This is a genomic window from Actinokineospora terrae, assembly GCF_900111175.1.
GTDB lineage: Bacteria > Actinomycetota > Actinomycetes > Mycobacteriales > Pseudonocardiaceae > Actinokineospora > Actinokineospora terrae.
In genome coordinates this window covers 170,535-213,404 of sequence record NZ_FOGI01000014.1, presented here as the reverse complement: position 1 = coordinate 213,404, position 42,870 = coordinate 170,535, and the positions used below count along the sequence as shown (strand labels likewise).

Annotated in this window: 38 protein-coding genes and 1 riboswitch; of the genes, 20 read left to right on the top strand and 18 right to left on the bottom strand. The window is 69.7% G+C overall.

What is annotated here, in order from left to right:
• On the top strand, positions 1 to 289 hold a 289-nt coding region (locus tag BMY07_RS28785; protein ID WP_143073518.1), incomplete at its 5' end, for an IS30 family transposase.
• Positions 290 to 406: 117 nt separating this feature from the next.
• On the opposite strand, the gene BMY07_RS28780 is transcribed toward BMY07_RS28785, so the two are convergent.
• Both BMY07_RS28780 and rmuC read right to left on the bottom strand, forming a co-directional pair.
• Positions 407 to 1,024, bottom strand: coding sequence for a DUF6542 domain-containing protein (locus BMY07_RS28780; protein WP_092785563.1), 618 nt, complete (start codon positions 1,022 to 1,024; stop codon positions 407 to 409).
• 81 nt (positions 1,025 to 1,105) lie between these two features.
• On the bottom strand, positions 1,106 to 2,041 hold the full coding sequence (rmuC, locus tag BMY07_RS28775; protein ID WP_092785561.1) for a DNA recombination protein RmuC: 936 nt from the start codon (positions 2,039 to 2,041) through the stop codon (positions 1,106 to 1,108).
• Between the two features lie 123 nt (positions 2,042 to 2,164).
• Between rmuC and BMY07_RS28770 the strand changes: the two genes are divergently transcribed.
• A complete protein-coding gene (locus tag BMY07_RS28770) occupies positions 2,165 to 3,307 on the top strand; it encodes a metallophosphoesterase family protein (RefSeq protein ID WP_092785559.1) in 1,143 nt (380 codons plus the stop codon).
• Positions 3,304 to 6,267, top strand: a complete 2,964-nt coding sequence (locus BMY07_RS28765; protein ID WP_092785557.1) for an AAA family ATPase — start codon at positions 3,304 to 3,306, stop codon at positions 6,265 to 6,267. The genes BMY07_RS28770 and BMY07_RS28765 overlap by 4 nt, the downstream gene beginning before the upstream one ends.
• Before the next feature lie 41 nt (positions 6,268 to 6,308).
• Here BMY07_RS28765 and BMY07_RS28760 read toward each other — a convergent pair whose 3' ends face one another.
• The gene (locus BMY07_RS28760) at positions 6,309 to 7,772 is read right to left on the bottom strand and encodes an AlkA N-terminal domain-containing protein (protein WP_092785555.1); all 1,464 of its coding nucleotides are present in this window, start codon (positions 7,770 to 7,772) and stop codon (positions 6,309 to 6,311) included.
• A 134-nt stretch (positions 7,773 to 7,906) separates the two neighbouring features.
• Positions 7,907 to 11,128, bottom strand: a complete 3,222-nt coding sequence (locus BMY07_RS28755; protein ID WP_092785553.1) for a S8 family serine peptidase — start codon at positions 11,126 to 11,128, stop codon at positions 7,907 to 7,909.
• Between the two features lie 340 nt (positions 11,129 to 11,468).
• On the opposite strand from BMY07_RS28755, the gene ychF reads away from it, so the two are divergent.
• The 5 genes from ychF to BMY07_RS28730 all read left to right on the top strand — a co-directional run bounded on the left by ychF (position 11,469) and on the right by BMY07_RS28730 (position 16,824).
• Complete coding sequence (ychF, locus tag BMY07_RS28750; protein WP_092785551.1) at positions 11,469 to 12,542, top strand: redox-regulated ATPase YchF; 1,074 nt, start codon at positions 11,469 to 11,471, stop codon at positions 12,540 to 12,542.
• Between the two features lie 57 nt (positions 12,543 to 12,599).
• Positions 12,600 to 14,111, top strand: coding sequence for an Eco57I restriction-modification methylase domain-containing protein (locus BMY07_RS28745; RefSeq protein WP_092785611.1), 1,512 nt, complete (start codon positions 12,600 to 12,602; stop codon positions 14,109 to 14,111).
• Positions 14,108 to 15,058: a BsuBI/PstI family type II restriction endonuclease gene (locus BMY07_RS28740; RefSeq protein WP_092785549.1), complete on the top strand. Its 951-nt coding sequence runs from the start codon at positions 14,108 to 14,110 to the stop codon at positions 15,056 to 15,058. Before BMY07_RS28745 ends, BMY07_RS28740 begins: the two co-directional genes overlap by 4 nt.
• A 268-nt stretch (positions 15,059 to 15,326) precedes the next feature.
• The gene (locus BMY07_RS28735; RefSeq protein WP_092785547.1) at positions 15,327 to 16,154 is read left to right on the top strand and encodes an ATP-grasp domain-containing protein; all 828 of its coding nucleotides are present in this window, start codon (positions 15,327 to 15,329) and stop codon (positions 16,152 to 16,154) included.
• A 22-nt stretch (positions 16,155 to 16,176) separates the two neighbouring features.
• Complete coding sequence (locus BMY07_RS28730; RefSeq protein WP_092785545.1) at positions 16,177 to 16,824, top strand: Clp protease N-terminal domain-containing protein; 648 nt, start codon at positions 16,177 to 16,179, stop codon at positions 16,822 to 16,824.
• Here the strand turns inward: BMY07_RS28730 and BMY07_RS28725 are convergent.
• From BMY07_RS28725 to BMY07_RS28695, 8 genes are read right to left on the bottom strand one after another with little or no spacing between them, the layout of a single operon-like run.
• Positions 16,821 to 18,089 (bottom strand): protein kinase domain-containing protein, encoded by a 1,269-nt coding sequence (locus BMY07_RS28725; RefSeq protein ID WP_092785543.1) that lies wholly within the window; start codon positions 18,087 to 18,089, stop codon positions 16,821 to 16,823. The genes BMY07_RS28730 and BMY07_RS28725 overlap by 4 nt on opposite strands.
• On the bottom strand, positions 18,086 to 19,384 hold the full coding sequence (locus tag BMY07_RS28720; protein WP_092785541.1) for a DUF4407 domain-containing protein: 1,299 nt from the start codon (positions 19,382 to 19,384) through the stop codon (positions 18,086 to 18,088). Before BMY07_RS28720 ends, BMY07_RS28725 begins: the two co-directional genes overlap by 4 nt.
• On the bottom strand, positions 19,381 to 19,974 hold the full coding sequence (locus BMY07_RS28715) for a hypothetical protein (protein WP_092785539.1): 594 nt from the start codon (positions 19,972 to 19,974) through the stop codon (positions 19,381 to 19,383). Before BMY07_RS28715 ends, BMY07_RS28720 begins: the two co-directional genes overlap by 4 nt.
• A complete protein-coding gene (locus BMY07_RS28710; RefSeq protein WP_177215853.1) occupies positions 19,967 to 21,394 on the bottom strand; it encodes a vWA domain-containing protein in 1,428 nt (475 codons plus the stop codon). The genes BMY07_RS28715 and BMY07_RS28710 overlap by 8 nt, the downstream gene beginning before the upstream one ends.
• Positions 21,391 to 22,440 (bottom strand): hypothetical protein, encoded by a 1,050-nt coding sequence (locus BMY07_RS34625; RefSeq protein ID WP_177215852.1) that lies wholly within the window; start codon positions 22,438 to 22,440, stop codon positions 21,391 to 21,393. Before BMY07_RS34625 ends, BMY07_RS28710 begins: the two co-directional genes overlap by 4 nt.
• Entirely contained in the window at positions 22,437 to 24,797 is a 2,361-nt protein-coding gene (locus tag BMY07_RS28705) for a hypothetical protein (protein WP_092785535.1), read from the bottom strand. The genes BMY07_RS34625 and BMY07_RS28705 overlap by 4 nt, the downstream gene beginning before the upstream one ends.
• A complete protein-coding gene (locus BMY07_RS28700; protein ID WP_092785533.1) occupies positions 24,794 to 25,792 on the bottom strand; it encodes a hypothetical protein in 999 nt (332 codons plus the stop codon). The genes BMY07_RS28705 and BMY07_RS28700 overlap by 4 nt, the downstream gene beginning before the upstream one ends.
• Positions 25,789 to 27,507: a hypothetical protein gene (locus tag BMY07_RS28695; protein ID WP_092785530.1), complete on the bottom strand. Its 1,719-nt coding sequence runs from the start codon at positions 27,505 to 27,507 to the stop codon at positions 25,789 to 25,791. The genes BMY07_RS28700 and BMY07_RS28695 overlap by 4 nt, the downstream gene beginning before the upstream one ends.
• Positions 27,508 to 27,904: 397 nt before the next feature.
• Between BMY07_RS28695 and BMY07_RS28690 the strand changes: the two genes are divergently transcribed.
• A complete protein-coding gene (locus BMY07_RS28690) occupies positions 27,905 to 29,062 on the top strand; it encodes an alkaline phosphatase PhoX (protein ID WP_092785527.1) in 1,158 nt (385 codons plus the stop codon).
• 45 nt (positions 29,063 to 29,107) lie between these two features.
• Here BMY07_RS28690 and BMY07_RS28685 read toward each other — a convergent pair whose 3' ends face one another.
• The gene (locus BMY07_RS28685; protein ID WP_092785525.1) at positions 29,108 to 29,401 is read right to left on the bottom strand and encodes a 4a-hydroxytetrahydrobiopterin dehydratase; all 294 of its coding nucleotides are present in this window, start codon (positions 29,399 to 29,401) and stop codon (positions 29,108 to 29,110) included.
• 34 nt (positions 29,402 to 29,435) lie between these two features.
• A riboswitch (TPP riboswitch) is annotated at positions 29,436 to 29,546 on the top strand.
• A 22-nt stretch (positions 29,547 to 29,568) separates the two neighbouring features.
• Here BMY07_RS28685 and BMY07_RS28680 point away from each other — a divergent pair.
• From BMY07_RS28680 to BMY07_RS28670, 3 genes are read left to right on the top strand one after another with little or no spacing between them, the layout of a single operon-like run.
• The gene (locus tag BMY07_RS28680; protein WP_092785523.1) at positions 29,569 to 30,606 is read left to right on the top strand and encodes a thiamine ABC transporter substrate-binding protein; all 1,038 of its coding nucleotides are present in this window, start codon (positions 29,569 to 29,571) and stop codon (positions 30,604 to 30,606) included.
• Positions 30,582 to 32,168 (top strand): ABC transporter permease, encoded by a 1,587-nt coding sequence (locus BMY07_RS28675; protein ID WP_092785521.1) that lies wholly within the window; start codon positions 30,582 to 30,584, stop codon positions 32,166 to 32,168. The genes BMY07_RS28680 and BMY07_RS28675 overlap by 25 nt, the downstream gene beginning before the upstream one ends.
• A 16-nt stretch (positions 32,169 to 32,184) precedes the next feature.
• Positions 32,185 to 33,183 carry an ABC transporter ATP-binding protein gene (locus tag BMY07_RS28670; RefSeq protein ID WP_092785519.1) on the top strand — a complete coding sequence of 333 codons (999 nt, stop codon included), beginning with the start codon at positions 32,185 to 32,187 and terminating at the stop codon, positions 33,181 to 33,183.
• Between the two features lie 387 nt (positions 33,184 to 33,570).
• Here BMY07_RS28670 and BMY07_RS28665 read toward each other — a convergent pair whose 3' ends face one another.
• The 3 genes from BMY07_RS28665 to BMY07_RS28655 are packed head-to-tail and all read right to left on the bottom strand — an operon-like array spanning position 33,571 to position 36,546.
• The gene (locus tag BMY07_RS28665) at positions 33,571 to 34,440 is read right to left on the bottom strand and encodes an ABC transporter permease (protein ID WP_092785517.1); all 870 of its coding nucleotides are present in this window, start codon (positions 34,438 to 34,440) and stop codon (positions 33,571 to 33,573) included.
• Positions 34,441 to 34,486: 46 nt separating this feature from the next.
• On the bottom strand, positions 34,487 to 35,476 hold the full coding sequence (locus BMY07_RS28660; RefSeq protein WP_425426364.1) for an ABC transporter ATP-binding protein: 990 nt from the start codon (positions 35,474 to 35,476) through the stop codon (positions 34,487 to 34,489).
• Positions 35,477 to 35,481: 5 nt separating this feature from the next.
• On the bottom strand, positions 35,482 to 36,546 hold the full coding sequence (locus BMY07_RS28655; RefSeq protein WP_092785513.1) for a LolA family protein: 1,065 nt from the start codon (positions 36,544 to 36,546) through the stop codon (positions 35,482 to 35,484).
• Between the two features lie 132 nt (positions 36,547 to 36,678).
• On the opposite strand from BMY07_RS28655, the gene BMY07_RS28650 reads away from it, so the two are divergent.
• Genes BMY07_RS28650 through BMY07_RS28640 form a run of 3 tightly spaced genes read left to right on the top strand, consistent with a single transcriptional unit; the run spans position 36,679 to position 39,136 of the window.
• Positions 36,679 to 37,413 (top strand): response regulator transcription factor, encoded by a 735-nt coding sequence (locus tag BMY07_RS28650; protein WP_177215850.1) that lies wholly within the window; start codon positions 36,679 to 36,681, stop codon positions 37,411 to 37,413.
• A 26-nt stretch (positions 37,414 to 37,439) separates the two neighbouring features.
• Positions 37,440 to 38,744: a sensor histidine kinase gene (locus BMY07_RS28645; protein ID WP_092785607.1), complete on the top strand. Its 1,305-nt coding sequence runs from the start codon at positions 37,440 to 37,442 to the stop codon at positions 38,742 to 38,744.
• A gap of 11 nt (positions 38,745 to 38,755) precedes the next feature.
• Positions 38,756 to 39,136 (top strand): (deoxy)nucleoside triphosphate pyrophosphohydrolase, encoded by a 381-nt coding sequence (locus tag BMY07_RS28640; RefSeq protein WP_092785605.1) that lies wholly within the window; start codon positions 38,756 to 38,758, stop codon positions 39,134 to 39,136.
• 58 nt (positions 39,137 to 39,194) lie between these two features.
• Here BMY07_RS28640 and BMY07_RS28635 read toward each other — a convergent pair whose 3' ends face one another.
• Positions 39,195 to 39,389, bottom strand: a complete 195-nt coding sequence (locus BMY07_RS28635; protein ID WP_092785511.1) for a hypothetical protein — start codon at positions 39,387 to 39,389, stop codon at positions 39,195 to 39,197.
• 207 nt (positions 39,390 to 39,596) lie between these two features.
• On the opposite strand from BMY07_RS28635, the gene BMY07_RS28630 reads away from it, so the two are divergent.
• The 5 genes from BMY07_RS28630 (at position 39,597) to BMY07_RS28610 (ending at position 42,451) form a co-directional block, all read left to right on the top strand.
• Positions 39,597 to 40,472: a helix-turn-helix domain-containing protein gene (locus BMY07_RS28630; RefSeq protein ID WP_177215849.1), complete on the top strand. Its 876-nt coding sequence runs from the start codon at positions 39,597 to 39,599 to the stop codon at positions 40,470 to 40,472.
• Complete coding sequence (locus tag BMY07_RS28625; RefSeq protein WP_092785507.1) at positions 40,469 to 40,651, top strand: DUF397 domain-containing protein; 183 nt, start codon at positions 40,469 to 40,471, stop codon at positions 40,649 to 40,651. The genes BMY07_RS28630 and BMY07_RS28625 overlap by 4 nt, the downstream gene beginning before the upstream one ends.
• A 63-nt stretch (positions 40,652 to 40,714) precedes the next feature.
• Positions 40,715 to 41,314, top strand: coding sequence for a hypothetical protein (locus tag BMY07_RS28620; RefSeq protein ID WP_092785505.1), 600 nt, complete (start codon positions 40,715 to 40,717; stop codon positions 41,312 to 41,314).
• Between the two features lie 154 nt (positions 41,315 to 41,468).
• The gene (locus tag BMY07_RS28615) at positions 41,469 to 42,038 is read left to right on the top strand and encodes a DddA-like double-stranded DNA deaminase toxin (protein ID WP_143073687.1); all 570 of its coding nucleotides are present in this window, start codon (positions 41,469 to 41,471) and stop codon (positions 42,036 to 42,038) included.
• Entirely contained in the window at positions 42,035 to 42,451 is a 417-nt protein-coding gene (locus BMY07_RS28610) for an Imm1 family immunity protein (protein ID WP_177215848.1), read from the top strand. The genes BMY07_RS28615 and BMY07_RS28610 overlap by 4 nt, the downstream gene beginning before the upstream one ends.
• A 35-nt stretch (positions 42,452 to 42,486) precedes the next feature.
• On the opposite strand, the gene BMY07_RS28605 is transcribed toward BMY07_RS28610, so the two are convergent.
• Positions 42,487 to 42,855 carry an Imm1 family immunity protein gene (locus tag BMY07_RS28605; protein WP_177215847.1) on the bottom strand — a complete coding sequence of 123 codons (369 nt, stop codon included), beginning with the start codon at positions 42,853 to 42,855 and terminating at the stop codon, positions 42,487 to 42,489.
• Between the last annotated feature and the right edge of the window lie 15 nt (positions 42,856 to 42,870).

Genomic DNA, 42,870 nt, shown 5'->3' with positions numbered 1-42,870 from the left:
CCAAGGCAGCGAGATGGCAGACCACGCCACCTTCACCACGGCCACTGGAATGCCCGTGTATTTCTGCGATCCTCACTCGCCGTGGCAACGCGGGACGAACGAGAACACCAACCGGCTACTCCGCCAGTACTTCCCCAAGGGAACCGACCTCTCGGTCCACTCCCAGGCCCACCTCGACGACGTGGCCCACGAACTCAACGGCCGCCCCCGCCAGACCCTCGACTGGTACAAACCCATCGAAAAGATGAACGAACTGCTGGTCAACCACGGCGGCGCGATCACCGGTTGAGGTCAAGGCCCCGCACAAAACAAGTTCGCCCCATCGAGCAAAGCTCGAAACTCGCGCCCGGGCCAATGCCGAAGGCGAGGTCTTTCCGTCGACGGCGAAGCCGAGACCAGTAAGCCCCTATCCGCGATCTTCGCGATCCCGAGGCTTCCGAGGAGGCTTGCGGTCCCCCGACCGACCACCCGACCGCTCAACAGGCCGTTCCCGAGCAGCAGGCTTGGGCTTGGCGGCAGCAGCAGCGGCAACGGGCCGTTCCCGAGCAGGCTTCCCCCCAGCAACACGACTGGGGTCGCGCTGGGTGAACAGGCGCAGGATGCCCAACGCCAGCGTGATGCCCGTGGTGATGGCCATGGTGGGGAAGTTGCTGGTGAGGGGGATGCCGATGGTCAGCAGCAGTTTGGTCTTGCCGCCGTCGTCGGGGGCCATGGCTATGTTGGCGGTGATGGCGACCAGGGCGAAGACCAGCGGGGGTTGGACCATGGGGCCGAACAGGTTCGCGCGGCGGACCAGGCTGATCGCGGCCACGCAGCTGATGATGTAGGTGGCCTGGAAGATCTTGCCGAGGGTGCCCTGCAGCTGCATGTCGACCACGGCGGCGACCGCGGTGAGGCCGAAGGCGAGCAGGACCGCGCCCCACCAGGGGAGCCCGCGCGAGCGGCCCAGGATGGGGCGTTCGTCCCACGCGGGCGCGGTGGGGGAGTCGTCGAGATCGCTGCGGCGATCGCGGGTCGCGGTCACACGGGCACATTAGTCCGTCTCGGCGGCGACGCGCCGTGACATGGCCGTAACCGGCAGTCGGTGCTGTCCGGTATGGCCGGTTCAGCCGGTCAGTTCCTCGTCACCGCCTGCCAGGAGTTCCTCGACCCGCCGCAGTTCAGGCACCGGGGTCGGGGATCCGGAGGCCTCGCTGAGCGGTGTCACCGTGGAGCGGAACTGCTCCAGCGCGTCGAGTTCGCGCCGCCGGGCCGAAAGGAAGCGCTGCAGGTGGGTGCTGGACAGGTTGACCGCCTCGACCGCGGCCGTGGCGTTGCGGTGGGCGGCGCCCGCGCCCGCGCGGACGGCGTCGACGTCGGCGGCGAGGGTGCGCTCGGTGGCGGCGAACAGGGCGGCGGAGGCCAGCACCGCGAACCCGGTCGGCCCGCACAGGAAGACCCGGCGGTCGAGCAGCCAGCGCAGCAGCGTGGGGTCGGTGTCGAGCGCGGACACCACGGCGGCGTCGGACGGGACGAACATGACCGTGCCGTAGATCGCGTCCGCCCAGCGCTGGTAGCCCTTGCCCGCCAGTTCGGCCGCGCGGGAGCGGATGTTGCGGACGTGCACGCGCAGCGCGTCGAGCCGCTCCTCGGCGTCGTCGGTCTCCACCGCCTCGGCCCAGGTGGCCATGCTCATCTTGGCGTCGACCGGGACGCGGCGGTCGTCGCCGACCACGAGCAGCAGGTCGGGCCTGGCCGCGCCGCCGCCCGCGACGTCGGTCTGGAGCGTGAAGTGCAGGCCCTCGCGTAACCCCAGCGCGCGTGCCGTCTCCACCAGCACCTGTTCGCCCAGTTCACCCCGCCCGCTGATGGACGCGAACGCGACCTCGTAGCGGCGCAGCGCGGACTGGTGCCCGTCCGAGCGGCGCCGTTCGGCGACGACCTCGGCGCGCGCGGCGTCGGCCCGGCGCAGCGCGTCGGTGTAGAGCCGCCAGAACAGGCCACCCGCGCCGACCAGGAGCAGGGCGAGCACGGCGACGATCGTGCCGAGCACGGCGGTCACGTCAACACCTCCTTCGACAACAGTGATCTCTACCGTATTGCCCCGACAGAACCAGGCTCGAACGGGCGTTCGACCGGCGAGCCTCCCCCGATCGGGGGCAAGATCGGCATACCGTGGCCCGTCATGCGGGTCCTGCACACCTCCGACTGGCACGTGGGGCGCACGTTCCACGGTCGCGACCTGCTCGCCGAGCAGGAAGCGGTGCTCGGTGGCCTGGCCGACCTGGTCGACACCGAGCGGGTCGACGTCGTAGTGGTCTCCGGTGACCTCTACGACCGAGCAGTGCCCTCAGCCGAGGCGGTCGACACCTGCGCGCGCGTGCTGCACGCGATCGCGGCGGCCGGTGCGCGGATCATCATCACCCCCGGCAACCACGACTCCGCTCCCCGCCTGGGTGCCTTCGCCGCCTTCGCGAAAGCCGGGGGCCTGCACCTGCGCACCGCGATCGCGGACCTGCATGAGCCGGTGCTCATAGACGACGCGCACGGCCCTGTTGCCTTCTACGGCATCCCCTATCTCGAACCAGAGTTGGCTCGGCACGCCCTAGGAGATACCGAACTGCGCGGTCACGCCGCCGTGCTCGGTGAGGCTATGCGCCGGATCAAGGCCGACTTGGCAGTGCGCGGGACTAGGTCCGTTGTTCTCGCGCACGCCTTCGTGATCGGCGGTGAGGCCAGCGACTCCGAGCGCACCATCGCCGTCGGTGGCGTCCCGCACGTGCCGGGCTCTCTGTTCGACGGGATCGACTACGCGGCCCTCGGGCACCTCCACGGCCCGCAGACCCTGGCCGAGCACCTGCGCTACTCCGGCAGCCCCATGGCGTACTCGTTCTCCGAGGCGAACCACCGCAAGTCGGTCTGGCTGGTCGAGCTCGATGCCAACGGCCTCGTCGGAGTCGAACGGCGCGAGTTGCCCGTACCGCGCGCTCTCGGTCGCCTGCGGGGGCAGATCCAAGACCTGCTGACCGACCCCACGCTCGACGTCGAGGTCGAGAAGTTCCTGACCGTTGAGCTGACCGACCAGGTCCGGCCCCTCGACGCCATGCGCAGGTTGCGCGAACGCTTCCCCTACGCGCTGCACCTCGACTGGCTCCCGGAGGGCGGCAAGCCGCGCGTCCGCCGGTACACCGAGACCGTCAAGGGGCGCACAGACGAGGAAGTCGCGTGTTGCTTCGTGGAGGACACCCGCAATAGCCCGCCGAACGACAGCGAGCGCGCGCTACTCCGGGAGGCTCTTGCTGCCGTCGCAGGTAAGGAGCGCGAGTGAGGCTGCATCACCTGGAGTTGACCGGGTTCGGGCCGTTCGTGGGGACCGAGAAGGTCGATTTCGATGCTCTGGGCGCAGAGGGCCTGTTCCTCCTGCACGGTGACACGGGCGCGGGTAAGACGACCCTGCTCGACGCGGTCGCCTTCGCCCTCTTCGGCGCTGTGCCCGGTGCGCGCGCGGAAGCCAAGCGTTTGCGTTGCGACTATGCAGACCCGGACACACACACCGAGGTGACGCTAGAGCTCACCGTCCAGCACCACCGGCTGCGGATCACGCGTAGTCCTGAGTACGAGCGCCCCAAGCGGCGCGGGGACGGGACCACCAAACAGCAGGCCAAGGCGTCGCTGACGTGGGTGAGCGCTCCGCCGTCCGGTCACCGGCCGGAGGGCGTCGCCCGCATCGACGAGGTCGCGCGCGTCGTCGAGCGGCTGCTCGGCATGACGAAGGAGCAGTTCTTCCAGGTCGTCCTGCTGCCCCAGGGCGAGTTCGCGAAGTTCCTCCGGTCGTCGACCGAGGAGCGGGAGAAGCTGCTGGAGAAGCTGTTCGGCACCGAGCACTTCGAGCGGGTCGAGCAGTGGTTCCGCGACCAGCGCCGGGACCTGGGCCGCGAACGCGACGAGCGCCGGTCGGGGTCGAACCTGCTGCTGGCCAGGTTCACCCAGGCAGCGGGCATCGACACGCCCGAACAGCCGGACCTGCCCTGGCTCGAGGCGATCCTCGCCGACGCCGAGCAGACCGCCGGAAAGGCCGCTGACGCCGCCGCTGCGACCGCGAAGCGCCGCGACCGGGCCGACGAGGCGTTGCTGGACGGTCGGGACCTCCAGGGCCGCGTGAAGCGCGTCCACCGGGCCGTCAACGGTCTCGCCGAGCTGGCCCACCAGTCCGTCGAGCGGGTCGCCTGGCGCGAGGAGCTCGCGGCCGCCGAGCGGGCCGTCCCGGTGGTCGCGGCCGCCGCGCAGCTGATGACCCTGGAGCGCCGCGCCGACGACGCCGACGCCAGGGTCGAGGCCCAGGCCGTGCTGGTGGCCGAGCGGGGTTTCGCCGACGCGGACGCCGCCCTGCCGACGTTGCGCGAGGCGGTGGGCAAGCTCCGGGAAGAAGCCGGTGGACTGGCGAAGCTGGTCGAGGAGGCCGAGCACCAGCGCGCTGACAAGCGGCGGCTCGGGGTGCTCGTGGAACGCGAAGAGGCCATCCGGGCCGACGTGACGCGGATCGAGCACCGGCTCAAGACCTACCCCGACCAACTCGTGAAGGCACGCGACGCTCTTACCGCCGCCACGACCGCGCGAGCCGAGCTGGTCGGACTCCGCGCGCGCCGGACCGAGGTCAACGCCGCCCTGGGCAACCAGAAAGCGTTGCCCCCCGCGCGGAAGGCGGTCGTAGGAGCAGAGGACGCCGCCCGCGCCGCGATTGACGCGCACCAAGCCGCGCGCGACGAGGTCCAGCGCCTACGCCAACTCCGCCTGGACGGCATGGCCGCCGAACTGGCCGCCGGACTGACCGATGACGCCCCTTGCCCTGTCTGCGGTGGTCACGAACACCCGCACCCAGCGTCAACGCCCACCGGTGCCGCTACCGCCGCCGACGAGCAGAAGGCGCAAGCGGCTGAGGTACAGGCGATGCGGGTTCGTGAACAGGCAGGCATCGGGCTCACCCGGGCCCGCGCAGCCGTCGACACCCTCTTGCAGCAGTTGACGCCGTGGGAAGGCCAAGATCTCGCAGCCGCTTACGCCGAAGCTGACAAGGCGTTCGTTGCCGCTAACGACCTGGCCTCCCGCCACCCCTCCCTGGAGCGCGCGCTGCGGAACGTGGAGCGCGACCACGAGGCGCTGCGCGGCGAGCACGCGAAGCTGGACGTCGAGGCCGGGAAGGTCGCGTCCGAGGCCGCCGAGCTGAAGTCCGCCATCGACCGCCGACAGTCCATAGTGGACGAGGCGCGCGCCGGTCACGCCTCGGTGGCCGAGCGACGCCAGCACGTCTTGACGACCGTGGCCGCCATTGACGCCCTAATCGAATCCCACGCGGTAGCCCTAACGGCCCATGACCGAGTCCGCGAACAGCGCGACGCCCTTTCCGACCAGGTCTCGACCGCCGGGTTCCAAGACCTCGCCGAGGCCCTAGCTGCGGCCCGCACTGATCCGATCATCGACAAACTCCGCCAGCGGATCGTTGACGCCACCGAGGCCGAACAACAACACCGCGCCACCTTGGCCGACCCGGATCTCTTCGGCATCGAAGCAGATCTGGACATCGACCTGGCCCCGCTGATGGAGACGGCGACGGTAGCGCGAAGGGAAGCCGAGAACGCCTACGCCGAGAAGCAGTCGACCTCATCGCGATTGGACCAACTCGCCGCGCTAGGCACGACGCTGCGCAAGGCGTGGGCCGAACTCGAGCCTCTTGAAGCCGAGTTCGCCGAACTGGACGCACTGACCGACGTGGTCAACGGTCGCGGCCAGAACAGCACCAAGATGTCCCTGCGGTCTTACGTCCTGGCGGCCCGGCTTGAAGAGGTCGCCGTCGCCGCCAGCCAACGACTCCGCAAGATGACCCAGGGCCGCTACTCGTTCGAGCACTCCGACCAGGCAGGTGCCCGGGGAACCCGCGGCGGCCTCGGCCTGGACGTGCTGGACGACTACTCAGGCGTGACCCGACCCGCCAAGACCCTGTCCGGCGGCGAGTCGTTCCTGGCGTCGCTGGCGCTGGCGCTGGGCCTGGCGGACGTCGTCGCCGCGGAGAGCGGCGGCGGAGCGCTACTGGACACCCTGTTCGTCGACGAGGGCTTCGGCACCCTGGACGCGGGCACGTTGGACGAGGTCATGGGCATCCTGGACGAACTGCGCGACGGCGGCAGGGTGGTCGGCATCGTGTCCCATGTGGACGAACTGCGGCAACGCGTCCCCACCCGGCTGCGGGTGCGGAAGGGCCGGACCGGCTCGACCCTGGAGCTCTCCGTCTGAGAGCGGTCGAGCGCGAAACGTCAGTGGCTCAAGGAATGTGGCTAGAGGGCGGGCCCTGCGGCCCGCAGGAGGTGCATGGCGGCGTAAGAGCGCCAAGGGCGCCAGTGGCGGCCGTGCTCGGTCAGTGCCTCGATGCTGGAAGGAAGACCCAACGCGCGAGCGCCGTTGCGCAGCGACAGGTCCTGGGGGAGTAAGACGTCCGGGTCGCCCAAGAGGCGCATGACGACGTAGCTGGCCGTCCACGGACCGATGCCCGGGTAGGACTGGAGCCGGCTGCGTAATGCCTCGCCGTCAACGCCAACGTGGAGCTCGATGTCCCCGGAGGCGATGGCGGCGCAAATGGTCCGAATCGTCTCGACGCGACGCGCGGGGCCGGTCAGGATCTCCGAGGCGCGCTCGGCGACGGCGGCCGCTGACGGGAACAGGGTCGTCAATTCCCCCTCTGGCACGAGGAGTTGCTCGCCCACGGCCTCGGTCAACCGGCGCGCGGCGGTCCGGGCGGCTGCGACGCTCACCTGTTGACCTAAGAGCGCCCGTACGACCGTCTCCGTGCCGTCTACGCTGCCCGGTACGCGAATCCCAGGCGTCACGGCGACAGATGCCGCTAGAGCCGGGTCCAACACCAGCACGCCATCCACGGCGGCAGGGTCAGCGTCCAGGTCGAACAGTCGGCGCAAACGGGACACCGCTGTGCTCAAGTCGCGCAGATCCGCCAAACGCAGCGTGCATTCGACGTGCGTGCCTGCCGGACGCAAGTGCGCGGTAGCCGAACCATGTGGCAGGCGAAGGGTTCTCGCGTATCTGCCCGGCCGCGCGGACTCCACGCCCGGGATGGCCCTGGCGGACAGGAAAGCCAGGATTCCCGCCGCGTCGAACGGCGTGCGCACCGGTAGCCGCAGCCGGACCCGGCCCGCTCCGGCGGGCTGTCTGCCCCGGCCGGCGCGTTGCGCGGCGACCCGCAGCTCCGAGGGCGTGGTCGCGAACACCGACCGGATGGTGTCGTTGAACTGGCGCACGCTGGCGAAACCGGACGCGATGGCCACGTCCGACACCGACATCGTGGTGGTCTCGATCAGCAGCCGCGCGGTGTGCGCGCGGTGCGCCCTGGCCAGCGCCAGCGGTCCAGCGCCGAGTTCCGCGGTCAGCACCCTGGTCAGGTGCCGCTCGGAGTACCCGACCCGACGCGCCAGACCCGGCACGCCCTCCCGTTCCACCACACCGTCGACGATCAGCCGCATCGCGCGTCCGGCCAGGTCACCCCGGGTGTCCCACTCGGGGGACCCGGGGATGATGTCGGGCAGGCAGCGCCTGCATGACCGGTACCCGGCCTGCTGCGCGGCGGCCGCGGTCGCGAAGAACTCCGCGTTGCGGCGCCGCGGCGCGATGGTCGGGCACGATGGTCGGCAGTAGAGCCCGGTCGGCCGCACGGCGAGGAAGAACTGACCGTCGAAGCGCGCGTCGCGGGAGACGACCGCGCGGTATCCCAGCTCCGGGTCGATCAACACCCGACCATGCTGCCGGCGTGCAAGCACAAGAGCTGGCAAGAAAGAGACATGTGCATCCGTACGGCCCACAAAACAAGTGGGACCCGCCGCGAACGGCGGGTCCCACTCGTCTTACCGCTGGGATTCAGGTGCGGTTATGACACCGCCTGGACCACCACGTCACCGGTGCCGATGAGCACGTTGGTGTCGTTGCGGACCTCGACGTTGCCCAGGAGCACACGACCGGCGGCCGGGGCCTGGTTGGCGGTGACCGAGCCGGAGACCGTCCACTGGGCGCCCGCCGCGCGGACCGCGTTGGCGTCGGTGATGGCCACCGAGCCGAACGCCGGGTTCGCGAACACGTCCAGGTAGTCGTAGGTCGTGGTACCCGCGGGCACCGCGTAACCCTGCACCAGGACGATCCAGGTGCCCGCCGCCGGGTTGGCGATGGTCACCTCTTCCTCCGAGTCGCCGTCGGCCTGCTGACCGGCCAGCACGCAGCTGCCCGAGGAGCAGTTGTAGACCGCGAGGTCGAGGTCGGCCGCCACGTCGGAGGTCTTGCCGATCTTCGCCCGCAGCGAGGTCGAGCCAGCCGGGACGACGACGGCGAACTGCTTGTTCTCGCCCTCGGCGATGCTCTGCTGACCCAGCTTGGCGCTGCCCAGCGCGGTGCCGTTCGCCTTGCCGGTGAACGAACCGAACAGGTTCTTCAGCGTGTAGCTGCGCGCCACCGGGGTGCCCTTGGTCGCCGAGGCGATGGTGTCGGGGTTCGGGGTGACGGACGCGCCGAGGACCGAGGTGGTCAGCGTGAACGGCGCGAAGGCGGTGTCGGAGGTGCGCCGGGCCTCGACCACGACCTCCCAGACACCGGCCTGCGGGTTGGTGATCGTCCGGCTGGTGGGGCTACCGGCGTCACAGCCCGCGACGGGCGGGTTGTAGCAGTTGGTCGAGGCGTTGGCCTCGATGCTGTAGCCGTACGGGTGGAAGCGCAGGAAGCGCAGCTGGCCCGCACCGGCACCGGTGCCGCCGCCCTGCAGGTCGACCTTGAACGCCGGGGTGTTGGCGGGGACGCGGTAGTAGAACTTCGCGACCTCGTTGCGACCCAGCTGGCCGCCCTTGCGCACCGAGAAGCCGTTGGCCGAGGTGAAGTCCTCGGCCGCGACGACGGTGTTCAGCGTCTGCGCCTCGATGCCCGAGGTGAGCGGGCTGTCGAGGTTCAGGATCGCCGAGTGGATGCCCGCCGAGCGCGGGTTGATCGTCACGGTGTACTTGACCGCGCTGTTCTTCGGCAGCGTGATGACCGGCAGCGAGCTGAAGGTGCCGTCGTTGCCGACCCACTTGGCCTGGTAGGTCACCGGGTAGTCCGAACCGGTGGTGCGCTTGAAGGTGTAGGTCCGGGTGTAGCGGTCACCGGCCTTGACGCCCTCGCGGTCGTAGATGCCCGTGCCGACGCCCGGGGTCTTGAGCAGCGGGGACAGCACGGTGTTGACCGGGACGGTCGCCGAGATGTCGGTGATCTTGGGGTTGTCCTTGAGCAGCGCCCAGGCCTTCTTGGTGTCGATCAGGCCGTTGCCCTGCTCGTAGGCGCCGAGGCCGTCGACGAAGCGCGCCGTCGAGCGGAACGCGGTGCGGATCTGCGCGGCGGTGTGCGAGACGTTCTTGGCCTTCGCGGCGCTCACCAGCAGCGCGGCGGCACCGGCTGCCTGCGGCGAGGCCATCGAGGTGCCGTTGAACTGCGCGTAGCCGGGCGGCAGGGTGTAGGTGCCGGGGACCGGCTGGCCCGCCTGCCAGGTCGGCACGGTGGAGATCGCCGAACCGGGCGCGATGATGTCGGGCTTGAAGCCGCCGTCCTCGCGCGGACCGCGGGAGGAGAAGCCGTGCAGGCTCTCCGCGCGACCCAGGTCCGAGCCGTAGTTGCTCTTCCAGGTCTCCTTGGTGATGTAGGAGCCCACGGAGAGGACCTTGGTGGCCACCGACGGGTCGCCAACGGTGTTCAGGCCCGCGCCGGAGTTACCGGCGGAGATGAACATCTGCACGTTGTAGGTGTCGATGAGCCGGTCGTAGAGCTCGGCGCGCGCGTTGTTGGCGTCGTTGAGCGGCGGCAGGCCGCCGATCGACATGTTGATCACGTCGGCACCGGCGTCGCGGGCGGAGTAGATCATGCCCTCGAGCAGCGCGTGGTTGGTGCAGCCGGTGATGAACAGGCAGACCCGGACCGAGACGAGCTTGGCGCCGGGGGCCGCGCCGTTCACGGTGCCGCCGAAGAGGCGGTTACCGGCGACGATGCCCGCGACGTGCGAGCCGTGCGCGCCGGAGACGATGCCGATGTTGACCACGTTGTTGGCCACGTCGGTCTGTACGACGTAGGGCAGGGACTCCTTGACCGGGGTGGCCGGGTTGTCCTTGCCGAAGTAGCCGATGTCGTACTTGACCTTGTAGTCGGTCAGCGCCTGGTCGTCACCGAAGTTCTTGTTCTGGTTGGTGTCGACCCAGACGGTGCCGGTCGCCGGGTTCCACAGCACGCCGAACAGGCCGCTGCTGCCCGCGGGGTTGCCGTCGCGGTTGACGTCGTTGCCCAGCTCGCCGCCCAGGCGGGCGTCGCGCTCGTTGAACACGCCGTAGCGCAGCGCGCCCGACTCGCCGGGCAGGCCGTTCTCCGGGCCGGTGGTCGGCGTGGACATCTGGATCCACGTCGGGTCGTCGTCGTTGTTGACGCCGTCGGTGAAGGTCGGGTCGGTGTAGGTGACCCAGTCGCTGATCTTGCGCTCACCGGTGCTGGTCTTGTTCAGCGACGGGTGGTCCAGGTCGATGCCGCTGTCGACGATGGCGACGGTGGTGCCGCGGCCGTCCCAGGTGGGGTGCTCGTTGACGAACTGCGCCGCGTTGGTGTCGCCGATCGGCATGTACGGGTTGACCCGCGGCGTGCTGGAGCCGGGGGCGGGCTGGGGGGTCGGGTCGACCTGGCCGTTGGGCCGGGGGTCGTCCAGCGCGATGTTCTCGTCCAGGTCGAGCGCCTGCACGCCGGGCAGCTTGGCGAGCTTGACGACCTTGTCCACCGCGACCTCGGCCCGAACGTAGCCGATCTCGTCCTCGCGGTACTCGACCTTGGCGCCTGCCTTGGTGAGCTCGTCGACGTGCCGGGCGGCGTCGCCGTCCTTCGTCGCGATGAGGACCTTGACGGTCTTCTCACCGGCCTGCTGGGCCTTGGTCAGCAGTTCTTGGTCGTGCTTGCCGATACCGGGGCCGTCCTCGGTGGGGACCTGGACGGGCGCCGCGTTGGCGGTCGGGATCGTCGTCAGCACGGCGCCCGCCACCGCGGTGGTGAACGCCATGCCGAGAGCGATCCGGCCACGCCGTCGCCTGGGGGGTTGAATCATCCCACTTCCTTCTTCCTCAGCGGGTGAGCTGGGCGCGCCCCTGGACCTCCGGTCGGCGGACGAGCGCGGGGGCGCTCACGGAGTGTTCTTCGCGACCGTCCCGGTGACTAGCGTCCATTTGGGCTAATCCAGTCGAGTGGGACTGGACGATTTGGCACGCAGTGTGCTCGCATCGTCGCGGACTGCCCGCTTGTTACCACGCGAACGGGGGGTTTGCTGCGGATGAAGGGCCTAGTACATACATCGTTTAGTCACCAAAACTGGGAACGGTGTTGGTAACTATTTCGCACACGACCGGGCGGTCGGGCATCCTCCGGGGCGGTCCGTAGACTCAGGCACCGTGAGTTTGACCCTCGGGATCGTCGGCCTGCCCAACGTCGGCAAGTCCACCCTGTTCAACGCCCTGACGAACAACGACGTGCTCGCCGCGAACTACCCGTTCGCCACCATCGAGCCCAACGTCGGCATCGTCGCCCTGCCCGACCCCCGGCTCGACCGGCTGGCCGAGGTGTTCTCCAGCGAGAAGATCGTCCCGGCCGTGGTGTCGTTCGTGGACATCGCGGGCATCGTGAAGGGCGCGTCGGAAGGCGCGGGGCTGGGCAACAAGTTCCTCGCCAACATCCGCGAGGCCAACGCGATCTGCCAGGTCATCCGGGTGTTCGACGACCCGGACGTCGTCCACGTCGACGGCGCGGTCGACCCGCTCGCCGACATCGAGACGATCAACACCGAGCTCATCCTCGCCGACATGCAGACCCTGGAGAAGGCGCTGCCCCGGTTGGAGAAGGAGGCGCGCACCCGCAAGGAGGCCCGCCCCCTGCTCGAGGCCGCCCAGGCCGCCAGGGACATCCTCGACAGCGGCCGCACCCTGTTCACGGCCGGTGTGGACACCTCGCTGCTGCGCGAGCTGTCGCTGCTGACCACCAAGCCCTTCCTCTACGTCTTCAACGCCGACGAGGCGGTGCTCACCAACGACGAGCGCGTCGCCGAACTCGCGAAGATGGTCCTCCCCGCCGACGCGGTGTTCCTCGACGCCAAGGTGGAGTCCGAACTGCTGGAACTGGACGACGAGTCCCGCCGCGAACTCCTGGAGTCGGTCGGCCAGACCGAGCCCGGCCTCAACGCCCTCGCCCGCGCGGGCTTCCACACCCTCGGCCTGCAGACCTACCTCACCGCGGGCCCCAAGGAAGCCAGGGCCTGGACCATCCCCCAGGGCGCCACCGCCCCCCAGGCCGCCGGCGTCATCCACACCGACTTCGAACGCGGCTTCATCAAGGCCGAGGTCGTCTCCTTCACCGACCTGGTCGACGCGGGCTCCATGTCCGCCGCCAAGTCCGCGGGCAAGGTCCGAATCGAAGGCAAGGACTACGTGATGTCCGACGGCGACGTGGTCGAGTTCAGGTTCAACGTATAGAGCCGCGTGGTTACCGGACGCAGTGACTGCCATGGTTCCGTCATAGACTCCGTGCACATGGGCGGTGGAGTGCTAGAAGAAGCCGAGCGGGTCCGAGTTCAGGCGCTGTCCGGGCTTGACCGCGGCGAGCAAGATCGACTCGGACAGTTCTTCACCCCGCATCTGGCGGCTGAACTGGTGGCGGCCATGCCCCGTCTTCCGCACGGAGACAGCGTCATCCGAGTTCTCGATCCGGGCGCGGGTTCGGGAATGCTGATGGCGGCGGTCATCAATCGGGTGATCAACGAACAGCCCGGTCGGCCGCTGCACGTGACGGCGGTCGAAGTGGACGAAAGCCTGCTGCCTGCCTTGGAGGAGACCGCGGGCCTGTGTCAGAAGTATGCCGCTGAACGAGGTACCGAGGTATCGGTCGACATCCGTCGTGAAGACCTGCTCGACTCGGTGGCGGGAATGTTCGCGCAGGATCTCCTCGGCTCGTACGACCTCGTGATCATGAATCCGCCGTACGCGAAGATGTCCGCCACATCGTCGTACCGGAGAGCGCTTTCACTCTCCGGAGTCGACTGCCCCAATCTGTACGCGGCCTTCGTCGTCATCGGGCTGAGGCACCTGAGTCATCTAGGCCAACTGGTGGCGATCACTCCGAGATCGTTTGCGAATGGCCCGTACTTCGAGCAGTTTCGCAAGTTCTTGCTGGCGACGTTGACCTTGGATCGAGTTCACACATTCGAGTCTCGTTCGACAGTGTTCTCCGATACTGGTGTTCTGCAAGAAAACATCATGTTCTCCGGGACCAAGAATGGACAAGCCGACTCGGTCCGGTTCACCGTCAGTCGCGGGCATACGGACGAGGCGTCCGAGCACGTCGTAAACTATGACGAGGTGGTTCGCCCGGACGATCCGCACCAGTTCTTGTGGATCACCGCCGGTCGGGATGACCAGTCTGACGCGCGCATCATGTCGGCGATGTCCTGCGGGCTGCTTGACCTGGGTCTGAAGGTGTCTACTGGCCGGGTCGTCGATTTTCGCTCGAAAGGCAACCTCCGAGCGGTTCCCGATGAAGGAAACCTTCCCTTGATCTATCCGGTCAACTTGCGCGGCGGCGTGATCGAGTGGCCGCAGGTGACCAAGAAAGCTCAGGGATACGCGATCTTGAACGATCAGGACCGCAAATTGCTCATGCCTAGCGGCTACTACGTGGTGATCAAAAGATTCTCCGCGAAGGAGGAGCGACGCCGCATCGTGGCTGCCGTGTGGGATCCCGTCTATAACGGTGACATTGATGTGGCCTTCGAGAATCACCTCAATGTGATCCATGATGCCGGCCGCGGTCTTGGTCGAGCGGTCGCCATCGGATTGAGCATCTGGCTCAACAGCAGCGTTGTGGATCGATACTTCCGCACCTTCTCAGGGCACACGCAGGTCAATGCAACCGACCTGCGTGCTCTGCGCTATCCCCCGCTGGACGTTCTGCACGAACTCGGCAGTCGTGGGCAGACGCGGTTGGATGCGCAAGACGAGTTGGACAAGTGGGTCGAGAAGATCGTGCTTCCCGAGGTTGCGGCATGAACGATCTTGCGTACGACCAGGTTGAACATGCGCGCATCGTCTTGGAATCGCTCGGTTTCGACAAAGAACGCAGTAATGAGCGTTCGGCCAGGATCTTGCTGGCCCTCCTCCAGTTGAAGCCGGGCGACTCGTGGTCCAGCGCCACCGCTCCGCTGCTGGGGACTCGAGCCATCATGGACTGGATCCGTGACCAGTACGGCGTTGACTACAAGCCCAACACTCGCGAGACAATACGCCGCTTGACCCTGCACCAGTTCGCTGAAGTGGCATTGGTAGAGCAAAATCCTGACCAGCCTGACCGTGCCATCAACTCGCCCAAGTGGTGCTACGCGATACCTCCGCGAGTGTTGGAGGTACTGCAAGCCTACGGCACCGGGCAGTTCTACGGACTGGTCGCGCAGTATCTCCGCGAACAGCCGGGTTTGATCAGTCGATATGCTGCGGCGCGCTCGCTGGAACGTATTCCGGTCGCGTTGCCAGACGGTCGTCCGATTACCTTGAGTCCCGGCGGCCAGAACAGGCTGATCAAGAAGATGATCGACGAGTTCTGCGAGCGCTTCACGCCGGGCGGTCAGGTGCTGTATGTCGGTGATGCTGACGCGAAATGGGCCTTCTTTGACGAGAAGAGTCTCGTCGAGTTAGGCGTCGTAGTCGACCAACACGGCAAGATGCCGGATCTGGTGGTTTACTTTACTGCCAAGAACTGGCTGGTTCTCATGGAGGCGGCCGACTCGCATGGTCCGGTAGATGCCAAGCGGCATCGTGAGCTCGCAACATTGTTCGGGCAGTCCTCCGCTGGATTGGTCTATGTATCTTGTTTTCCGGATCGTCAGGCGATGAGGAAATACCTGAATCAGATCGCCTGGGAAACCGAGGCTTGGTGTGCCGACAACCCGACTCATCTGATCCACTTCAATGGTGAACGATTTCTCGGGCCATACGGGTGACGAAGTAGGCGCTCCCGTCAGCGCCGTGGCGCTGGCCAATCGGCGCGGTAGCCGATCGTCTGGCCGCCGCCCCTGTCGGGCTTGGGCAATAGGATGATCTTGAGATCTGGCACGTGTGATCTAGGTTCGTCCGACAACGCTGTGGTGCGAGATTTGAGCATTCATCCGGGTCGATGACGCTCCGCCTGCTGTGGCCTACCGCGTGTTTGGGGCGTCGGGCGGGCGGTAAGATCTCCGGTGAGGGGCGTAATGGACACGGGGTGCGTGCGTGAAGGATTTTCTCGACGGGGTCGCGGGGTCGGCCGGGATCACTGATCGGCATTTCGTCCGGCACGTGGAGCGGGCGGTGGCCGAGTTGGGTGGTCGGGTCACCTGGCACAGCGGGCACTGGATCGGGGAAGTGACCCTGGGGGCGAGCCGGGGGTTGATCATCGGGTATTCGTTCCCGTTGAACAATGTGGCCTCGGCCAAGGCCGCCGATGACAAGGTCGCGACCACGGTGCTGCTGCGGGCGGCGAAGGTCGGCTGCGTGGACCACCAGTTGGTCCGGCCGGGGTGGAGCGGGTCGCCGTCGATTCGGTGGGAGCGGGAGCTGCCCGTCGTGGTGAAGCCCAACACCGAGTCCGGGGGGCGCGGGGTTCGGCTGGCGAGCACGGTCGACGAACTGCACTCCACCATCGACGAGCTCTCCACCCGCTACCGGGCCATCGCCTGGTCGTCGTTCCTGCGGATCACCGACGAGTACCGCACCGTGTTCCTCGACGGCGCGATGGTGCTCGCGTTCCGCAAGGTCCGGTCCGACCCGACCGAGTGGCGGCACAACCTGCACCTGGGCGCCACGCCGGAGGTGTGCACCGATCAGTCCACTCTGGACAGTCTCACCCAGGTCGGCGCGGACGCCATGGTCGCGCTCGGGCTGCGCTTCGCCACCGTCGACGTGGTGGTGGTCGACGGCGAGCACCTGGTCATGGAGGTCAACAGCGGGGTCTCGCTGGAGCGCTTCAGCAGGCACAGCCGGGAGTACTCGGCGCTGGCGGGCGAGGTCTACGCGAAGGCGGTCGCGGCCAGCGTCAACCAGGGGTTGACGGAAGCCTGATCGTCAACCTAGGGTTGACGCCATGAACACACCCAGTCTCGACGACCTGATCGCCGCCATCGAGGCCCGCGCCGACGACCCGCTCGACCGGCTCACCGAGGCCGCGCTGCTCGGCCGCCACCTCGACGAGGTGGCCGACCACCTGATCGGCCACTTCGTCGACCGGGCCCGCCGCTCCGGCGCGTCCTGGACCACCATCGGCGACAGCCTCGGCGTCACCAAGCAGGCCGCGCAGAAGCGGTTCGTGCCCAGCGACCCGGCCACCGGCGAGGCGGACGTCCGGATCTTCGCCCGCTACACCGATGGCGCCCGCCAGGTCGTCATCCGCTCCCAGGAGCAGGCCCGCGCCGCCGCGCTCCCCGAGATCCAGCCGGGGCACCTGCTGCTCGCCCTGCTCCAGGACCCCGACGTGGCCGCGCTGGTCCCCGCCCCGACCGAGGTCGAGGCGACCACCAGGGCCGTGCTCGGCACCGGCGACGCGCCGCTCGACGGCCCGATCCCGTTCTCCGCCAACGCGAAGAAGGCCCTCGAACTCGGCCACCGCGAGGCGTTGCGGCTCGGCGCCGAGAAGATCTGGCCGGAGCACCTGCTGCTCGGCGTCCTCACCGACTCCCCGGACTTCGGTGTCACCCGCGCCGACGTGGAAACCGCCCTGCGCGCCCGCGACTAGCCGACGACGACCGTCCCCGGCCCGGCCACCACCGCCAGGCACGCCCGGTCGGCGATCACCCACCGGTGACCGGCCCACGTCCGCTGGTCGACCTTGTCCCCGGCGGGCAGCGAGAACCAGAACCGCTGCACGCCGTCGAAGTCCACCCAGGACACCACCAGCGCGATCCCGTCCGTGCGGGCGTTCTCGAACGTCAACAGCGCGGGCGTCTCGGACCGCGGCGACGGGGAACTCCCACCGCAGCCCGTGATCACCGCCGTCCCACTGATCCCCTCCACCGGCCGCGGGGACGTTACCGCGGCCGAAGGTGGACGCGACTCGACCGTCTCAACAGGACTCTGCCAAGAGACCAGCACCCCGACCAGCAGCCCCACTACCCCCAACCCCAACGGCAGCAACGGCACCCGCTTCCTGCGCCGCACCACCGGCTCGATCTCCACCGGTGGCCCCAGCTTGGTCACACCAAGCCCGGCCCGGGCCGCGGCGATGAACGCCGACGCACTCGGCATCCGGTCCTCTGGCCGCTTCGCCATCGCCCGCACCACGACCTCGTCCACCACCGCCGGGACCCTTGGCGCCAGGGCGGACGGGCGGGGAGGAGCCTGGCTGAGGTGGGCGTGGATGATCGCCGCCGCGTTCGGTCCGGGGAACGGTTTGCGCGCGGTGAGGCACTCGAACAGCAGGCAGCCCAACGAGTACACATCGGACCGGACGTCCCCCGCGGTGGCGCCGAACCGCTCCGGGGCCATGTAGTCCACGGTGCCGATGAACATCCCGGTCGTGGTCAGCCCGGTCGTCCCGGCCGTGCTGCGGGCGATGCCGAAGTCCAGCAGGTGCACGTGGTCGCCGTCGAGCTTGATGTTGCCCGGCTTGACGTCCCGGTGCACCAACCCGGCGGCGTGCGCGGCTTGCAGCGCCACCGCGACCTGGCACACCACGTCCACCGCCCGCGCGACCGGCAGCGGGCCGCGGGCCAGGACCACGTCCAGGTCCTCACCCTCCAGCAATGCCATGGCCAGGTACGGCCTGCCGTCGACCTCGCCGAAGTCGAGCACCGGCACCACGTGCGGCGACCGCATCCTGGCCAGCAGCGCCATCTCCCGCTGGAACCGCGCCCGCCCCACCGGGTCGCGGGCCAGTCCCGGCGCCAGCCGCTTGAGCGCCACGTACCGGTGGTGGGTCTCGTCGTAGGCCCGGTGCACCTCACCCATGCCGCCCCGGCCGAGCAGGCCCTCGACCCGGTACCGGCCGAAGGCCTCGCTCACCGGCCCGGTCCGAACCAGCCGTTGACCTCGGCCGCCGCCCGCGCGTCGGCGGCGTGCGACCAGCGCATGATCGCCCGCCGGGCCAGCTCGGCCTGCTCGGCGACCAGCAGCTGGTTGGCCACCACCCCGGCCTCGTACTGCCGTTGCAGCGCGTCGTGCTCCAGATCGGCCTGGCGCTGCTGGATGTCGTCCCTGACGAACTCGGCGCGCGAGATCTCCTTGGCCCACTCCCGCCGCGCCGACTCGGAGAAGTCCGCCACCATCAGGTCGTACGCGGTGGGCGGTCCGGTGACCTGCAACAGCTTCACCAGCACCGGCAGCACCTCGATCGAGAGGAACAGCAGGAACAGCAACAACTGCGCCGACGCGAGGTCCGAGCGGTCGCCTGCCAGGGCACCCAGCGCCTCCAGCCGGGCGAGCAGGCCGTCGTCGGACGCGGTGCGCTCGGCGAACTCCCGTTGCGCGCGCTCCTTGGTGGCGCGGGCGGCCGCCAGCTCGTCGGTCAGCCGCTGCGCCTGCGCCCGCGCCGAGGCCGAGCTGGTCCCGGCGTTCGCGACGGCGTTCGCCCGCGTCGTCTCCAGCTCCCGTTGGGCGGCCTGGTAGTTGGTGTACGCGATGTCCCTGGCCCGCACCGCTTCCCTTGCCGCCTCGGCGACCCCGGGTGTCCTGGTCCCGCACGTGCCGTCGATCTCGCACTGCGCCCGTTGCTGCGCCTCGGTGTAGGTCGCCAGCGCGGTCGCGGCCTTCTTCTCCGCCGCCTGCACGGCGGGATCCGCCTCCGCCACGGCGCCCGCGCTGCGGTCCGCCGCTGCCTGCGCCTGGGCTTGGCGCTGCTCCAGCGCCGGGATCCCGCCGATGGTCGGGTTCTGCGCCAGTTGCTGCTCGAAGGACGCCGTCCGCTCGGCGCGCAGCACGGTCAGCTGCGCGTCGATCTCCGGCTGGAAGATCCGCAGCACCAGCGGGGTGGAGATCACCGCGCCGAGCAGCACGGCCAGCGCCAGCCGGGGCACGGCGGTGAGCAGGTTGCGCAGCGCGCTGTGCTGCTTGCTGATGCCGATGATCAGCTGCCGGTCCAGGTTGAGGATCACCACCCCCCAGGCGATGCCGCCGACCACGCCCGCCCACAGCGGCGCGTGCACGGCCATGACCATCGCGAAGCACGCCGACACCGCGGCGACGGCCGCGGTGGTGAGCAGCACGCCACCGGTCGTGGTGAACCTCGGCCGGTCGACCGGCGACCGGTCCAGGGTCTCCAGGTGCGCGCCCGCGAGCCTCGCCAGCATCCTGCGGATCACCGGGACCTCCTGGTGAACGGGGCCGGGCCGCGCACCGCGAACGGGCTCCGCCTGGCCGTGAACAGGCTTCGGATGACCCGGATCGCCGCGCCGCCGCGCGCGGAGCGGCCCGCGTCGGTGACCACGCCGGTCGACCAGAGTTGGCTCGGGGGCGTCACCCAGCTCGCGGCGAGCGAGACCGCGCCCGGCCGGTCGGGCAGTCCGTGGGACCGGAGCGCCAGGGTGACCGGGGTCAGGTCGATCGGGATCGGTTGCGAGCCACCGAGCACCGGGGTCGGCGGGCCGGGGAAGCCCACCATCGGCAGGGGAATCCTGGTCACGGGCTCGAACGCCGCCACCACGCGGGTGATCTCGTCGTACACGTTGTCCGCGCCGTACGCCCTCGCCGTGATGACACCGCTGGCGGTGAGCTTGAAAGTCTGCTCTCCCAGGGCTTTCGTTGTCTCGAAGTGCTTGCCGCCCGGTGTCGTGATCCGCACGCCCCACGCGCCGCGCGTTCGCCACCGCACGGTGATCCGGCTCCCGGTCGGCACCGCGATCCGGTCCACGTCGAACCAGGTGATCTCCGGGCCGAGTGGCTCGTCAGTCATCGGAACTCCCCCCGTCCCGGTAGAGCATCGACACGCCGTGCACGATGAGCTCGTCGTCCACCAGGCACCGCCGCGGCTCGAACGGGTCGCCCTCGTGCGGGGTGTAGACGATCTGCGGTGGCCCCTCACCGGTGCCGGTCACCGCGTACTCGCCGCGTTCCCCCGCCACTTTCGGCCTGGCGAACCGGACTTCCCGCTTGCCGTCGAGCCGGTACTCCGCGCGCCACGCGTCGAAGCCGGCGACCAGCAGGCCGCGCATCCTGGGCTTGCGCCGGTGCCACCGCGCGTACCCGGCGATGACCAGCACCGCGACGGCCAGCATCGGCAGCCAGATCAGCACCAGGCTGATGCCCACGGTCGTGGTGCCGACCCAGCCGGTCGCCGCGTCCAGTGGCCGCAGCAGCACCGGGAGGTCCAGTTCGGACTCGAGCACCGACCGCCACGGGGTGTCCACAGTGCCCACCAGGCGCGGGTGCACGTCGATCTCGACTCGCTGGCGCCCGACCTTGGCGCTGCCAGGGACTTCGACATCGGCGGTGAGCGTGAACCGGCGGCGTTCGCCCGGCTTGAGCGTGATCTGGTCGGGCAAGCCGGTGGCCGTCCCGCCCGACAGCTCGACCCTGGTGCCGGTCACGATCAGCGGCAGGTACTTGGTGTTCGACGTGAGTTCGACCTCGATCTGGACCGGCTCACCCAGGTCGGCGCCCTGCGGCAACCTGGGCCAGGTGACATCGACGCCGCCGGTGACGTCCTGCCGGAGCTTGCTCGCCGCGGTGGCCCGGACGAACTGGACCCGCAGGCGTTCCAGCAGGGGTCCGATCTGGTCGGGGTCGCCGGAGCCGAGCACGGTGGTGTCCGGGATGACGGTGCGGAGTTGGCCCTTGCCGGATTCCCCGGTCGCCAGCGGGATCGTGAAGCCGCGCACGCGGTCGGCCACCTCCCGGCCCCGGCTCACCAGGTCCCGCCACGCGGGGGAGTTGGGGGAGGAGTACGCGCTCGCGTCGGGCGGGGCCGTCTTGCCGTCGGTCAGCATGACGATCGCCCCGCCGCCCGCGGCCGTGGAGGTCTTGAGGATGTCCACCGCCAGGCTGATCGCCTTGCCGGTGTCGGTCGCCTCACCGATCGGCGGCGGCATCCTGTCGACGGCGGCCGGGCGGTTCCGCGGGGGCAGGTCGACCACGTGGGGGTCGGTGTCGAAGGTGATGACGGTGACGGTGTCGCTCGCGGGCAACGCGCGCAGCAGACCGCGCAGCGCCTCCCGGGTGCTGTCGTACCGGTGGTCGGTCGCCATGGAGGCGGAGGTGTCGACGAGGACGACGAACTCCGCGGGCGCGTCCGCGAGGCCCAGGTCGCGGTAGACCTCGGCGGACCCGGTCTGCGCCGCGAGGACGAGGGCGGCCGCGGTGAGCAGGGAGATCATCCGGCCTCCTCGACGGGGGTGAGGTGGTGCAGGCGGGTGCCGATCTGGAGCGCGCCGTAGGTGCCGTGCCGGGGGTGCAGGGTGAGGTCGTGGCTGCCGGGGGCCGTGGCGGTGGGGAGCCCGGCGGCGAGCCAGGGGCCGGTGCGGTGGAGTTGGATCACGACGGGGAGCGGCGCGCTGTGGTCCTCGGTCACCGTCAGCCGGGTGGGCGTGGCGGATAGTGGCAGGGTGGTGGTCTCCAGGACGCCGTTCTTGATCAGGTGCGCCACCACGGCGACCTCGTGCGGGTACGCCAGCAGCGCGGTCGACTCGCCCTGGGCGATGAGCAGCGCGCCCCGCGCGGTCTCGGTCGCGTCCGCCCAGCGCGCCGAGGAGATCCGGCCCCCGGCGGCGGCCCGGATCGCCTCCAATGTCGCCGTCGTCGCGTTGCCGCCCGTCACGACCGCGTGCGGCGCCAGAGGTCCGTCGAACCGGCCCAGCAGTCGCTTCACCGCCGCGGCCGCCGCCTCGCTCGGGGATTCGCGCCACCCCGCGCTGGTCAGATCCCCGTGCGCGGCGTCGACCAGCCGCGTGGTCGGCCCGTCGAGGATGTACACCGCCGCGTCCACCGTCGCCGCGCCGACGTCCAGCACCAGCAGCGCCCCCGCCGCCCGCCCGGGCCGTGCCTGCGCCGCGGCGACGCATTGCAGGCCCGGTATCAGGCGGGCGTCGGCGAACCCCACGGCATCGGTCAGCACCCGCAGCAGCACCTGACCGGTGCGGCCGCTCTCCGGCGAGATCACCGAGTCGGTCCCGAACACCGCCCACCGGTCCGGCACGGCCAGCACCACGCTCGCCTTCGCGGGCACCACCGGCACCAGGTCGGTGAACAGGTCCCCGAGGAACACCGCCAGCCGCCGCGCCGCGGTCCTGGTGGACCCGTGCTCCGCGATGCCGGTGGCCGAGCCCGCCGACAGCGGCGGACTCGCGCACTCGTGCACCGACCCGGCCGTCGCGATCTTCGTCCGCGCCGTGCCCAGGTCGATCCCGACCGCCTGCCCGGTCACTGGCCACCGCCGCGGAAGCGGGGCATCCGCCAGAACGAGTGGTCGGACTGCCTGGCCAGGTGGTCCAGGTCGTCCCGGCTGCCCGCGAGCCGGGGCAGGGCCTGCCGCACCTCGGGCTCGGCGGAGAGGTCGCGCAGGGCGCCGGTGATCAGTGACAGTGCGCGCGCCAGGGGATCGAGGAGTTCCGCGGTGGACTCGTGCGCGGACAGCAACGCCCGGGGGAGTTCGATGGACCCCTCGGTCCGGTTCACCACGGCCTGCGCCAACTCCAGCCACTGCACCGCGGACGGCTCCCACGCCGAGGCGACCACCGACCGGACGGCGGTGTTCGTGGGCCACCGCCGCGTGCACCAGACCACCAGCAGATCGACCACAGTGGACACCTCGGTGTCCGCGGTCAGCTCCACCAGCGTCCGCCAGGCGTCGACCCGCTCGTCCCGCCGCAGGTACCCGTCCCAGCGCCGCATGGTCGAGTAGCGGTTCTCGTCGGCGAGAACGGCGTCGGCGAGCGCGGTCACCACCGCCTCGGGCACGTCCGGCTCCTCGACGCCCTCGTGCAGCAGGTCCCACAGCACGTCGAGCAGGTCCCAGTCCCGCTCGACCTGACCCGTGACCGCCGCGACCACCACCTCCCGCTCGGTGACACCGAACTCCACCAACGCCGCCCGGTACGCGGGTGTGTCGCCGAACTCCACCTGCTCGCCCGCGAGGAGATCGATGACGTCCCGGTAGGCGGCCTGTGCGGGTTCCAACTGGCAGGCCCGCACCGGAGCCCACCACGTCGGCACCCCGCCCTCGCGCACGCGTTCGTGCGCCAGCGGCAACAACGCGGACATCACCTGCCGCAGCCGCTCCGGCCGCGCCTCGGACTTGCGCAGCAGCACGGCCAGCGCGCCACCATCGGCGCGGTCCAACGCGGCCAGGTCGGGCTCGCTCGGCGTCAACTCCTCCATGAACGGCATCCGCACCGTCTGCCACGCCGTGCCCGCCCCGATCCGGTCCAGCTCGCGAAGCAGCGCCGCGTGCTCCTCCCGTGGCTCGTCGTGCAGCAGGAACCGTCCCACATGGACGGACAACTGCGGGGAGGCGACGACGACGGGCGAGAGCGCGGTTGCCCACTGCTCCTGCTTGCCGAGCTCGATGACGACCTCCGCCGCCCTCACCGTCGCCGGATCCTCGACCACACCCGCTGGGACCAGGCCTTGACCGAACGAGTCCAGCGCCTCCACCGCGAGCGCCAATCGCGCGAACGGTTCAAGTCCAGCGACGGGAAACCGGGCATCACCGACCGCGGTGGCCACCCGCTCGCGCAAGGTCTGGTCGAGGGCGCCCGACCAGTGGGTGCGCAGGATCTCCTCGTCCTGCGTGATGTCCTCAGGTGAGGCCGCACGCAGGTACGAGGCCAGCACGGTCTGCCGCTCGGTCCGCGAATACTCCTGGAACAGACCGAGCTGGACCAGCCTGCGCAGGTGGTGTCCCTGGACCACACCGGACGCCGCCAGCGCCAACATGTCCGCGGCCAGCGTGATCTCGCCCAGCGCGGCCCCGACGAGCGAGGTGTCCGGAGTGGTCACGTCGCTACGGCGCTTGAGGTAGGCGAGCAAGTTCGGGTGCTCGTGGTACATGCGCACGAACTCCGCCCCGTAGCCGCTTTCCGGCTGGACGTCGCCGAACACCTCCACCGGGGTGTCGTCCGCGCTCTTGTGATCGGTGAACGCCAACCGGAAGATCCCGGCCACGTTCGACCACGTGCTCGCGCTCAGCCACGCGCGCGTCCCGGAGGGCAGCGCGTTGGCGACGCCGTCGAGCGCGGTCAGCCGCTGGGACAAGGTCAGGTCGCCACCGCCCATCAGCGTCACCGGGCTCTCCAGCACGGCCGCGGCCGCGATGGCCGCCGTGGGCAGCCTCAGCCGCTGCGGTTCGGTCGAGACGACGGGCTTGGCGCTGATCTGCTTGCCCTGGAACGGTTCCGGGACGTCCCAGGCGAGGTCGATGCCCTTGACGGTGAGGTAGAGGTCGGCGAACCCCAGGTCCAGGGCGTCGGCCATCGGCAGGGAGAAGAACCGGGTGATCGCGATCCGCCGCCCGGTGCGGTCGGTGTCGTCGGTCCACTGCCGGATCCCGATGCCCAGGTACGTGACGCCCTTGAGGGTCGGCTGGGTGAACCACACCCACGGCAGCGCGTCCTGGCCGGACTCGGCCGCGGGCGAGTTGCCCGGGTTGTTGTGGGTGATGACCGACTCGAACTGCGCCGGGGTGAACGGGCCCGCGCTGGTCGCGAGCACCGCGTAGTCGTCCCGGGTGGACTGCCGCTTGCCCCACAGCGCCCAGTCCAGCCGCAGGGCGGCCCGGCTCACCACTTCTCCTGCTTGCGCACGACGTCGTGCAGCCACAGCAGCGGCTCCAGCACGTTGATCGGGTGCACCTGGCCCAGGATGCGCTCCTTGCCGTCCTTGACCTCGATGTTGCGCTCGCCGGTCGGGCGGAACCGGCCGTCGGCGAGGTAGAAGCCGATCGAGGAGGTCACGAAGTAGTTCAGCTCGCGGAAGTGGTTGCGCAGGGCCAGGTCGACCAGGTCGCTGTTGCTCCTCGGGTCCGCGCACAGGCGCTGGAAGAACTCCGCCGCGCGCGCGTCGGGCACCCTGGGCATGTGCGGCCGGTGCGCGTCCTGCACCACGTACCGCTTGGCCTCGGTGTACACGTCCTCCTCGTCGAACTTGTTGACGCACACCGCGACCCGCTGCGGGAGGTGGCCGTTGACCTGCCGGTGGGTGGTCAGCACGTGCCTGGCCAGCCGGGCGAGCACGGGCTGGAAGAAGTAGTAGGCGTCCCTGCTCTCCTTGTCGCGCTTGGGGTCGAACAGGTAGACGATCCCCTGGCAGTGCAGCAGGTGGTCGAGCAGTTGCTCCTCCTCGTGGTTGCGCGGGCTGGCCGAGGCGAGCCCGCCGGGGGAGAAGTCGGGGTCCGCGGCCGCCCCCGCGCCGGTGCCGCTGAACAACCGGCCCGGCACGTCGAGCACGTCGAGCACGAACTCGACCACTTCGGACCGTTCGACCGGCATGCCGACCGCGTTGCGCTTCTTGACCATGCGGTGCCCGGTGAACCGGAACCCCAGCCGGGCAGGCGCCTCCGAGGCGACCGGGAAGGCCCGCTCGTGGGTCATCAGCCGGACCGACTCCATCAGGAACTTCTCCGACGGGTCGTCCATGCCGGTCATGAACCACTTGTACGGCCCCACGTGGCGGGTCGCGGCGATGTAGAGGGCGCCGAGGAACGTGGTCTTGCCGCTGCCGGGTGGTCCCCACAGCCCGATCCGGATGTCCCCGGGCGGGTTGTGCTGCGTCGCGTTCATCGGGGCTCCTCCTGCGGGAGTCTGGTGAGGGGGAAGGGCAGGGTGGCGGTCGGGCCGGTGCGGCCGAGCACGCGGGCGTCGGCGGCGAGCCGGTCCGCGGCGACCCAGTCCGAGCGCAACGGGGTGTGCGGTCTGGTCAACGCGGACCACGCGGCGGTGGTCCGTTCGGCGGACTCGGGGTCGCGGCGCCCCGGTTGGTCCCACACCGCGACCCGGTGGACGTCGTCGCGTTCGAGCCTGCGCACGAGGTCGTCCCAGCGGTGCCCGTTGGGGCAGTGCTCGACCGGGTGCGGCGGTCGGCTGCCCAGCACCACGAGGGTGCGCGCGACCGAGCGCCACGGAAGGCTTGCCGCCGCCCACAACGCGTCCTCCACCGGCGCCGCGCGCGGGTCGAGCACCGGGGTGGCGCGCAGGCCGTCGAGGAAGTCCCGCGCCGCGGCGGCCGCGCCGAACTCGCGCACGGCGAGCACTTGCTGCGGCATCCGTCCTTTGTGGTCGGAGTACGCGAGCACGGCGACCCGCACCGACGCCGGGGCCGGGTGTCCCCGCTCGATCGAGTCGATCAGGGCCAGGGCCAGCTCTTGTCGTCTGGTGAACGCGGAACCGCCGAGTTCGACCGCCACGACGAGGTCGGCCGCGCTGTCGTGGCGCCGGTACCGAGGCGGCACCTGGTCGATCGCACCGGACCAGGCCGCAGGCGCCGGTTCCGTGTCCGGCTCGACGACTTCCACGGTGCACGGCCCGGTCAGCCGGAAGCGCACCGCGTGTTCCTGGTCCGGCGCGAGTTCCACCGTCGTCGTGCTGATCGGCGTGCGGCGCCACGGTGGCGTGCCCGCTGACCCGGCGACGACAGCGAGCAGCACCGGTTCGTCTTGCGGCGGAGCGGCGACCCGGACCACCGCGTCCTGGCTGTCCGCGGCCGTGGCTCCCTGGGGGAACAACGGGTGCACGACCACGTTGGTGCGCCCATCGGCCGCGACGTCGATGAGGACCAGACCACAGCCGTGCCGCTGCGGCACGTCCTTGGCCAATTCCAAGACGAGGACGCCATCGATCACAGGTTCGTCGCCGCCGACCAAGTGCACACCGGACGGGTCGAGTGCCTCGTCGAGCGCGCGCCACCCCGCGAGCCGGTTCAGCACCACCGCGCCATCGGGCCACGCCGGGAGGTCCAGCATCACGGGTTCCCCGCCCGCCAAGGCGAACCGGGCGCGGTCGTCGTCATCGGGCAGGCCGAGCGAGTGCCAGCAATCGCGCTCCGCCGACCGCACCGCGGGCCGTCCCAGGTGGTCAGTGCCCAGGCGCACCACGGTGATGCCGGTCGCGGCGATGTCCACGACCACCGCGTCCGACAGCAGGAGCGGCGTGATCACCTCGGCGACGGTCCCGAGCGCCTTCCTCTTGACCGTCGAGGCTTCGACCGCCGCGACCAGGTCCGCGCGCTCCGGTCGAGGTCCGCGCGCCAAGGCGGTCAACCGCTCGAACCGCCCAAGATCACCCGCTTCGGGGTACCCGGCCGCCAGCGCCGCCGCGGCCAGGTCCCACCCGCGGCACGCCCGCTCGAACGCCGCGGCGAAGGACTCCGCCCGCGCCCGCGACGGCGCGCCCGCCCACGGGCCCGCCGACAGCACCCACCCGCACCCGGGGCAGTGCGCGCCGACCGGGTCGGCGCGCAAGCACACCGGGCAGGTCGTTCCCGTCCCACCGGTGCTCATTGTCGTTCCTGGTTCTCGAAGTGGTTCTCGGTCCTGGGAAATGGTTGACGGCGATTCCTCCGGCCGTGTTCGGCCGAGATCCCACCGCGGTCCGGCCGCATTCCGGATCGCCACGATCATCGCTCTGACTAGGTAGTCCCCGCACCCTGCGAGATCGTTACAAGTAAGATCGCCTAGTGCCCTGATGTATTCGCGGGATCGTTACCTGGAACCGGTTGCTCGCGATTTTCGGTCAATGCTGAGCCACGCTCGGGTGGACAGAAAATGGACACGCTTTCCGCGGGGAACGATTCCCGCAGTGCCCCGTACACCTCGACGTACACTGGGTGTCACCAGGCGCGGTTACGGTCGGTCCGCACGGACGTGAGAACACCGCCCCGCAGAGCGGAGTCTGACCATGCAGCGCCGGAACTTCCTGCGCGTCGCCGTCATCGGTGGCGCGGCCGTCGTCGGCGGGGCCTCGTGGGGCACCGCGTTCGCCGCGACAGCCCAACCCGGACCGAGCCCGTACGGCGCGCTGCTCGCCCCCGACGCCAACGGCATCCAGCTCCCGGTCGGCTTCAGCAGCCGGGTGATCGCGCGGACCGGGCAGAAGGTCGCGGGCACCGACTACTTCTGGCACCCGGCCCCCGATGGCGGCGCCTGCTTCGCCGACGGCACCGGGTGGATCTACGTGTCCAACAGCGAGGTCCCGCTCGTCGGCGGGGTCGGCGCGGTCCGGTTCGACGCGACCGGGCGGATCACCGGCGCGTACCGCACGCTCTCGGGCACGAACGTCAACTGCGCGGGCGGCGCGACCCCGTGGGGCACGTGGCTGTCGTGCGAGGAGGTCGACTACGGGCGGGTCTTCGAGACCGACCCGTGGGGTGCGCGGCCCGCCGTGGCCCGCCCGGCGCTGGGCCGCTTCAAGCACGAGGCCTGCGCCGCCGACCCCGACCACGGGTACCTCTACCTCACCGAGGACACCCCGGACGGCTGCTTCTACCGCTTCCGCCCGAACACCTGGGGCGACCTCTCCAGCGGCGTCCTGGAGGTCATGACCGGCGCGGACGACCAGGTCGACGGCCAGGTCGGCTGGGCGCGGGTGCCGGACCCGGACGGGTTCCCGATCGCCACCCGCAAGCAGGTGGGCGCCGCCAAGCGGTTCAACGGCGGCGAGGGCTGCCACTACGCCGCGGGCACCTGCTGGTTCACCACCAAGGGCGACAACCGGGTGTGGGCCCACCGCCCGGATACCGCCAGCATCGCCCTCGCCTACGACGACTCGCTGGTCCCGCCGGGCACGGCCACGCTGACCGGCGTCGACAACATCACCCGCTCCACCGCGGGCGACCTCTACGTCGCCGAGGACGGCGGCGACATGGAGATCAACATCATCACCCGGGACGCGCTGGTCGCCCCGGTGCTGCGGGTCACCGGCCAGTCCGGCTCGGAGCTCACCGGCCCGGCGTTCAGCCCGGACGGCCGCAGGCTCTACTTCTCCTCCCAGCGCGGCACCGCCGGGAACGTCTTCGGCGGCATCACCTACGAGGTCACCGGCCCGTTCCGGTCCTGAGACCCCTGGGGAGGCGGCGCCCGGGGACGCCCGGGCGCCGTGCCCCTAGTCGACGGCGCTGACGACCCCGTCGATCTCGGTCGCCAGGGCGGTGTCCTTGGCCGTCACACCGTTGACCGTGTGCGTGGAGCAGCGGAAGGTCACCTTGTTCCACCGGATGTCGATGTCCGGGTGGTGGTCGGCGCGCTCGGCGAGCTCCGCCACCCGGTTCACCACCCGGATGGCGGTGGCGAAGTCGGCGAACTCCGCCACCAGGACCAACCCGCCCTCCACCAGCCGCCACCGCGGCAGCCTGCCCAATGCCTTGCCGATCTCCGGGTCGCTCAGCAGTTCAGCCATGGTCCCCATCCTGGCCCCAACCGCAGGCGTACGCTCACCCTGCCACGGGAGTCCGGCACGCCGGGCTGAGAGGAGGGCACGCGGCCCTCGACCGTCCACACCTGATCGGGATCATGCCCGCGCAGGGAGGTGCTCGTGGCGCGCTCGCCCGAGGAAGGACACACCCCATGCGCAGACGCCATCTCCTGCTGGCCGCCGCCATGACCATCCCGCTGGTCGCGAGCTGCACGGCGAGCTCCCAGGACACCTCAGAGCGCACGGTGGTCCTCGTCACGCACGACTCGTTCACCGTCGAGCAGTCGGTGCTCGACAAGTTCAAGGCCGACACCGGCATCAAGATCGACGTGCGCAAGAGCGGCGACGCGGGCGCGCTGACCACCCAGCTGGTGCTGACCAAGTCCGCGCCGATCGGCGACGCGGCGTTCGGAGTGGACAACACGTTCGCCTCACGCGCGCTCACGGAGGGTGTCTTCGCCGAGTACAAGCCCGCCGACGCCGACAAGGGTCCGCAGAAGTACGCGGTCGACAACTCCGGCAGGCTCACCGCGGTGGACGTCGGCGATGTGTGCGTCAACGTCGACCTCGCCGCCCTTGCCAGCCGCGAGCTGGCCACCCCCGCCAGCTTCGAGGACCTCGCCGACCCGCGCTACAAGGACCTGCTCGTCGTCGAGGACCCGGCCACCAGCTCGCCCGGCCTGGCGTTCCTGATGGCGACGGTCGCGCACTACGGCAACAAGGACTGGCCCAACTACTGGAAGCGCCTCAAGGACAACGGCGTCAAGGTCGTCAGCGGCTGGGAAGAGGCCTACACCCAGGAGTTCTCCGGGTCTTCCGGCAAGGGCCCGCGCCCGCTGGTCGTCTCCTACGCCTCGTCGCCGTCCGCGGAGATCGGCACGGACGGCAAGCCCCGCACCGCCGCGCTGCTCGACACCTGCTTCCGCCAGGTGGAGTACGCCGGTGTGCTCAACGGCGCGAAGAACCCCGACGACGCGCGCAAGGTCGTCGACTTCCTGATCTCCGAGGCGTTCCAGAAGCTGGTGCCCGAGTCGATGTACGTCTACCCGGTGCGCGACGGTGTCGCGCTGCCCGCCGCCTGGCAGCAGGCCGCGCCGCGACCGGAGAGCCCGTCGACGCTGCCGGTCGAGGACATCCAGGGCAACCGGGAGCGGTGGATCGAGCAGTGGCGCACGGCCGTCCGGGCCTGACCGGCGCGCTGGCCGCGGCCGCGCTGCCGCTGGGGTTCCTGGCCGTCTTCTTCCTGTGGCCGGTGGTGGCGATCGTCCGCCTCGGTCTCGGCCCCGGCGTCGGCGCGGTCCTGTCCAGTTCGGACACCTGGTCCCTCGTCGGCTTCACCCTCGGTCAGGCCGCGGCGGCCACTGCCGTCGCGGTCGCCGCCGGCCTGCCGGTCGCGTTCCTGCTGGCGCGGACGTCGTTGTGGGGCAACGGGTTCGTGCGCGCGGCGGTGATGGTGCCGTTCGTGCTGCCCACGGTGGTGGTGGGTCTGGCGTTCCGCTCGCTGTTCGGCGACGGCGGGCCACTGGCCATCATCCTGGCGAACGCGTTCTTCAACGTGGCGGTCGTGGCCCGCACGGTGTCGGCGCTGTGGTCTCATGTGGACAGGAGAGCGGAGGACGCGGCGCGGTCGCTCGGGGCGTCCCGTTGGCGGACCTTCTTGTTCGTCACGCTGCCTGTGCTTCGGCCCGCCATCTCGTCGTCGGCCGCCGTGGTGTTCCTGTTTTGCGCCACCAGCTTCGGCGTAGTCCTGCTGCTGGGCGGCGGGGAGTACGCGACTCTGGAGACCGAGATCTACCTGCGCACGGTACAACTGTTCGACCTGACCGGGGCGGCGGCGTTGTCGTTGCTCCAGTTGGCGTCCGTTGTCGCGGTGCTGGTGATCGGGGCTGTGTTGCGCCGCCGGTCGACAGCGTTGCGATTGCGGGGTCGGGCGGACACCGCGCGTCGTCCGGTCGGCGGTGAGTGGGGCGTTGTCGCGGCGGCGTATGCGGTGGTCGTCGCGTTGATGGTGCCGATCGCGTCGCTGGTGGCGAAGTCGTTCGAGTCGGGGCTCGATGGCTACCGTGCGATCGGCGGGACCGGGTTTCGCGGGTCGTTGCAGGTCACGGGCTGGGAAGCGGTGCTGAACTCCCTGCGCGCGGCCACCGATGCGACCATGCTCGCTTTGGTGCTCGGCGTCCTCTCGTGCGTCGCACTGGTGACGCTGGGCCGCACCAGAGCCCGCCCGAGCCTCATCGAGACCATCGACACCGCACTGATGCTGCCCCTGGGCGTCTCCGCGGTGACGGTCGGCTTCGGCTACCTGATCACCCTGGACGCCCTGCCCGGCGATCTCCGCACGTCCCCGCTGCTGGTCCCGCTGGCGCAGGCCCTCGTGGTGACCCCGCTGGTCATCCGCACCCTGCTGCCCGTGCTGCGGTCGGTCGACACCCGCCTCCGCCAGGCCGCGGCCACCCTCGGCGCCCAACCCTGGCGAGTCTGGCGCGAGGTCGACGTACCCCTGTCGGCTCGCTCCTTCGTCGCCGCCACCGCCTTCGCCTACGCCGTGGCCTTGGGCGAGTTCGGCGCCACCAGCTTCCTGGCCCGCCCCGAATCCGCCACCCTCCCCGTGGTCATCGGCCGCCTGGTGGCCCGCCCGGGAGAGCTGAACAACCAACTGGCGTACGCGTCCTGCACCCTGCTGATGCTGGTCACCGTGGCCATCGTCGTCGCCGTGGACCGCCTCCGCGTCGGCACGGTCGGGGAGTTCTAGTGCTGAGGAGGTCTCGATGCTTCGCGTTGACGGTCTGACCGTGCGGTACGGGCGGGTGGTGGCTGTTTCGGCGGTGGACGTGGAGATCGCCGATGGGGAGGTGCTGGCGCTGCTGGGGCCGTCCGGGTGCGGGAAGTCGACGCTGCTGCGGGCGGTGGCGGGGTTGGAGCCCACGGACGGGGGGATCTCGTGGGACGGGGCGGACCTGGGCGGGGTGCCGGTGCACCGGCGCGGGTTCGGCTTGGTGTTCCAGGACGGTCAGCTGTTTCCACATCGGACGGTCGCGGGGAACGTCGCGTTCGGACTGCGGATGGCGGGGGAGCGGAAGGTCGCCGCCCGGGTGGACGAACTGCTGGACCTGGTAGGCCTCACCGGTTTCGGCCCACGCCGCGTGACCGAACTGTCGGGTGGCGAGCAGCAACGGGTTGCCCTAGCCCGGGCCCTGGCGCCTCGACCTAGGTTGCTGCTGCTGGACGAACCACTGTCTGCTTTGGACAGATCGCTCCGCGAACAACTAGCCATCGACCTGTCCCGCCTGCTGCGCGACTCCGGCACCACCGCACTAGTGGTAACCCACGACCACGACGAGGCCTTCACCCTGGCCAACCGAGTAGCCGTCATGCGCGCCGGTCGGATAGTCCAAACCGGAACCCCCAACCAGGTCTGGCGCCACCCCGTCGACGAGGACACAGCCCGCTTCCTAGGCTGTACCGCTTTCGTTGACGCCACAGCAACCAACGGCATCATCGACACCCCCTTCGGCCCAACCCCCTTCCCCCTCCCCAACGGCCCCGTCCGCCTAGGCCTACGCCCCACAGCCCTGAACGCCGCCCCCGGCCCCACCACCGGCACCATCACCACCACAGTCCACCGCCGCGACCACATCAGGCTCACCGTACAAACCCCCACCCTCCTAGTGGACGCCATAGCCAGCATCGCCACCACCCCCACCCCCACCCCCCACACCCAAACCCCCCTATCCCTAAACCCCGACGGCCTAGCCATCATCGGCTAACCCCCCTTGGCCCCCGGGATCCCCATCCCCCCAACCTGTCCACAGCCCCAATCGTGACTCTGGCCCCTCTGCGCGCCCCCACCTGGGCTTGATTCGGGGGCTGCTCGATTCGGCGTCCACCAACTGGGACCGCGCGACATCGCCGCCCCCTTACCCCGCTGCGCCGCTCTTACCCCTGCCGCGACGCCTGTCCACTGTGGCGGCTGGCCCCTGCTGCTCCGTGTCGATCCCCATCCCCCCAACCTGTCCACATCCCCAATCGTGACCCTCGCCCCATCCGCCCAGCCCCGCCTAGGCTCGATTCGGGGGCTGCTCAGCCAGGACACCCCACACAGCGCAACGGCGACGCCCCGAGTGAGGCGTCGCCGTTGTACCCCCAGCGGCCGGTCAGCCGTCGCGGGTGAGCATGCGGCTGTAGGCGATGGAGCCGCCGATCAGCATGTAGCAGGCGGCGCGCAGGGCGCCGTCGATGAGCGGGCTCCAGGAGATCGGGTCGCGGACGATCTCGCCGACCGCTTCCCAACTCGTCGTCACCAGCACCGGGTCGATCCAGTCCAGCGCCGGGATCGCGCTCAGCACCCCCGACACGATCACCAAGCCCAGCGTCACCACCACCACGATCAGCGGGTGGTCGGTGAACGCCGAAACCGCCAGCGCCACCGCGGCCAACGCCCACACCTGCAGCGCCACGTACACCACCGTGATCGCCACCCGCCCGAGCGCCTCCCCGAACGGCAGCGACGTCCCCGACGCGGTGAGCATGCCGTCGCCCCCCAGCAGCAGCACCCCCGTGATCATCCCGGTGACCGCCATCAGCACCACGGCCAGCAACGTCACCGACGCCACCCCGAACGCCTTGACCGCCAGCAGCCGCCCCCGCCCGACCGGGGCCATCAACATCCCCCGCAGCGTCCCGTGCGACGACTCCCCGGCCAGCGCGTCCGCCGCCAGCATCGCCCCGGTCAGCGGCAGCAGCATCACCACCGCGACGGACAGCGCGAAGATCGGCAACAGCATCCCGTTGCCCATCACCAACGCCGCCATCGCGTCCCCCTCGCCGGTCTCCCCCGACGCGGTCGCGATCGCGATCCCGATGCCCATCACCACCGGCACCAGCCCCAACAACCCCAACCCCACCAACGTCCGGGGCCTGCGCAACACCATCCTCAACTCGGACCGCAACACCCGCCCCAACGGCGCCCGCCGCACGACCAGCGTGTCCGTCCCACCCACCAGTTCGGCGGCCTGCGCAGTCATCGGACTCCCCCTCGTTCAACAACAGCCGTAGTCGGCCTCTGCCCGGTCATCGGGCGTCCTCCGTGACCAGCGTGTCCAGGTCGTTCAGTTCCGCCGTCGACGTGTCCTCCGTCAACCGTGCGAAAAGGTCCTCCAGCCCAGTCCGCTGCCGCCGGACCTCGTGTACCGGCACCCCCGCCCGCACCAGTACCTCCACCACCGCAGGCGCTGTAGTGGCCGTCAGGTCCACCCGCACCCCCTCCGGCACCGCCCGAGCAGGCACCCGCTGTTCCCGCAGAGCGTCCACTGCCAGCGTCACCTCAGGCGTGCTCACCAGCAGGTTCGCGCTCCCCGCCTCCAGCAGCGACGACAGCTCCCCCTGCGCCACCACCGTCCCCTGGTTCAGTACCGCCACGTGCGTGCAAGTCGCCTCGACCTCGGCCAGCAGGTGGGACGACACCAGCACCGTCGTCCCCGCGGCGTGCAGGTCGGCGATGATCGTCCGGATCTCCCGCGTGCCGGCCGGGTCCAGGCCGTTCGTCGGCTCGTCCAGTACCACGAACTGGCGCGGTACCAGCAAAGCCGCCGCCAGCCCGAGCCGCTGCTTCATCCCGAGTGAGTACCCCCGGAACCGCCGTCCCGCTGCCCCCGAAAGTCCGACCCGCTCCAGTGCCGCCCCCACGGCCCCCGGGATGTCCGAGCTGGCCAACAGCGGTTCCGCCGCAGCAAACCGCAACAAGTTCTCCCGACCAGACAAGAACGGGTAGAACCCAGGCCCCTCCACCAACGCCCCTACCTGGGGCAACGCGAGCGCGGCGCCGTCCGGCATCCGCTGGCCGAGCAGTTCCACCTCACCCGCGGTGGGCGTCACCAGACCGAGCAGCATCCGGATGGTCGTGGTCTTACCTGAACCGTTGGGGCCGAGCATCCCCAGTACCGCACCCGTTGGGACTACCAGGTCGACGTTGTCCACGGCGACCGTGCCCCGGTAGACCTTACGAAGGCCCTTGGTGCGGGCGGCCGCGGTAGGAACCACGGCCGCCCCCTGCTCGGTCAAGCCGCTCACTTCTGCCCGAGGGCGTCGATGAGGACCTGCTGCGGCACCGCGCCGACCGCGACCCGGCCATCGGTGGTCACCAGGGCGGTGCCGACCTTAGTCGAGATCACGTACCCGGTGCCGAACGACCCGGAGACCTCCTTGCCCAGCTTCTTGAGGATGCTGGTGGCGTCCACCGGACCGCCGCGCTCGCCGGACTGCGGGATCTGCGCCGACAGCAGCGCCGCGGGGACCTTGCCGGTCGCGACCACGTCCCAGCCCTCGCCGACGACCTTCAGGTCGGCCGACTTGAGCAGCTCACCCTTGTCCTCGGACGACTTCTCTTGCTTGCCCTCGGTGACCTTCGCGCCGGCGGGCGGGGTGAAGGTGAACAGTGCCGGGTCCTGCGCACCGGTGCTGAACTCGGTGAACCCGATCCGCAACGCCGGGTCGGACTGCCCGTTGGCCAGCACCTCCAGCCGCAGCGGCACCCTGGTCTCGGAGTCGATGGCGATCCGGATCTCGCGCAGCAGCGTCCGCTCGGTCGGCTTCGGGGTCAGCACCAGCTGGTACGCGGCCCGGTCGGCGACCCGCGCGGTCCCGTCCACGGTGACCGTGGAGTCCTTCTTGATCAGCTCGACCAGGTCGCGGGCGACCGTCGCCGGGTCGGCCAGCTTCTCCTCGGAGTGGTCCTTGGCCTCGCTGGTGAACTTCGTGACCGACTTGTCCGAGGAGTTCCACAGCCAGGTAGTCGTACCGTCCTGGACGAAGGTCCGCTCGCCACCGCCCTGCCTGAGCGCGATCCGGCCGCGGCCCTGCCCATCGGCGTAGACCCGGGCAAGCTCGTCATCGCTAGAGCCCTGGGGCAGCCCCGGGATCGGCAGGCCGATGTTGTTGCGTAGCTCTACCGCACCCGCCAGCGCCGGGGTCTTCGCGTCGATGACCGACTGCACGAGCGCCTCAGCGCTAACAGGCGGCAGCGTCGGCGGCGCCTCGTTGGCCCCCGCCGGGCTCGCGATCAGGATCAGCCCGACGACCCCCGCCGCTGTTCCCGCCGCCGCGACGGTCAGCGCCGTCCTCTTCCTGTCCATTGCTCTCTCCCCTGTTCGGGTTGTCGTTCCCGCACCGAGAACACTGCGCCACCGTCGCTGAGATGGTGCTGAGAGCGCCCGGCCTGCTGAGAGTCGGCTGAGAGTCCACGCCCCTGGTGGGCCGCTAGCGCCATGATGGCACCTGTGAAGCCTCGGGTGCTGGTGGTCGACGACGAGCTGGGTGTGCGGCGCGCCCTGCAACGCGGGTTGACCGCCGAGGGCATGGACGTGGTCGTCGCCGCTGACGGGCCCAGCGCCCTGCGGGTGGCGCTGACCGGCGCGTTCGACGTGATCCTGCTCGACATCATGCTGCCCGGCCTGTCCGGCTACCGGGTGCTGGAGCGGCTGCGCGCCGAGGGGGTGCGCACCCCGGTGCTGCTGGTGTCGGCCAAGGACGGCGAGGTCGACCAGGCCGATGGCCTCGACCTGGGCGCCGACGGGTACCTGGTCAAGCCGTTCTCGTTCGTGGTGCTGGTCGCCCAGGTCCGCGCGGTGCTGCGGCGCGGGTCGGACGAGGGCGGCGGGCGCACGCTGCGGCTGGGCAGGCTGGAGGTCGACCGGGGGACCCGCCAGGTGCGGTTCGACGGGGCGCAGGTGTCGCTGAGCCCGCGGGAGTTCGCGGTGCTGGACACGCTGGCCGGGCGCGCCGGGTCGGTCGTCACCAAGGACGAGCTGCTGCGCGCCGTGTGGGGCGACGAGCAGGCCGCGACCCGCAACGCCGTAGAGGTGTACGTCGGCTACCTACGGCGCAAGCTCGACGCTGCGGGCGCGGACGGCATAGTGCGGACAGTGCGCGGTCACGGCTACCTGGCCTCGACCACGGAACTGGACGCCGCCATCGACCCGGCCGCGGCCCCACCCCGGTGATCGGCCTGCTGTGGCGGCGCCGCTCTATGCGCTTCCGAGTCACGACCGTCGCCACGGCCGTCACGCTCGCGGTGCTGGTAGTGCTGGCCTTGCTGACCAGCCGCATGATCGGACCGCTGCTGGTCAGGTCTACTGACGACGAACTCGCGCCAGTGCTATCCGCGGCTCTTACGGCGGTAGCTGAAGGCAAGGCGCCCTCATCCGGCACGCCCAACATCAACGTGCATGTTCTCGACACCGCGGGCACGCCCGTAGACGGCAAGCCAGCGCCGTTGCTCTCACCTGCCGACGTGAGGGTCCTCAAGGCCGGTACGCCCGTCCTACGCCTCTCAGACACCCCACCCACGCGCTGGCAGGGCACCATCGCGACCGGCCCTGACGGCTCTCAACGCCTGGTAGTCGTAGGCGCTGGCCTGCCCGGCTACGCGGCCGCGCACGGTAGCGCTCTCCGGTGGCTCTTGGTCGCCGCGATCATCGTTGCCGCTGCCAGCGCTCTAGCGACCTGGTTCGCCGTGCGATCGGCCCTCCGACCAGTGCAAAGAATGCGCGCAGCTGCGACCCGACTAGGGGCAGGCAAACGTTTGCCCCTGCCGTCGTCACACGATGAACTGCACGCCCTCGCCGGAGCCCTCAACGACCTCTTGGCCCGACGCGACGAAGCCGCAGACAGGCTAAGACGCTTCACCGGCGACGCGGCCCACGAGCTCCGATCCCCGGTCGCCTCAATCCGCGTCCAGGCTGAGGTCGCGGTCCGGCACCCCGACCCGGAGCTGTCCCAAGAGGTCCTGACCGACGTCGTCCACGAGTCCGAGCGGCTGTCAGCCCTAGTCGACGGCCTACTCACCCTGGCCCGTTCTGATGCAGGCGAGGTCCCCCCAGCAGAGCCGGTAGACCTAACAGCGGCCGCTCACGCCGCCGCCACCCGCTGCTCCTCCGACGACGGCCCCGAGGTCGTAGTCCACACCCCGGCAGGACTGTCCTGGGTCTGGGCCGCCCACAACGAGGTGGACCTAGTCCTGGACAACCTTCTGAGGAACGCCGTCCGCCACGCGCGCTCCCTGATCACGGTCACGGTCATCAGCGGCCCCACCGTCACCAGACTCGTAGTGGACGACGACGGCTCGGGTATCGCGGCCGAGCACCGCCAGCGCGTGTTCGACCGGTTTTACCGAGTCCAGGACGACCGCGCGCGCAGTAGTGGCGGAACCGGCCTCGGATTGGCTCTAGTCGCGGAGGTGATCCGCAGGCGCGGCGGGACAGTGCGTGTGGCGGAGTCGCCGGAGGGTGGCGCGCGCTTCCTGGTGAGTTGGCGAACGACGTCCCTGTCGTAAGGATGTCCCGCATGCTCGTAGTAGTGGGAACGGCGATCGTTGGCCCGCAAGGTCTCTTGGCGCAAGAGCGCGCGTTCCCGCCAGAGGTGGCTGGGATGTGGGAGGTACCCGGTGGTCGCGTGGAGCCGGGGGAGACGGACGAAGAGGCTGTCGTACGCGAGTGCATGGAAGAGCTAGGCGTAACGGTGAAGGTGGGGGAGAGGGTCGGCGCGGACATCCCCTTGCGCGAAGACCTCGTCCTCAGGGTCTATGCGGCGCAACTGATAGACGGCGAACCCACAGCCCGCGAACACCGGACGTTGAGGTGGCTCGCTGCGGCAGAGTTGTCCACGGTGACCTGGCTCCCGGCTGACGAGGCCCTGCTCCCGGACCTGCGGGCGCTCCTGGCCTGACTTTCCAGGGCCGTCCCGGGGTGTGCCGCCCGGGGTGGCGGCACACCCGTGGCGGCCCTCAGGCGGCGAGTTCGGTGCTGCAGACGCTGATCAGGGTCTCCAGGGCGTCGCGGGTGAAGCGCATGGTGAAGTCCTGGCCGGTGATGCTTTCGTTGAAGTGGACCTCGACGCCGTCGCTGCCGGTCTCGGCGCGCATGACGCAGTCCGCGTTGATGGTGACGAAGGTGTCGACGACGATCGGGGCGTGCCGCATGGGCTTCCTTTCGGGGGTGGGGTCGGGATCGCGCTCCGCTGATCACTGACTACGCTGCGAAGGCGGGCCCGGCGTTGTGGGTTACATGTATCCCATAATGTAGGGGGTACATGCATCCCTCGACAGACCCCCGATCGGGGGAAGTTTCCCCGGGCGCAACGAGATGGTGGGATGGCGGTAGCCGTGCCCACGACGACAGGAGGACCGATGGCGAAGGGCGCAGCCACCATGCCCCGAGTCTTCCTCGGCGTGGCCCTGGCCCAGCTCCGCTCGGACGCGGGCATCTCCCTGGAGGCCGCCGCCAAGCACGTCGGCAAACCCCGCCAGCGCCTGATGAACTTGCTGGAAGGCCGCGCCACCTTCACCGCCGAGGAACTCACCACCCTCGCCAAGTACCTGGGCGCCACCGGCGACCGCCTCTCCGAACTCGAATCCCTAGGCGCCGAAGCAAGAAAGTCCCCCACCGGCGACCCCTACACCGACCTGGGCCCAGAATCCTGGCGCCGCGTCGCCTACCTGGAAGCCAAGGCCGAGTCGATCCAGGCCTACGAGAACGGTGTCTTCCCCGCTCTGGTCCAGAGTGTTGGCTACGCGGAAGCGCTGATCCGTGCGACTGAAGGCGTCTGGCAGGACGAGCTGGACGATCAGGTCCGCGCCGGTCGAGCCGCCTTCCGACTCAAGCGGCAGCAGCTCGTGTTCGACTCGGCTGAGCCGAAGCGGATCAGCCTCTTCTTCACCGAAGACACGTTCAACGCGGGTGTTGGCTCGCCGCAGGTGATGGTCGAACAGTGCCAGTACATCCTCGACTTGGTCTCGGCGCACGAGAACCTGGACGTGCGGATCATTCCCACATCCACTTGGGACAACCCGGCGCAGAACGGCGGCTTCGTGCTGTTCGGCTTCGGGGAGTTGCTCAGGCCCATCGGCTTCATGCCGGTGATCTACGGCCCCTCGACCTACATGGATAGCTCGGAAGACACGGAGCGAATGGCCCGTGCCTTCGCCCGCCTCGGCGACCTGGCCCTGAGTCGTGATGACAGCCTGAAACTGGTTTCCACGAATAGGGAAAGGTTCCACAAATGAACGTCGGTCCCCAAGACACCGGTTGGTTCAAGAGCACCTACAGCGGCGGCGCCAACGACAACTGCGTCGAAGTCCGCTTCACCCAAGGCAACCCCGTGGCGATCCGCGACTCCAAGAACCCCACCGCCACCCTCACCACCCCGAACTGGCCCCAGTTCCTCACCACCCTCACCCGCTGACCTCCCCGGGGCGCCCCCCAGCGCCCCGGGCCAGCAGCCCCGCGGGTGCCGTAGCTTGCGTCCATGGACTGGCAAACCTGGCACGACGACTACGACGACCCCACTTCCACCCTGTCGCGCCGCCTCAAGGCCGTCCAAGGCCAGATCGCCGCGTTCTTCGACGCCGCGCCGCCGGGGCCGATCTCCGTTCTCAGCCTCTGCGCAGGCCAAGCCCGCGACATCTTCGGTGTCCTCCCCACCCACCCCCGCCGCCACGCCGTCCCCCCCCGCCTCGTCGCGCTGGACCCCAGAAACACCGCCATAGCAACCGAAACCGCTCGCGGCCTCCACACAGAAATCATCACCGGCGACGCAGGCAACACCACCAACGCCACCCAATCCGACCTAGTCCTCCTCTGCGGCATCTTCGGCAACATCCCCGACGCCGACATCAAACGCACAATCGACCTGGCTCCCCAACTGACCACCAACACCATCATCTGGACCCGAACCCGCCGCCGCCCAGACCTGGTCCCCACCATCTGCGCCTGGTTCGAACAACACCACTTCACCCGAACCTGGCTCTCCTCCCCCACAGAAGACTTCGGCGTCGGCGTCCACCGCCTCACCACCCCGCCCCAACCCCTCCAACCCGACCAACACCTCTTCACCTTCACCCGTTGACCACTCCGCCTTGTCCATCGCTGACAGCGTTCACCGCCTAGCGGGCCTTGTCGCATCACTTGCTGATCTCCAGCGGCTCTTGAGGCTGTGCCAGCGAGAGTTGGATACGGTTGAACGGGATGTCGTCGAGATCTTGGGCCCTACCCGGCGAGCAGTGAGGATCAACGAGGCGCTCGGTCGCGCAGAGCAGGGCCTACAAGTCCTGGACGCACTGCTTGACCAGGCCATGGTGGCTGCGCAGGTCTCCTTGGACCATCATCGAAGCCCGCCCGCCTCCGCGGCGAGATCAGGCTCGTCGTCAGAGTTCCCGGCAACCGTCGGACATGGCTTGCGCGTCGGACTTCCACCGGACCTTCCGCGCGTCGCTAACGGTGTGCGTCGACGACCAGCGGCGAAAACGCATGGCAGGTGGCTGGGATCGGATGGCGTGGTAAGAGAGGAAGTCAGCGGATGGGACAGCAAATATTACGAGGCGGTCGAGTGGTTCTATGGCCAGCCTGAGAAGAAGGTCCCGCTGACTGCTGCTGATGTGGAGGTCAAGCTCGCTGTGCACATGCGGAACAACAAGATCATGCGGGTGGAGTTGGCAATCAACAACATTCCCTGCGTCGGGGAATGGGGATGCGATACCCTGGTGCCGAGAATCCTGCCTCGCGGCTACACTATGACGATCCACGGATCCGGTGGGTTTCACGCCATTTACCACGGGGAGGCGAATCCATGATCGCGATCAGGGCATATTTCGAGGACGGCGACCCTGTGCTCCTCCGAACTCCTGACGACGTCATCGCGCTCATGGACCGTGTTCAGGCCGAGTCGCGTGAGTACGACCTCCCACTGCTCATGCAGTGGTACGTGGACGGCGACTCTGACGCGCTCGAGTTTGGTGTGGGTGTGAACAACGATCTCGGAGCGCTCACCTTCTCCGGTGGTTCCTGGCCAGGCTTGTGGTTCAGCCAGGGCGACGGCGCAGGAGACGAGTTGCTCAGCTACGACTACATGAGCCACGAACGGCCAGTGCCCGCTCGCAGTGAAATCCCTTTCGGGGACGTTCGCCGAGCCGCACTGGAGTTCCTCGCGACCGGCGATCGGCCGTCATCCATCAAATGGATAGCCATGCACGGCAAGGCGACGTGAAGACCATTGCAAGTCAGGAAACGCGGCGGTCAATCTCATGCTGCGTCGGAGACCTGGATCCAGGCGACGCAGCGGGGGCGGGCGCCGGTGTGGATGAACTCGGTGACGGCTTCCAGTACGAGTTCGTAAGGCACCTCAGTGCCGGGGAGTTGGGGATTGTGATCGCCGTCGGGGGTGAAGTAGTCGGCGTGGGTGGTGTTGGTGCCGTTGGCGGGGATCCAGGTGCCGCCAGGCTCCTCGTCCCAGGTGAGGGCGCCGAGATGACCGCGAACCCCGACCGTGAGGCAATGGTCGTGCTCAGGGGTGATGTGGCTGAGCCACCACACCGTCCCGTTGGCTGCCGTGCGTAGGGCGTCGAGAAGCGCAGTGGCCTCTAGTGCAGTGATGTCGTTGGAGTTGGGCACGATCCACCCTGCCTA

Coding starts and splice junctions, on each gene's coding strand:
- BMY07_RS28770 (WP_092785559.1), top strand. CDS start 2,165: ATGCGGGTCCTGCACACCTCCGACTGGCACGTGGGGCGCACGTTCCAC.
- BMY07_RS28755 (WP_092785553.1), bottom strand. CDS start 11,128: ATGATTCAACCCCCCAGGCGACGGCGTGGCCGGATCGCTCTCGGCATG.
- BMY07_RS28745 (WP_092785611.1), top strand. CDS start 12,600: ATGGGCGGTGGAGTGCTAGAAGAAGCCGAGCGGGTCCGAGTTCAGGCG.
- BMY07_RS28740 (WP_092785549.1), top strand. CDS start 14,108: ATGAACGATCTTGCGTACGACCAGGTTGAACATGCGCGCATCGTCTTG.
- BMY07_RS28730 (WP_092785545.1), top strand. CDS start 16,177: ATGAACACACCCAGTCTCGACGACCTGATCGCCGCCATCGAGGCCCGC.
- BMY07_RS28715 (WP_092785539.1), bottom strand. CDS start 19,974: ATGACTGACGAGCCACTCGGCCCGGAGATCACCTGGTTCGACGTGGAC.
- BMY07_RS28710 (WP_177215853.1), bottom strand. CDS start 21,394: ATGATCTCCCTGCTCACCGCGGCCGCCCTCGTCCTCGCGGCGCAGACC.
- BMY07_RS28700 (WP_092785533.1), bottom strand. CDS start 25,792: ATGAACGCGACGCAGCACAACCCGCCCGGGGACATCCGGATCGGGCTG.
- BMY07_RS28695 (WP_092785530.1), bottom strand. CDS start 27,507: ATGAGCACCGGTGGGACGGGAACGACCTGCCCGGTGTGCTTGCGCGCC.
- BMY07_RS28690 (WP_092785527.1), top strand. CDS start 27,905: ATGCAGCGCCGGAACTTCCTGCGCGTCGCCGTCATCGGTGGCGCGGCC.
- BMY07_RS28685 (WP_092785525.1), bottom strand. CDS start 29,401: ATGGCTGAACTGCTGAGCGACCCGGAGATCGGCAAGGCATTGGGCAGG.
- BMY07_RS28680 (WP_092785523.1), top strand. CDS start 29,569: ATGCGCAGACGCCATCTCCTGCTGGCCGCCGCCATGACCATCCCGCTG.
- BMY07_RS28670 (WP_092785519.1), top strand. CDS start 32,185: ATGCTTCGCGTTGACGGTCTGACCGTGCGGTACGGGCGGGTGGTGGCT.
- BMY07_RS28665 (WP_092785517.1), bottom strand. CDS start 34,440: ATGACTGCGCAGGCCGCCGAACTGGTGGGTGGGACGGACACGCTGGTC.
- BMY07_RS28655 (WP_092785513.1), bottom strand. CDS start 36,546: ATGGACAGGAAGAGGACGGCGCTGACCGTCGCGGCGGCGGGAACAGCG.
- BMY07_RS28650 (WP_177215850.1), top strand. CDS start 36,679: ATGATGGCACCTGTGAAGCCTCGGGTGCTGGTGGTCGACGACGAGCTG.
- BMY07_RS28645 (WP_092785607.1), top strand. CDS start 37,440: ATGCGCTTCCGAGTCACGACCGTCGCCACGGCCGTCACGCTCGCGGTG.
- BMY07_RS28640 (WP_092785605.1), top strand. CDS start 38,756: ATGCTCGTAGTAGTGGGAACGGCGATCGTTGGCCCGCAAGGTCTCTTG.
- BMY07_RS28635 (WP_092785511.1), bottom strand. CDS start 39,389: ATGCGGCACGCCCCGATCGTCGTCGACACCTTCGTCACCATCAACGCG.
- BMY07_RS28630 (WP_177215849.1), top strand. CDS start 39,597: ATGGCGAAGGGCGCAGCCACCATGCCCCGAGTCTTCCTCGGCGTGGCC.
- BMY07_RS28625 (WP_092785507.1), top strand. CDS start 40,469: ATGAACGTCGGTCCCCAAGACACCGGTTGGTTCAAGAGCACCTACAGC.
- BMY07_RS28620 (WP_092785505.1), top strand. CDS start 40,715: ATGGACTGGCAAACCTGGCACGACGACTACGACGACCCCACTTCCACC.
- BMY07_RS28610 (WP_177215848.1), top strand. CDS start 42,035: ATGATCGCGATCAGGGCATATTTCGAGGACGGCGACCCTGTGCTCCTC.